Here is a 56,560-nt window from a genome sequence, read left to right on the forward strand (position 1 = left end):
CCCCCTGATCCGCAGCGCCTACAGCCCCAGTGTAAGCGGCAGCCCGGCCTGTCTGCAAAACGGGCAGAACGCCACCATCACGGTGAGCTACAGCCTCATCCCCACCAGCGCTAAGCTCTGGCTGGGCGAGGAACTAACCGACCAGACCCTGGGCTTTGCGCGGGAGAACCTAAACAGCAGCGCCACCCTGAACCCCAACCCCAGCGCGAGCACCCGCGGGGGTGAGGGGCTCACCTTCGACCGGGAGGGCAACCTCTGGCTCTTCGGGGGCACCACCGCAGACCCTCACCTCCTGCGCTATCCGGCCTCGAGCCTCACCGGCAGCAGCCCCACCCCCGACCGCAGGCTCGACATCCAGGGCCTCACCTGCATAGGCGGTTTGGACAGCCTGGCCTTCGACCCGGAGGGAAACCTCTGGGCCGGCTCCAAGTGCGCCAACCGGGTCTACCGCCTGAGCAAAGACCAGCTCGCGGGGGCCGGAAGCGGCCGCACCAGCCTGAGCGCCGGGGTCGTATTCCAGGTAGAAGCGCCCAACAGCCTGGCCTTCGACCGCGAAGGAAACCTCTGGCTGGGCCGGGGCGGCAGCTCGGACGGTACGGTGGTGCGCTTCGACCGCTCACGGCTGGGCGCCTCCTACAGCGGCCCGCCCGACCGCGAGCTTATCTCGAGCGACAGTTTGGGCCGGCTGGACGCCCGTCACCTGGCCTTCGACGCCGGGGGCCACCTCTGGGTGATGGCCTTCGGCGACAACGCGCTGTACCGTCTCACCCCAGGCGAGCAAAGCGGCACGGGGAGTACCAGCCTGACCCCTTCGGTACGGGTCTACCTGGGGGCGGGGCCTCTGCTCGAGGGCATGGCCTTCGACGAGGGCGGGGGGCTTTGGATTACTTACACCGCCGATAAGTTTGCCCGCCTGGCCCCTTCCCAGCTCAGCGGGGTAAACTCACCCGGAAGCCCGGTGATTCCGGAGCGGGTCTTTACCGTGGGCACCGGGGGAACCCAGTACCCCCTCTCCCCGGCCCTCTACCCGGCCCCGGCCGGCCTGCCGCTCTACCATAGGCTGCCCTAGCCCCCGGAAGCCCCCCACCCCGCCTGCGGGCGGGGTTTTTCGTTCATGGCTTGTTCAAGGAGGGGGCTCTACCCTGGGAGCACCCTGTGAGGAGGTGCAAGAATGAAGACCATTTCCAGACTGCTCATCTCCCTGGCCGCCGGGCTGCTGGCCGCCTGCAGCCAGCCCCAGCCCCCCGAGGAGGAACCCGCGGTGGTGGTGCCCGAGACCACCAAGGTGCTCGACCAGGGGAGCCGGGCCGCCCTGAGCGCGGTGGAACCCGACGGCACGCTGCGCTTTAGCCCGGGTAGCGGGATTGAGGACCGGCTCAAGCCGGGCGATGTGGTGGTGAGCGAGCCCGCCCAGGCCATCCCCGACGGCCTCTTGCGCAAGGTGCGGGCGGTGCGGGTGGAGGGCGGTGGGGTGCGGGTGGAGACCGAGCCGGCCAAGATTCAGGAGGCCATCCACCGGGGCAGCCTGCGCGTGCGGCGCGAGCTCAAGCCCGAAGACCTGCGCAGCTCGGTCTCGCTGCAGCGCGGGGTCTCGGTGCAGGGTTTTCGCCATACCCTGGACACCGACTTTGGCACCGGGGGGCGCATCCGGGCCACCGGCAGCCTGGAGATCAATCCGGTGCTGGACTTCGACCTGGACCTGCGCTGTGACGAGACGGTGCGGCTGCCGGTGGTGGGCCGGGTCTGCCGGGAGATACCCGACCTCATCGTGCTGGTGCGGGTGGGGGTGGAGGAAAACGCCCGGCTGCGCCTAACGGGCGACCTGGCCTACTCCTTCGAGCGGGAATGGCCCATCGCCACCCACCACTTCGCCCCCCTGACCTTCTCCATCGGGCCGGTGCCGGTGGTGCTCACCCCTAGGCTCACCCTCTTCCTGCGGGCCGACGGCGAGGTAACCGCGCGGTTTGCCTTCGAGGTACAGCAGTCGCTCACCCTGATTGCGGGCTTCGAGTACAACTCCGACCTGGGCTTCCGCGACCTGAGCGAGCGCCGGGCCAGCCTCAGCCTGCTGCCCCCCACCCTGGAGGGCCGGGTAGCGGCCCAGGCCGCCGCCGGGGTGCGCTTCCAGGTGATGCTGTATGGGGTGGTGGGGCCCTTTGGCGAGCTGCGGGGCGGCCCCAGCTTCGAGGCCAGCCTACAGGGCCTTGGCGGGGGGGTGCTGTGGAGGCTCGAGGCCTGCCTCACCCTCTCGGTGGGCATCACCTCGGTGGAGGTGCTCGACTTGCGCTACAGCCGCGACCTGGGACGGGCCTGCCTGCCCATCACCCGGCGCGACAACACCCCACCCAGCGTGAGCATCGCGAGCCCCACCCCCGGCAGCGAGATTTTCCGGGGCCAGGTGGTGGCCCTGCGAGGGCTGGTGAACGACCCCGACGCAGGGTTGGGCCAGAGCGTGAACTGCCGCTGGACCTCGAGCAACCCAGCCGACCCCAGCCCCACCGGCTGCGAGGCCAGCATCACCTTTGCCACCACCGGCAGCCGCACCCTCACCCTCACCGCCACCGACGCCGCCGGGGCCAGCCGGAGCGCCAGCGTGAGCGTTGCCGTGCGCGAGCCACCCACCATACTGGTTAGCATCAACAGCCCTAGAGACGGTGAGTTCATCCTGCCTTCGGATACCATAAACCTTTCGGGCTCGGCCAGCGGCGGCAGTAGCCCTTACACCTTCACCTGGCGGGTGGCCTTCCCTACCAACAACGCGGGCATTGGGGGCACGGTTTACACCATCGGCAACGGGGCCAGCCGGAGCTGGCGGCCCAGCGACACCATCCCAGGCCTGAGCTGCGCTACCGATGCCTATGCACGGCTTACCCTCGAGGCCCGCGATGCGGGGGGCCTGCTGGGTACACGCTCCATCGTGATTCGCATCTGGTCCCTCTGCTGAACAAAACCACCCAAGAACCCTGCCCCGCCGGGCAGGGTTTTTTGATGGGGCGCTCGCTCTGGGCAGGTGTTCATGGCCCGTTCAACCCCTCGCCCCTACCCTGGAGACGACTTCGGGAGAACCCGAAGACCCCAGGAGGAAAACCATGAAAAGCAACCCCGCCCGCTCGCTCCTCAAGGTCGCTTTGCTGGCCATCTCGCTGCTCCTGATGGCCGCCCAGTGTGGCGGTGGAACCAGCCCCAACCAGCTGCCCCCGTCCACCTTCCGCATCGTACCCTCGCTCAGCCCGCAGGTAGCCGCCATTCCCGACCCCGACGGCGGCGCCCCCCGACCGGTGGGGGCCCTGCGCGGCAAGAGCGGTCTTCAGAGCGAGTTTGTGCTGAACGAGCTGCTGGTTAGCAGCGACGACACCGCCAAGGTGGAGGCCCTGGCGGCCCGCTACGGGGGGCGAGTTCTGCGGACAATTGCCCTCGAGGGCGCCCCCAAGCTGCACCTGGTGCGGGTTAACGCCAGCCCTGCCGTCGAGGCCCAGCTGGCCCAGGACCTGCAAACCCTGGTGCCCGGCGCCCGCAGCGACCTCGAGTTCTCCAGCCAGGAGGGGCTCAACCTGCTGGCCACTGCCGCCCGCGAAGGGGTTAGCCAGAACCTCAAGGTCTCGCTCAACTTTGTGCTAAACCCCCAGGGCTTCGCCGAGGCCACCGCCCTCGAGGCCGGTATTAGCTCGGTGGCTGCCGCCGAACGTGATCTCTACAACTCCAACGCCTTTGGCTGGCCCTACATGAACCGAGGCAGCGCCCAGGACATCGGCGTAGGCGAGGCCTGGCGGCTGCTCCAGGCAGCCGGGCGGCTCTCCAGCCGGGTCAAGATCGCCATCATAGACGGTGGCTTTGAGCGCGACCACCCCGACTACCCCGCCCAGCGCAGCATTTACGGGGGCGCCAGTTGGGGGGCCGCCAACCCCCAAAACTGCGGTGGAGGGCCCTGCCCCTGGCATGGCACCTTGGTTGCCCAGGCCGCTATGGGCCAGCCCGACAACAACCAGGGCGCAGCCGGCCCAGCAGGCCCCATCGCCGAGTTGATGGCGGTTCAGGTGCCCGGCGACTTCTTCGAGTTCCTACGCTTCGTGGTCACCACCCTGGCCGGGGCCCTGGCCGAACGCCCACGCATTATCAACATGAGCGCAGCCGGAGCCATACCTGCGGTGCCCGGCGCTCTGCTCGACGCCACCGTAACCCCCCTTCTACTGACCATTGAAACCAGCCCTTTCCGCCCGATTTTCTTTGCCTCGGCGGGCAACAACGGGCGCAACGTGGACGCCGAAGACTGCTTCCTGGGCATCTGCTGGGAGGAAGACCTCTGGGTGCCCTGCGAGCTGCTGGGGATGATTTGCGTAGGTGGCATGGGCTGGGACAGCGCCGCCCGAGCGGCAAACTCGAACTTCGGCAGCAACTCCAATTTCTTTTCGGTAGACATCTACGGCCCCTACACGGTCTGGGCCGGCCCCGACCCCGAGCGGCGGGAGGTGCGCCGGGTGAACGGCACCAGCTTCGCCTCCCCCTTTGTGGCCGGGGTCGCCGCCCTAATCTGGGCGGCCAACCCGGCCCTGCTGCCTTTCCAGGTCGAGCAGATTCTCTACGAAACCGCTCACAACGGCGGCGTACACGGTTCAGGCGGACACCAGCGGCGGGTCAACGCCTTTGCTGCGGTCAGCCGGGCTTTGGGCAACGTGCCCCCCTTCGTGCGCATTGACAGCCCCAGGGAAGGGCAGGTTTTCTCCTGGCGGCTACCCGTACTCCTGAACGCGACCACCTACGACCCCGACACCCCCGGCACCCCCAGCCTGAGCTGGAGCAGCAACCTCGAGGGGAACTTGGGGAGCGGCAACGGAATCAGCGCATCTACCCTGCGACCCGGCAACCACCGCATCAGCGTTGCCGCCACCTCAGGCGGCCAGAACGCCAGCGCCGGTGTGAACATCAGCATTCGCAACGACCCACCCACCGTTCAAATCGTGGAACCTGTCAGCGGCAGCACGCTTTGCACCAACACCCCCATTGACTTCCGGGCCACCGTGAGCGACCCCAACAACTTTGGCGCGTACCCCTTCCCCAGCGGCAACGTCGTCTGGCGCATCGGCGGCACCAGTTTTGCAAGCGGCCTTTCCGCGAGCCGCGCCTTCAGCAGCCCCGGTAGCTATACCGTGAACGTCCAGGCCACCGACGACGCTCCGGCCCCGCACGCCCTCTCCAGCACCGATAGCCGCACCATCACCGTACAAAGCTGCGTCAACAACCCACCCAGTGCGAACATCACCCACCCGGCCAGCGACCTGAACGTGTACGCCGACCGCAACGATGCCAACGGGTGGTATTACGAGTTGACCCTGCGGGCCAGCGCATCCGACCCAGACGGCGACCCCCTGACCCTGCAGTGGTTCACCGACCGCGCCGATGTGCAACCCGGCCCCCCGGCCAGCGGCGAGCAGCTGCTGGGCAGCGGAAGTGAGACCACCGTCAGGCTGTATGGCGGCAGCTGCGGCGTGTCGCACAACATCACCCTGCGGGTTTCGGACAGGGTGAACACCATCGTGCGCACACGCCTGATCCGGGTGAATGTCCTTTGCTGAAGGCGCTGGGAGGGCCTTTTGCTCAGAAGGCGGTTCTGACCACCCCCGCCGCAACCAACGCCCGAATTTGCTCCGGCGTATAGCCCAGCACCTCGCTCAGCACAGCCCCGGTGTGTTCGCCCAGCAGCGGCGGATGCGCCGGGGCCTGGGCCGGGGTGCGGGATAGGTGGGCCAGCGGCGAGCCCAGCAGGGGAATCGAGCCCAGGGTGGGGTGTTCGACCTCCTGAAGCATCCCCCGGGCCCGGGCCTGCGGCTCGGTAAAGGCCTCGGCCAGGTTGTTCACCGGGGTCACCGGAACCCCGGCCAAGGTGAAGCGCTCGAGCCACTCCCGGCGGGGGCGGCTACGCAGGATGGCCTCGAGCTCAGGCAGCAGCTCGGCCCGCCAGCGAACCCGACCCGCATTGGTCTGGAAGCGTTCATCTGCCCAGAGCTCCGGGCGCTCGATGGCCTCGCAGACCCGACGGTACTGCTCATCGTTGCCCACGGTCAGCATAAACCAGCCATCTGAGGCCGCAAACGCGCCGTAGGGGACAATCTGGGGGTGGGCGTTGCCCAGCCGTTCGGGCAGCTGCTGGGTCAACAGATAGCTCTGCGCCAGGTTGACCATGGCCGCCAGCCCCACATCAAACAGTGCCAGGTCGAGGTGCTGCCCCAACCCGCTGCGGGCCCGCTCCTGAAGCGCCGCCAGGACGGCCACGGCCCCCATCATGCCGGTCATGAGGTCAATCCAGGCCACCGGAACCCGCATGGGCGCGCCTTCGGGCTCCCCCGTGACCGACATGATGCCGCAAAGCCCCTGTATGGCCACATCGTAGCCGGGCTCCGCGGCGCGGGGGCCGGTCTGGCCGTAGCCGGTGATCGACAGGTAGATGAGCCCTGGGTTCTTCTGAGAAAGGCTGGCATAGTCCAGGCCATAGCGGGCCAGGTCGCCCGTTTTATAGTTTTCCACCAGCACATCGGCCTGATGGGCCAGGTCTTGCACAAGTTGCTGGCCCAGGGGGTCTTTGAGGTTCACCACCACGCTCTTCTTGCCCCGGTTGCAGGAAAGGTAATATGCGCTCTCCCCCTCCGGGGCCACCTCCCATCCCGGCCCACCTTTTCCATCGGAGACCGAGCCCTTCTCTTCCGGAGGCTCGACCCCTGACCCCCGTCCCCTGATAAAGGGGGGGCCCCAGGTTCGGGTGTCGTCGCCCCTGGGGGGCTCAATTTTCCAGACTTCCGCGCCTAAGTCGGCCAGCATCTGCGTGCAGTAGGGGCCGGCCAGAATGCGGGAAAGGTCGAGCACTTTGAGACCATCCAGTGCACCCATGGTCAAAATACTAAGGCTTTTACGGGTAGAATCGGGCCCATGAAGGTTCTGATTACGGGCGGAGCAGGGTACATCGGCAGCACCGTTGCCCACGCGCTTCTCGACACCGGCCATGTGCCGGTGCTGCTGGACTCGCTGGTCACGGGGCCCAGGGCCTTTACCCAGGGCAAGATTTTTTATGAGGGCGATATCGCCGACCGAGCGCTCCTGGAGCGCATCTTCCGGGAACACCCCGAGATCCACAGCACCATCCACTGCGCCGCGCGGATTGTGGTCCCGGAGTCGGTGCAGGAGCCCTACCTCTACTACCACGAGAACGTCTGCAAAAGCCTGGAACTGTTCAAGAACCTGGCCGAGCTGGGCTACCCCAGGGTGGTGTTCAGCTCCTCGGCCTCCATCTACGACGCCGTGCCGGGGTTCAAGGTGACCGAAACCTCGCCCCTCAAGCCCAGCTCCCCCTACGCCCGCACCAAGTACATGATGGAGATGGTGCTGGAAGACCTGTGCAAAGCCACCCCACTTCGGGGCATTGCTCTGCGGTACTTCAACCCCATCGGGGCCGACCCCAAGCTGCGCTCGGGCATCCACGTGCGCGAACCCAGCCACGTGCTGGGCAAGATGGTGGACGTGGCCCTGGGCAAGTTGCCCGAGTTCACCCTCACCGGCGTGGACTGGCCCACCCGCGACGGTTCGGGCATCCGCGACTACATCCACGTCTGGGACCTGGCCATGGCCCATGTGAAGGCGGTGGAGCAGTTCGATGCGGTCATGCAAAAAACCAAAAGCGCCTATGTGGTGATTAACCTGGGCACCGGCCATGGGGTGACCGTGAAGGAACTGCTTGCGGCCTTCGAGCGGGTGTACGGCAAGCAGATTCCCAAGCGCGAAGCCCCGTCCCGCCCGGGTGATGTGGCCGGGGCCTACGCCAACGCCGACCGGGCCTTAGAGCTGCTGGGCTGGAAAGCCGAGCACTCCATTGACGAGGGCATCGCCAGCGCCCTGGCCTGGGGTCAGAAGCGCAGGGAAGTCCTGGGGTATGCCTAGAGCGCTCTTCACAGGGTATGGGAGCATGCCGCTGAACCGCCACACAGCACCAGCCCGGGCGCAGCGTCAGCGGTAGATCAACGGCAGTAGCAGCAGGGTGAAAGACACCGAACATCTTAACCGTGGGGTCGTCCGGGGCGCGAACCCGCCCCACTCGACCAGAGATTCCCCGTCGGCTCTGCTCGAGCCCAACGGTTCGCCTCGGTTCTGCTGGACAAGCCCAAGCAGTACCGCTTTCTCTAAAGGCAAAGCAAAACACGAGGGGGCCCAGCGGCCCCCTCGTGCGTTTCAGGCGTTAGGCCCTGGCTTTGCTCACCAGCTCGGCAAAGGCCTCGGGCTGGCGCACGGCAATATCGGCCAGAATCTTGCGGTCGAGTTCGATCCCGGCCTTTTTCAGGCCGTGCATGAACACGCTGTAGCTCAGGCCATGCTGACGCGCCGCGGCGTTGATGCGCACAATCCACAGGCGGCGCATGTCGCCTTTGCGCTTGCGGCGGTCGTTGAAGGAACGCATGGCGCCGCTGAACAGGGTTTCGCGGGCTTTGCGAACGCTCTTGGAGCGCAGGGCATAAAAACCCTTGGCGCGTTTGAGGATGGCTTTGTGTTTACGACGACGGACTACACCGGTTTTGGCGCGCGGCATCTGTTCTCACCTCTCCTTATACGTCGTAGGGCATGAGCCGGTGAACACGGCGCTCTTCGCCTTTGGAGAAGGTGAAGTCGCGCCCCTTCTGACGGCGGCTGCTGCCCGACTTGTGCCAGTTGAGGTGGCGCTTCCCCGGCTTCTTGCCAACTACCTTGCCAGTGGCCGTGATTTTGACACGGTTTTTGGCGCCCTTGTGGGTCTTCATCTTGGCCATGATGTGCTCCTGTTTTTGCGGCCTGAGTGCCTCTGGCGAGGACTTATAAACTCGGCAGCCTTGTGAGTATAGCATCTCCTCGCGCCCTTTGCCAGCGAGGGGCCCCTTTCGAGCAGCGAAGGCACTTCACATACGGGGGTGAGGAAGCAGGGCGTGGAGACCCACGACCCCCCCGCTCACCTTGTTGAAAGCTGCTTGTGCGCCTGAAGGGGGTATGAGCGGCTGCCAAACCGCCCCATGCAAAAAAGCCCGACCCCACAGGCCGGGCTATCTTGAGTGATGCAGCAAACGAACCCTATCGCACTCGTCAGAGATGTGGCCGCCTGCGAAAACGAGCATGCGTATGGGCCCAGACACTTGCGACGCACCCAGGCCCGCAGGTGCTTGGGTTTTGAGTTTCCAGGCGGCCCCAGTTCTGTCCAGGACAAAGCCTTCTCAAACCCACATGGCTTAGGCGGGTGAAGAGCGCTCTAAGCCGGATTGCTCGACGAAGCAGCGGGGGTTACCGGAGCCGAGGGCTTGGAGCCAGGGGCCATGACCATGTTCATGTCGCGGCCCAGCATCTCCGGGCGCATCTCCACGAATCCGATGCCTTCCAGGTCTTTAGCAATTCGTTCCAGAAGCCGGTAGCCCAGTTCCTGGTGGGCCATCTCACGCCCGCGGAACATAATGGTCACCTTGACCTTGTGGCCCTCCTCGAGGAAGCGCCGAATGTGCCCGAGTTTGGTGTTGTAGTCGTGGGCCTCGATTTTGGGCCGCAGCTTCATGCTCTTGAGTTCGGTGCGCTTGGCTTTCTTGCGGGCCTCTTTCTCGGCTTGCTGCTGCTCGTAACGCCACTTGCCATAGTCGAGCAGGCGGGCCACCGGTGGAACCGCGTTGGGCGAAACCAAAACCAGGTCGTATTCACGTTCCCTGGCCAGTCGCAGGGCATCGCGGGTGTCCACCACCCCCACCTGCGTCCCATTCTCGTCAATCAGGCGTACCTGGCGCACCCGGATACGTTCGTTCACTGGAACATCTTTCGTTATAACTTCACCTCCGCAAGCAACAAACCCTGTTGAGCTTAATCACCTACGCCCTCGAGTGTACACAAAAAGCGGGCCGACGGGCAACGTGGAGGCTTACTGGGTCGGTTTTTGAGTCCACCACCCCTGCTCCAAACCCATTGAGAACCCGGGAAGCGGCTGACATCCGGGGGTCTGGCTTTTCATTCCTTCCCCCCTCAAGCCTTAGCATAGGAGCATGAGCGTACTCGCTAGTGAGGTGGAGGGTATCCGGCTGCTCACCCTGAACGACCCCCAAAGGCGCAACCCCCTCTCCCCCGGCCTGGTGCGCGGCTTGCTGGAAGCCCTCGAGGCCGCCGAGCAAGACCCAGCCACCCGGGCCGTGGTGCTGACCGGCGCCGGCCCGGCCTTCAGTGCGGGGGCCGACCTGGACTTCCTCCAAAGCGTCACCAGCGCCGGCGCCGAGGCCAACTACGCCCACTCCCGCGAGCTGATGCGCCTGTTTCACCGCATCTACACCTTCCCCAAACCCACCCTGGCCGCCATCAACGGCCCCGCGGTGGCGGGTGGGGCCGGGCTGGCCACGGCCTGCGACCTGGCCGTGATGAGCGAGGACGCCAGAATCGGCTACACCGAGGTCAAGATTGGCTTCGTGGCGGCGCTGGTGGGGGTGATTCTGGTGCGCAACGTGGGGGAGAAACACGCCAAGGAGCTGCTGCTGACGGGCCGGCTGGTCTCGGCTCCGGAAGCCTACCGGATGGGGCTGGTGAACCGCGTGGTGCCCGCCGAGCAACTGCTGGACGAAACCCTGGCCCTAGCCCGGGAGGTGTGCGCCAATGCCCCCACCTCGCTTTCGCTAACCAAAGAGCTGCTCCATGCCCTGCCCGGCATGGGCCTCGAGGACGGCTTCCGGCTGGCCTCCATCGCCAACGCCTGGGTACGCGAGACCGGCGACCTGGCCGAGGGCATCGCCGCCTTTTTCGAGAAGCGACCCCCCCGTTTTTAGCGTTTCCTGAGCGCCCTCAGCCGTTCGGCAGCTTCGGCAGCGCCAATCTGGCCTTTTTCCAGCGCGGCCAGGATGGCCTCTTTCTCTTCGGGCGATGGGCCGGTCTCGGGAAGCTCCTGGTACTCGTAGCCCAGCACCCGGAGCAACCCCTCGAAGCGGGCCCGCACGGTGGGGTAGGACACCCCCAGAATCCGCTCCACTTCCTTCAGGTTGCCCCGCACCTTGATGTACAAGCGCAGGAATTCCAGCGGCTCGGGGGGCAGCAGGGCAAACTCGTTGGGCTGGAACTCGCCTTTAATCTCGGTGCGACAATCCGGACACACCAGACCGGTCACGTGCAGCCGCCCGTTGCAACCCTGAACCGGGCACTCGGTGGGCATGGGAAAGACCTTCATAGGGACTCCAACTCGAGCCATATTTCACCACAGCCCGATCTTGACATACAGCGGCTTGAGGGCTTTGGGCTTTGTCTCGACCTCCACCAGGGCCAAGGGCGGTATCTTCCGCAGTTCCCAGGTCTGGCCGCGCAGGGCCTCGAGGGTGTGCAGGGCAAAGGCCAGCTGGGGGTCGGGGCCCTGGGCTCTCCGGATCGCCCATATGCCCATCATCAGGAAAAACTCGAGCATCACCAGGGGCGCGAACAAAAAGAGGGGCACCGGGATTTCTGGCAAGCGCACCCACACGTACACAAACCGGGGCCGAAGCAAGCTCAGCTTCGAGAACCCATCCGCTCTGGGGAACGCTTTCGACACTGCGAGCATTTTATTCTCTCCAGGGGGCCCACCCCTCAGACCACCTCAATCAAGACCCGCATGGGGCCCGACATCCTGGTTTCGCCCTCGCTCACCTTGGCCACGTCGCTGATTTCCACATCCACCAGCCGGCCCTCGGGCAGCTCGCCCTTGAGCATGTCCAGGATGCCCGCAATGTCAATGCCCTGAGCGCTCAACTGCTGCTTGGCCTCGGGGGGGATGAAGTTGGAGGCGAAGCGGGCCAGGGCCGCAGGCACATTGACCTTGACCTTGACATCCTCCCCGTCCACCACGATGCGGATCATCTTGGCGAGGCCTTTAGGGGGGGGTGGGGTGGTGGCCACTGCGTAGGCGTAGCCTGCGCTGGGGGCCGCCGTCTGGGGTCGCCCAGAGTCCATGGCTTCCAATAGGCGAATGGCCTCCTCGGCGGTAATTTTGCCTTCCTTGACCATGTCCATGATGCGCTTTTTGTCTTCCATAGTCTCCCCTTCCAGAGTAAAAAACGTTGGAAAAACCAGCCGTCGGGTGTCGGGTTGGTTCACAACTCGAGGCCGAACCCGCTTTGGGCTTATGGGGTCGGGGCCTACCTCGCCTTTACCTCCAGGTTGCCCATGCGCACCGAGACCTCGAGGCTGGCCCGGCCCTCCCCCAGCCGCCGGGCGGCTCCGTTCGCCGTGCGGTCAAATCCGCGTATCTCCTGGTTGCCCAGGCTCACGCTGGGGCTGAGGCATACGCTGCTGCCGGGTAGCATTTCCAGCTCGACGTTGCCCATCGAGGCCCGCAGGCGGTGCTGACCCTCGCGCAGCAAAAGGGAGCCGTCAATGTTGCCCGCCGTGACCTCGAGGTCGAGCCCTTCCACGGCCTGAAGCTCCACATTGCCCGCCGCCACCCGGCCCTTGAGGAATGCAACGCCCTCGGCTTCCACCTGAGCCGCTTTGCCGTCTATCTCCAGCCCCCAGCCGGGCGGGAGGCGCAATTCCAGCGAACCAACCCGGCCCAGCAAGCCAAAAAAGCCCTCCCCCGCCGTCTCGGGCCACACTTCGAGGTCGGCCCCCACCGAACGCACTTCCGCCGGCCCTTCAACCACCGGCATCTGGAGGCTCTCGTCGAGCCGGGCCTCGAGCTGGCCTGCCGTAAGTTTGACCCGCACCCAGCGCAACCCTTCGGGCTGCCAGCTGGCCGGGGCGGCGTACTGCTCGCCCAGGGTGGCCTGGGCCTGTTGGGTTGCGGTGTCGCCTTCCTCGAGGGCCGCCAGCAGTATGTCGGCTTCCTGCTGGGTGATTTTGCCCGCTTGCAATAAGGCCTGGATTCGTTCAGTTTCAGACATAAGAACCTCCACTGGGAGCTTCAGACTCACTTCTGGTTACTCAAGCCCCGCGCAAGCGCCGGTTGGCTCGGTTCACGCCGGGGGCAGGCTCTAAAGCCTCGGCCCAGGCCCGAAGCTGCTGGGCAACACGACGGCGGAAAGCCTGCTTGGGCCGTTGCCGCTCCCGCTCGGCTTCCTGGCGGTAGGCGTCGATTTTGGCTGTGATGATGGCGGCCAATTCGTCTTGATTGAAATTTCCGAACATGGCTTCCCCCCTGGTCATCACTATAAACCAGGATTTTACTTTTTGTCAATATCGTGTTTACATTTACTGAGTTTTACTTTTCTATTGATTATTTACCATTTGCTCAAATTGCTCGATTCGCCTGACCAGGACAGCCATTCCCTCTTGCCAGAAGATCTCCGATTCCAGGTCGAAGCCAAACCGGGCGGCCAGCTCTTCGACGCGGTACTTCCCCACCGAGGCCAGGAGCTGATCGTACTGGGCCACAAAACCTGCCCCCTCTTCCAGGTATCGCCGGTACAGCGCCAGGCCAAACAGGAGCCCGAAGGCGTAGGGGAAGTTGTAGAAGTTCGAGCCGTAGTAGTGCCCCTTCACCGCCCACATATAGGGGTGGTAGGTGGCCAGGGCCTCCCCGTAGGTCTCGAGCTGGGCCTCCAACATGGCCTGGCAGAACTCCTCTGCCGAAAGCTCCCGCTCGCGCCGCTTAGCAAACACCGTCTGCTCAAACAAGAAGCGGGCATGAATGTCCACAATAACCTGGGCCGCGTTTTGCAGGCCGCCCTCGAGCACCCCCAGCTGCTCAGCGGGGGGTAGCACCCGCAAGGCAGCCTCCCCCACCACGGTCTCGTTCATGATGGAAGCGGTCTCGGCCAGGGTCATGGGCTCCTGGCGCAGCAGGTAGGGTACTTCCCGCAAGCAGTGGTTGTGGTAGGCGTGGCCCAGCTCGTGGGCCAGGGTCGAGAGGGAATCGAAACTGTCCTCGTGGTTGAGCAGGATGCGCGAACGCCCCTGCCCGACCGGCGTGCAGTAGGCCCCGCCCACCTTGCCCTTGCGCGGGGGCGCATCCAACCAGCGCTCGGCATAGGCCCGCCGGGCCAGGTCGGCAGCCGCCTGCGAGAAGCCGGCCAGGTGCTCGGTGATGAACTGCTGCCCCTCTTCCCAGCCCCACTTTTTGGGCGTGACCCCAGGCCGTAGCACGGGGGCAAACAGGTCCCACCAGTCGAGCCGGTCCTTTCCCAGGGCCCGGGCTTTGATCGCAAAATAGCGCCGCCAGTGCGGAAAGCTGTCCACCATCGCCTGCTGCATGGCCCAGAGGGTCTTGCGGGAGATGCGGTTTTCGAAGAGGGCTGGGGCCAGGTCATCCGGCCAGCCGCGCTTGCGGTTCAGGGTCGAGACCTCGCCCTTGTAGCCGTTGAGGGCTGCGGCCAGGGGTATTTCATGGGCTTTCCAGGCCTGGAGTTCGGCCTCGTAGGCGGCCTTGCGCACGGCCTCGTCGGGGTGCATGGCCAGGTTCCGCACGGCGCTGATGGGCAGCTCCTCCCCCTGCACCACTGCGCTGATCTGGCTGGTCAGGTTGCCGTGCAGCTTGACCCAGGCCCGCCCCCCGGAGAGCGAGAGTTCGGAGGCCAGCACCTCTTCAGGCTCGGACATCAGGTGCTGGGTCTGGGTTCTGGCTTCCTCGAGCAGAATCCGGTAATCACCCGCCTGCACTGCGTCGGCATCGAGCTGGGCCAGCCAGCGCTGGAGCCTGGGGCGCAGTTTCAGGTACTCGAGGTAGAGCAGCTCGAGCTCCGAAAGCTTGGCCTGGGCGGCCAGGTCGGCGCTATCGGCATCCACCCGCATCAGCACATAGGCATACAAGGGCCCCAGGGTATCGCCAAAGGTGTTGAGCTTTTCCAGCATGGCGCCGAAGGTCTTTGGGTCGGTCAGAGCGCCCTCCTGGCCAATCCGGTGGGCCTGCATGAAGTCCTGCAAATCCTGGAGTTGGGTCTTTACCTCGCGCCAGGTGGTCAGAAACTTTTCGGACTCAAAGCCTGGAAACAGGGCGTCCAAATCCCAGGTCGGAAGCTCGGCGGTGGCCTGGCTCATAGGCCCAAGTATAGGGATTCAAGCGGGGTCAGGATAGAATCCAGGGCATGCGTTTTCCGGTGCGAGTTCCCCTCGAGGTGCGCTTTAGCGACCTGGACACCCTCAAGCACGTCAACAACGCGGTTTATCTGACCTACGACGAGGTGGCCCGGGGCCACTACCTCCAGCGCGCCGGCGCCGCCATAGACAGCGGCCATTTTGTGATGGCGCGGGCCGAGGTGGACTACCTCACGCCCATTTTGTTCGGTCAGAAGGTGGAAATCGCCCTGCGGGTGGAGCGGGTGGGAAACTCGAGCTTCCGCACCCATAGCGAGATCTGGGCCAACGGCGGGCTGGCCGCCCGCATCAAGGTGGTGGTGGTCTGGCTGGAAGAAGGCAAGCCCGCCCGCATCCCCGACTGGTTGCGCGAGGCCATCCGGGCGCTGGAAACCGAGCCGGTGGAGGGCTTGTGAAGCGCCGGGCAAAGGCCAGTCCAGCCATCGCTGCCTGAACACCTGGCCGCTGTGGGAGCGGTGAGGCAGGGCGCAGGGGTGAGGGTAGGAAGCCAGTGCATCCGACCACCCCCACCTCTTGTATTCCTGAAAGTTACTCGAATGCCCAAAGCTGGTATTACCCCCGCCAAACGCCATTAGAGACTGCTCTGGGCTGACTTCGACCCAGGCCTCTTGGCCACGCCGAGCGAGATTACTCCTGCTCCACCCCCACATTCACACCCATCAAAAGCTCAATGGCTTTTTCCAGCATCAGGTCGCGGCCTTGGGCCAGGGCCTGAAAGTCGTCGGCGAAGCTCACGCTGGGGGTCACGCGGTCGGGGTAAAAGCTGCCGTCCTTGCGCTGGGCCCTCGAGGTGGTCACCTGCAAACCTGAACCATCGCTCAGCCTCAGGAAGATGGTGGCGGTGTTGCCCACCCCGGCGGTGGGCTGTCCGATCACCGGGGCCTGGCGGCCCTCTTGCAAATCGAAGGTGAAATACTCCGCGCACGAGGCGGTGCGTTCGTTCACCAGCACCACCACCGGGGCTGTCCAGCGAACGGCCTGCACCTCGTACTGGGGCCGGTCTCGGCCTCCCGAGCGGAAGTAGTAGTAGCCGTCTTTGTAGCCCTGTTCGCTGGCCCGCAGGTTGTCCTGCAAGCGTCGGTAGGTCTCCTGCACAAAGGCCCCAGCCCCCACCAGGCACTCGCTCAAGACCCCCCCGCCGTTGTTGCGCAGGTCAATCACCATGCCCTTGGCCCCCGCTGCCTGGGCCTGGCGCACCAGCTCGTGGATGCGCGGCCCCACCTGCTGGTAGCCGCTAAAGGAAGGGATGCGCAAGACTGCAATCCCATCCGGGCGCAGGCTGAGCGAGGGTAGCTGGCGCAGGGAGATAATCCGGGGGCGCACTTCCACCTCAAAACGCTGTTGAACCCGCTGGATGGTCAGGCTCACCGGGGCGCCGGTGGCGAGGCGCTCCCGCAAAAAGTTGCTGCGCTCCGTTTCGGCCTGGGGCAAGGGCTCGCCATTTACGGCCAGAATGCGGTCACCCCGGCGCAGACCCGCTTCCTCGGCGGGGGTCTCGGGGCTGACCTCCACCACCAGCAGGCCCTCCAATCCCGGCACCACCTGGAGCTGCACCCCCAGTTGAGGGCGGCTGCTGCTGGTTCCGGCCAGGCGACGCTGGATTTCGGCGTAGTCTTCGGGGGTGAAGTAGCGGGTGTGGCGGTCTCCAATCTCGGCCACCAGCGAAGCAATCACCGTGTAGGCCTTGTTCGCAGGGCAAACCACTTCCTGGGCGCAGATTTTCTCAAGCTCCCCCTGGTATTTCTGGCGCAGTTCCTGCGGCCTGACCTGGGAAAAACCTCCGTAGTAGTCGTTCAGCAAACGACTCACTTCGTTGAGCAAATCCTGGGCGGGGCTGGCCAGGCCGAGCCCGGCCCACAACACCAGCACGACCCCCCAAAACCGCCGTTTGTCCATGCTCTATTTTTAGCGCCCAAGTCTGAAAAATGGGTTGCCCAAATCACAACTGCGCAGGCGATATGGGTTCGTTATGAGGTGTACTCGAAAAGTGTCGCAGGTCAAAAAGCTTTCGGCTTTCGGCCTCCTATGGCATCCGAAAAGTCTCCGGCCCCAGCACCGGGTTGACCCTAGCCTGGCGCACCTTGACCTCGGCAAACAGGGTGCCATCGGCATAAAGGCGGGCCTGGAAGGGAATCTGGAGGCCTGAGACTCGCCGCAGGTCGGCGTAGAGCACCGTTAGCTGTCCCTGGCTGTTCTGGTAGCGCTCGGCGATGAGCTGGTGCTGGGCATTCACCAGGTAGGTGGTCTGGCTGCCCTGGGTCGTGACCTCTACAGCGGTTCCGGTTCGGTCGCCAAAGGTTCGACGCCCCAAAAGCTGCGCCCGTTCACGCCCGCTGCCGCCCAGCCGCAGGCCATACCAGGTCTGGAACAGGCCGTTGCGCAGTTCCTGGGAGAGGGTGGCCTCGAGGGCCTTGCTCCCCGAGACCACGCTCCAGCTCTGGCCGCCGGCAGGGGTTACCTGGAGCACCTGAATCAGCTTGGAACCGTCGCGGTACTCCACCCTGAGCTTTTTGGAGGGAAAATCCACATACGAAACCACCGTCAGCTCTCGCTCCGGCTCTGGCCCAGAAAAGGTGGTCAGGGTGGCGGTTTCCTGGTAGGTGCGCAGGTTCGCCAGGGCTGGCCCGCCGTGGGCGAGGCGCATCTTTTCCAGCAGTTGGGCGGCCTCCGGGGCCACCTGGGCCAGCCCCACCGCGCAAAGCATGGTTGCCAGCCCCAGCATGTACTTCCAACCCGGACTCATCCTGCCCAGGGTATCGCAGGATTCTGAGAAGGTCTTCCTGGGCATCGCTGGCCGCGATTTTGAGCCTTTGTGCTTCGCGCTATAGTATGACCCCATGCCGGAAGAAACCAAAACCACCGAAGCCAAACCCACGCCGCAAGACCAACTGACCACCACCCAGCACAGCCTCCGCATTGGAGGCAAGGAACTGCGCTACAGCGTAACCTGCGGAACCGTGGTGCTGCGCGAGGAATCGGAAAAGGACGGCACGGCCGAAGGACACAAGCCCAAAGCCAAAGTTTTCTTCATCGCCTACACCAAGGAGGGCGTGGCGGACCGCAGCCAGCGCCCCATCACCTTTTCCTTCAACGGGGGGCCGGGCTCGTCGTCGGTCTGGCTGCACTTAGGCCTTTTGGGGCCCAAACGGGTGGAGATGGGCGACGCCGGGGCCCTTACGCCGCCGCCCTACCGGCTAGTGGACAACGAACACACCCTGCTCGAGGTCAGCGACCTGGTCTTCATTGACCCGGTCGGAACCGGCTACAGCCGCATGGTGGAAGGGGAGAAAACCAAGGAGTACCACGGCTTCAAGCGCGACCTCGAGAGCGTGGGGGAGTTCATCCGCCTCTACACCCACCGCTACGGGCGCTGGAACAGCCCCAAGTACCTGATTGGCGAAAGCTACGGCACCACCCGGGCGGCGGGCCTCTCGGGGTATTTGCAGGAGCGGCACGGAATGTACCTGAACGGCCTGATGCTGGTCAGCAGCATTCTGGACTTCTCCACGGCCCGCTTTGGCCCCGGCCACGACCTGCCGCACCTCCTGTTTTTGCCCAGCTTTGCTGCTACCGCCTGGTATCACCGAAAGCTTCCCAAAGACCTTCAGCAAAAGCCGCTCGAGGCGGTCTTGCAGGAGGTGGAAGCCTTCGCCGAGGGCGAGTACGCCCTGGCCCTGATGCAGGGCAGCAAGCTAACCCCCGCCGAGCAAAAGCGCATCGCCCAGAGGCTCGCTCGCTACACCGGGCTCTCGGAAGCCTACGTGCAGGCTTGCAACCTGCGTCTGGAGATTTTCCGCTTTACCAAAGAGCTCCTTCGCGCCGAGCGTAAAACCGTGGGCCGGCTGGATAGCCGCTTTACCGGCACCGACCGCGACGCTGCCGGAGCCACCTTCGAATACGACCCCAGCTATGCCGCCATCCAGGGGCCCTACACCGCCACCCTCAACCAGTACGTGCGGCAGGAGCTGGGCTTCGAGAGCGACCTGCCCTACGAAATTCTGTCCAACCTGTACGAAAGCTGGAGCTACAAGGAGTTCGAAAACCAGTACCTGAACGTGGCCGAAACCCTGCGCAAGGCCCTCTCCATGAACCCCTTCCTGCGGGTGTACGTGGGCAGCGGCTACTACGACCTGGCCACCCCCTACTTTGCTACCGACTACACCCTGAACCACCTGAGCCTCGAGCCCCACCTGCAACAAAACATCCAGGTGCACTACTACCCTGCCGGCCACATGATGTACGTGCACCTGCCCTCCTTAGCCCAGCAAGCCGCCGACCTGAAGGCGTTTGTGCAGGGCCAGCCCAAACCAACACCTCGTAAAAGCAGGGCTCGGGCCGACCGATAAAGGGTTGGTTGGCCGCTATCCAAAGTGCACTTACAGAGAACGGCTGCAATAACTGCCCAAGGATGATCGAAATCCAACAACGATACACCGGGCATTCCAAGGAGGTGTTGGCCGACGAGGAATCTGCTATGGCGCAAGGCTGGTGAATGTTGGGGATGTCAGGGCATCAGATGCCTCGCCGCACTCGGAAAAACACTTTTGACTGAGTTTTTTTGTGTCTTTCCTTTCACCGTTTTGAGTGGCTGCAATGAATACCCAAAGGCCCGTAACCGTGGTTGATGTGGGCTACCGCTCCACCCACTACTGGGTGGTGAGTGCGGGTACTTCTCGCCTACTGGTGGACATCGGCTGGCCCGGTACCCTCGGCACCCTCAAGGCCAATCTTGCGAAAATGGGAATCCCCTTGCACGAGATTCGCTACGCCCTGGCCACCCACTACCACATCGACCATGCGGGGCTTGCCGAGGAGCTCAAAAGGGAGGGGGTTCCGCTCCTGGTGCTCGAGGTTCAGCTCGAAGCCATCCCCCTCATGAAAACCTGGACCAAACCCGCAGACCGTTACGTGGAGATTACCGAAAAGGGCAACGTGATCCTTTCTTTCGAACAAAGCCGCGATCTCCTGGCCCAGATGGGCCTGGCCGGGGAAATCCTGCCCACCCCCGGCCACACCAACCACTGTGTCTCGCTCCTGCTGGACAACGGTTTCGCGTTCACCGGCGACCTTCCAGCAGAGGCCCTGACCTTCAATAACCCCGTCGCACTGGCAAGCTGGAGGCTCCTCCGGGAGAAAGGGGCGACCCGCGTGTACCCCGCACACGGGCCGGTGTGGTCTATGGGCGACAGGCCAGTCAAACCGACCCCCTGAGGCCCACCCGCTTTGGCTTCAAACTCGGTTGGTAGCATGGAGCCATGCGAATGGGGGTTTTGCTTACACCGGGTTTCCTCGAGGCCGAGGCGGCTTTGGTCCTGGAGGTGGCCCGGCTTTTAGGCTGGGAGCGGTTCACCCTGGCCAGGGGCCGCACCGCCCTGGAAGGCAGCGCGGGCGCAGTCTGGACACCCAAGTACACCTTCGCCGCCAGGCCCGAGCTCGACGTGCTGGTGATTCCCGGCGGGCCCCAGATGCGCAAACTGGGGCGTGATGCAGAACATCAAGACTGGCTGGGCGAAACGTGGGGAAGCCTGCGGGCGTTGTTCACGGGGGCCAACGGGGTGCTGTTTTTGTGGGAGGCCGGGCAGGTCTCGGGTAAGGTGGCCGCTCACCCCGTTGCCAAAGAAGCCCTGGCCGGAACCGCTTTAGAGCACACTAAAGAACCCTACCGCTGGCAGGGCAAGGTCTGCACCACCCGGGGCTACCTGGCCCTGGCCGGGGCCGTGCTGGACTGGGCCGGGTTTGCCGAGGAGGCCAGAGCCCACCTGGGCCTGGCAGGGTAAGCCCGGTGTTGCGCGGAACTGCGGTGGCCCGTTGATCTGAGTTTTGATTGCACAGTTGTAGGAACACCTCACCCGAAGGAGTTGATTACCCGCTCCCTCCCTATGCGATTGAAGACGGACGGCGTGAGTCTCGGTTGGGCTGCGCTGGTATGAAGGACATCCCTATGAGCCTCTGACGCTGCGCCTGGTGACATGCCTCGCATAGCACCCCCTTCGCCCGGGTCGGCCCATCATCTATCGCCGATGGAACCACCGAAGCGGGCATGGCGCAACCGGCCTTGTGCCTAGGATGGCCCCGCTTCAGGCTTTCAGCCGGTCTGGGTTAGAATGGGGGCTTGTGTGCAGGTTTAGTGACCTGCCCAGAGGAACCCCATGGCATCACTCGGAGTCGGCATCGTCGGTCTTCCCAACGTGGGCAAATCCACGCTCTTTAACGCCATTACCAAAGCAGGCGCCCTGGCCGCCAACTACCCCTTTGCCACCATTGACAAAAACGTGGGGGTGGTGACGCTCCCCGACCCACGCCTGACCGCCCTGCAAAAGCTCTTTGTGAAGGGCGAACGGGTGCCCCCCATCGTGCCGACCCACGTGGAGTTTGTGGACATTGCGGGGCTGGTGAAGGGAGCCCACAAGGGCGAGGGGCTGGGCAACCAGTTTCTGGCCAACATCCGCGAGGTCGCCGCCATTGCCCACGTGGTGCGCTGTTTCGAAGACCCCAACGTGGTGCATGTGGCCGGCCAGGTGAACCCCCTGGACGACCTCGAGACCATCAACACCGAGCTGGCCTTAGCCGACCTCCAGACCCTTGAGAAGCGCCTGGACAAGCTGCGCAAGTCGGCCCGCACCGACAAGGACGACAAAGCCCTGCTGGATGTCCTGGAACCGCTCCTGCAACACCTCTCGCAGGGCCAGCCCATCCGCACCTTTGCCGGGGCCGAGCCGGAACTCTTGAGCAAGGCCGCCCGCGAGATGGGCCTGCTTACCTACAAGCCGGTCATCTACGTGTGCAATGTGGCCGAGGAAGACCTGCCCGACGGGGCCCAAAACCCGCACGTGCAAAAGGTGCGCGAGGCCGCCGCACGGGAGGGCGCCGAGGTGGTGGTGGTCTCGGCCAAGATCGAAGCCGAGCTGGCCGAGCTTTCCGAGGAAGAAGCTGCCGAATACCTGCAAACTTTGGGCCTGGAGGAGTCCGGGCTCAACCGGCTGGTGCACACCGCTTACCACACCCTGGGCCTGATTACTTTTTTCACCGCCGGCGAGAAAGAGGTGCGGGCCTGGACCATTCGTAAAGGCACCAAAGCGCCCCAGGCCGCCGGTGAGATTCACTCCGACCTCGAGCGGGGCTTCATCCGGTCCGAGGTCATCGAGTGGCACAAGCTGGTGGAGGCAGGCGGCTGGGCCCAGGCCAAGGAAAAAGGCTGGGTGCGCACCGAAGGCAAGGATTACGTGGTGCAGGACGGCGATGTGGTGTTGATTCTATTCAACGTGTAGGCAATGGCCGACGGTAAAGGGCGGCTGGCGCCAGCGACAGAGAACGGCTGTCACAAAGGCAGAAGAATCGTCGAATCCAACGATAAACCGGTCGTTCCGAGGTGGTGTAGCCGACGAGGAATCTGACACGGCGCAGGAGTGGTGAGTGTTGGAGACGGTAGTGAACCCGATGCCTCGCTGCGCCAGGAATGACACCACTATCTTTGTTTTTTATCGCTTCACGGTGCTGAGCATCGGCATCCGTTCTGGTTCAGCTGTGAGCTGAACAATACACATAGCTCGCTTGAGCTGTAGACCCTCAGCCATCGGCTATGAGGTCTGACCTCACTCCGCCGAGGCCGCAAGCTGAAAAGCCTGGCTCAGGCGGGCTTCGTCGGTCAGGTCGAGGCGCAGCGGTGTGAGGGCAATAAAGTTGTGGTTGAGGGCCCAGCGGTCGGTGCCCTCTTCGGGCTCGTGGTCGGGGTACGCGGCAAACCAGAAGTGCTCGCGCCCCATAGGGTCGGTGCCGGGCACAATCCGGCCCTCGTACATCCGCACCGACTGGCGGGCCCACAGGATGCCCTTGGGCTTGGTGGGCAGGTTGACGTTGATCAGGAAGGGCTTGGGCTCACGCAACAGGGCCTCCAGCACCCGTCCCACCCAGGGTTTGAGGGCCTCGAAGTCGGGCTCACGGCCATTGACGGGAGCGCTGAAGGCAATGGCGGGAATGCCCAGCAGCGCGGCCTGCTTGGCCGCCGCCACCGTGCCGGAGTGCCAGATTTCGTTGCCCAGGTTGGAGCCCAGGTTGATGCCGGAAAGCACCAGGTCTACGGTGTCCCAGTGGTGGGTGCCCAGGGCCACGCAGTCGGCGGGGGTGCCGTTCACGCGGTAGGCCTCGAGGCCCCCCAGCGGGGTGGCGCGGTAGTGCAAGGGGCGGGCTATGGTGATGGCATGGCCCATGGCCGACTGTTCCACATCGGGCGCCACCACCCGTACCTCGCCAAAGGCCGTGGCTACCTCGGCCAGCGCCAGAAGCCCAGGGCTGTAGATGCCGTCGTCGTTGGTCACCAGGATTCGCATGGTCTACCTCTCTAAAGGGAGCGTGGAGGCCGAGCGTCAGAGCAGGGTCAGGCGGGTCAGCCAAATGTCAGGGGGCGTACCAAACCGGTCTGACAAAGGGGTTTTAATCTGAGGGAAACATGGTCAGTGTGTTGATTCCGACCTACAACCGGCCTCAGCTGCTGCTGCGGTCACTGCGCTCGCTCCAGCTTCAGCTTTACCCCGACTGGGAAGCGGTGGTGGTGGACGATGGCGACGGCTCCGGCATCCTGGCCGCCCACAGCCTGCGCGACCCCCGCATCCTGGGGGTTTGCAACGAGGGGCGGGGGCAGGTGCAGGCCCGCAACACCGGGCTGTCCCATGCCACCGGCTCGATAGTTGCCCTGCTCGACGACGACGACTACTGGCTCGACCCCACCCACCTGCACCGGGTGGTGCGGGCACTCAGGGCCCAGCCAGGGCTTGTTTACCGGGGTGGCTACCTGGTGCTCGAGCGCGATGGGCTGGAACTCGAGCGCATCCCTTTCGACCATAAAGCCAGCCCCCTCTCGCTCCGCACCGACAACCACCTGCTCGCCACCGGTGCCGCTTACCCCCGCTTTTTGCACGACGAGCTGGGGCTCTTCGACCCGGAGATGGCCGATTACTGGGACTGGGACTGGTATCTGCGGGTTTCCTCGGCGGGCTATCCACTCATCCAGCTTCCTGGCCGGGGGGTCGCGGTCTCCATGCACGGGGCCAATATGTCCTATGCCGCCCGCCAGGAGGAGCGCCAGAAAAACCTGGAGCGCCTCTCGCGCAAACACGGGCTGGGCAAGCTCGAGCTCAAAGACCACCGCATCATTGCCGGGGCCGCCTGAGCTCTCCGAGCCAAAAGCCCATCCCAACTGAGGCGAGACCGGCCACTGCCTGCCAGCACCCTGCGGTTCAGGCCCCAAACATGACCGATAACCACGGTTTTCGTAGCCCAACCCAACGTCTGTCCTGACCGCGGGCTGACAATAAACAGGACACAATCACTACTGGGGGATAGAACCCTTCACCGGAGGCTTCATGCAACGATTCTTTCTGGCTTCGCTGGTCGCGCTTGGGCTGGGCCTGGCCCAGCAGCAAACCATCACCCTCTACACCTCGGAAGTCCTGACCAACGTCAACCCCATGATTGAGCTGTTCAGGCGGGCCAATCCGGGCGTCAATGTACAGGTCTTCCGCAGCGGCACCGGCGAGGTGATTACCCGTCTGCGGGCCGAGCTCGAGGCGGGCAACCCCCAGGCCGACCTGCTGTGGGTGGCCGACGAGACCTTCTTCCGCGAGTTGGCCGCTGCCAACCGCCTGCGCCCGGTGCGGGCGACCACCCCGGGCTTTCCGGTCAGGTTCGCCTATCAGGGCGGGCGCTACTACGAAGTACGGCTCCTTTACAACGGCATTGCGGTGAACACCCGCAAGCTGGGCAACCTCCCCGAACCACGCTCCTGGCGCGACCTCTTGAAACCCGAATACCGCGATCTGGTGGGCATGCCCAACCCCAACTTCTCCGGGGCGGCCCTCTCCACCCTGGGCACCTTCAGCCAGCGCTTTGGCTTCAGCTTCTTCGAGCAGCTCCAGCGCAACGGCCTCAAGGTCGAGCAGTCCAACCCCATCCTTCAGCAAAAGCTGGCCGAGGGACAGTACGGCCTTGCCATCATCACCGACTTCGGCATCCGCGACCTGATCCGCCAGGGAGCGCCCCTCAAGATGATTTACCCCCGCGACGGGGCCATTCTGGTGCCCACCCCCATCGGCATTCTGAGCAATAGCCGCAACCCTGCACTGGCCGAGCGTTTTCTGCGCTTCCTGCTCTCGTCTGAGGCCCAGGCCCTGTTCGCCCAGCAAGGATACATTCCCGTCATCGCCTCGGCCCCCCGCCCCGCTGGGGTGAACGGGGAGGTGCTCTCGGTGCCCTCGGCGGCTGAGTTCATCCAGGCCAACCGGCAGAGCCTGTTGACGCAGTTCAATACGTTGTTCAATCTACGCTAGGAGCGAAAGCGGAAGGCCGAGAGCATGACGCATAGGGTCTGTGGTCTGGGGCCAAAGGTCAGAGTGCCCACCCCAGGCCTGAACCTTGCACGTCAGGTCAAGCCTCATCTGAGCCTCATTTAACGCCCCTGGCATGACCGCCCGATAAGGTGCTCACCCCTCCACTGTTAGGATAACGCTGATGCCCAGGGGACAACCCCTTGCCACCGTGTTCTGGCTACTCCTCTCGCTGGGGGTTGCCCTGCCGCTTTGGGTGCTGGCCTGGCGGGGGCTGGGCGACCTTGCCATTCTGCCCAGGGTGCTCGACCTGGCGGGGGTTTCGCTGCTGCTGGCGCTTTTGGGGAGTCTCTTGTGCCTGGGGGTGGGGGGCGGGCTGGCCTGGCTGGCCTTCCGGGCGCGGCTGCACACGGGGTGGGACACGCTGCTGCTGCCCGCCTACCTGGTGCCGCCCTTCGTGGGGGCGCTGGGGTTCCTGTACGCCTTGCAACTGGTGAACGTTCAGCCCTACGGGGTGGGCGGCATCCTGCTGGCCTGGACGGCCCACTACGCTCCGGTGGCCTACTTGCTGCTGCGCCCGGCCCTGGAATCCAAGCTGGCCCCGCTGTTGCTGGCCTGCGAGGTGCATGGCGTGACCGGCTGGAAGCGCGTGCGGGCCCTGGTGCCCCCGCTGTTTCCGGCGCTGGTAGCAGCTTTTGGGGCGCTCTACCTGACCCTGCTGGGCAACTTCGGGGTTCCGGCGGTGCTGGGGCTGCCCGCCCAGGTCTACACGCTGCCCACCCTGGCCTATGCCCGGCTCTTCTCCCCGGCCAGCCCCGACCCCCTGGGCGAGGCGGCGGCCATTGGGCTGTTGCTGGGGTTGCTGGCGGTTCCAGCCCTGTTGCTTTCCAGCCAGCCGACCGGCGAACCTTCTCCCCGGCCCCTCCGACCCAGGGGAGTTTGGGCAGCCAGAGGCGCCTTCATCCTGTTCGCGCTGCTGGCGGTGGTGTTTCCGCTGGTGGGCCTGGTGCGCCGGGCCCTTTTCAACACCTTTACCGGGGCTTTCCAGCCGGCTTTTGGCGACGCCTGGGCGCTGCCCCTGGTGCGGCAGGGGCTCTTCAACTCGCTGCTGCTGGCCCTGCTGGCTACGGGCCTGCTCCTGCTGCTGGGGCTCTTGCTGGCCCCCCATCGCGGCGCTTTGAAGCGGCTGAGGCAGGTGCTGGACCTGCACTACCTGCTGCCCGGAACCCTGTTGGCCCTGGGCCTGATTCTGCTGCTGGCCCCCACCCCGGTCTATGCCACCCCCTGGATTCTGCTGCTCGCGTACCTGCTCAACTTTGCTGCCTTGATGCTGCGCTCGATGGAGGCTGGGCTGGAAAGCGGCATCGAGCGGCTGGTGGGGGTGGGCAAGCTGTTTGGCCTGCGGCACGGGCGGGCCTGGTGGAAGATTGGCTTCCCCCTGCTGCGGCCCTACCTGGCGGCTGGGGTGTTTTTGGTGCTGCCGCTGTGCCTGGCCGAGCTGACCCTGTCGGCCATGCTCTACGCGCCGGGGAGTGAAACGTTGGGGGTGGCGGTGCTCTCGGCCCTGAACGGGGGGCTTTTCCGCGAGGCCGCTGCCATCGGGCTGATGCTGATGGCCCTGTCGCTGCTGCTGCTGTGGGTACCGCGCAAGGGCGTGGTGGGCTAGTTTAGCCTGCACGCAGGTGTTCGCACCGAGTAACCCACGATTTTTCTACCGTTTCTTGCTATCGGCCATAGACTGTAGACCATCGGCTTTCCAGAGTTACCCCTGAGACTTCCACCATGCTACGTCTGGAGAACCTCACCAAAAACTTCGGCAAGGCAGGGGTGTTTGGGGCCAGCCTGCACCTTACGCCCGGCGAAATTGTGGCCGTGCTGGGGGCCTCGGGCTCCGGCAAGACCACCCTGCTCAACCTGGTGGCGGGGCTTTTGGAGCCCGATTCGGGGCGCATCTTTCTGGGAAACGAGGACGTGACCCGTCAACCGCCCGAGAAGCGCGGGCTGGGTTACGTGTTCCAGGATCATGCCCTGTGGCCCCACCTGAGCGCCCTCGAGCACCTCCTGCTGGTGATGAAGACCCCCGACCGGGCGCAGGCCCATCACCTGCTGGAGCGGGTGGGACTGGGCGGCCTCGAGGCCCGCAAACCCCACCAGCTCTCAGGGGGGCAGAAGCAGCGGGTGGCCCTGGCCCGGGCCCTGGCCGCCAAACCCCGGCTGCTGCTCCTGGACGAGCCCTACTCGGCGCTCGACCCGGTGCTAAGGGAAGAGTTGCGGCTCGAGGTGGCCTTGCTCCTGCGGGCCGAGCAGGTCAGCGCCCTCCACGTCACCCACGACCCCGACGAGGCCCTGGCGGTGGCCGACCGGGTGGCGGTGATGGAGGGGGGGCGCATCGTGCAGGTGGACACCCCCGCCGAGGTCTATGCCAGGCCCCAGACCCTCGCCGCAGCGCGGGCTTTCGGGCGGCTCAACCTGCTGGCCGTGGAGGTACAAGGCGGCCAGGTTCAGCTGGGCGGCCAAACCTGGGCCGTTCACGGCCTGGAAAGGGGGCCGGGCCTGCTGGCCTTCCGCTACGAAGACCTGGCCGTTGCACCCGAAGGGCTGCCGGCAAAGGTGCTGGCAGTCTACGGCGGTCGGGGCGAGCGGCTGTGCCGGGTGAACCTGGGGGTGGGGGAAGCGGTGGTGAAGCTCAGCGCAGCGCCGGGGGAGCAGGTTCGGCTGGCGCCATTGGGTGAGTTGCGGGTATTTCCATTATCACAGGAGGCAAGGGCCCACGAACAGGGCAAAGCACGGTGAGGAATCCCGTCTCTGTCGTGTTCTGCGGTTCGCTAACCCCATGCAGTACCAATCCTCGGAAAGACAGAGGGGTTTGTCATTCCGAGCCCAGCGAGGAATCTGACGCGCTTCCGTCCCCCGCATTCACCACCCCTGTGCAGCACCAGATTCCTCGTCGGCTATGCCTCCTTGGAATGACAGCGTTTCACCCAGACAACCCACACAATCCCATCACCCGTGGAACAATGAAAGCGTGAAAACCTACTGGGTCTATATTCTGGCAAGTCATAAGCGCGTGCTATACGTGGGCATGACCAGCAATATCGCAAAGCGAATGTACGAGCATCGCCACAAGCCAACCGGGGGATTCACCGCCCGCTACAACGTGAATCAACTGGTCTACTTCGAGCAAACCAATCAGGTCGAAGAAGCCATACGGCGTGAGAAGCAGATCAAGGGCTGGCGGCGCGAGAAGAAGCTCGAGCTAATCCGCACCTTCAACCCCCACTGGCGTGACTTTTCCCAGCTCTTTCTTTCAGAGCAGCCCAAACCGGGCTGAAAAAGCCTATCCCCAGCGCTGCCCATCCCGCTTCCCGCCCCAGCGCCGCTCCATTCCACCCGGCAACAGGAGAAAGCTGTTGCGGTCGTCGGCCAGCTGGGCCTGCAAAATGTCCAGCACCTTGCGCTTGGCGCGCGCGTCCAGGATGGGGAAAAACAGCTCGTAGCGGCGGTCCAGGTTGCGCGGCATGGCGTCGGCGCTGCCGGCCCAGACCCGCCACTTGCCCTTGTTCTTGAAGGCGGCAATGCGGGCATGCTCCAGAAAGCGCCCCACCAGGCTCTTCACCTCCAGGCCCGCCCATAGGGTGGTCAGGGTGCTGCGAACCACCAGGTGCACCCGCGCCCCCCGGTTCAGGGCCTCCTCGAGGGCGCTCAGGATGGCGGGGTCGGTCAGGTGGTTGAATTTGAGTATTATCTCGCCCTTCTTGTGGGCCTCCACCTGGATGCTTTCCAAAAGCAGGTCGCGGATGGAGGAGGCCGTCCGGAGGGTGCTGAGGGCCGGGGGCTGGCTGTGCTCCAGGGCTTCAAAAAACGCCCGCACGTCGGCGGTGAGGGCCGGGTGGGCAGTGAAGAGCGAGAGGTCGGTGTAAAGCCGCCCGTTGACGGGGTTGTAGTTGCCGGTGCCCAGGTGCACGTACTCGCTCCCCGCCCGGCGCACGTACAGGGCCTTGGCGTGCACTTTTTTGTCTGGCAAGGGCAGCACCCGCACCCCGGCCCCGGCGAAGCGCAGGCTCCACTCGAGGTTGGCCAGCTCGTCGAAGCGGGCCCGCCCTTCCAGCAGCACCGCCACGTCCTTGCCAGCTTTGGCGGCCTGAATCAGCGACTGGGCGATGCCGTTTTCCTCGCCAATGCGATACAGCGTGGCCCGCAGGGCTTCCACCTTGGGGTCTTGGGCAGCAGAGAGGGCGAAGGCTTCCACCGCGCCGTAATCCTCGAAGGGGTGGTACAGTAGCAGGTCGCGCTTGTTGAGGTAGGCGAAGGGGTCTTTGGCGAAGCCCTTGGGCTTCTGGATGGCAATGGGCTTGAACTTTTCGCTGGCGGGCCCCCTCGAGACGATGGTAGATACAAAACTCAGGTCGAGGGGCGGGGGCAGCCGGAACACCTCCGGAGGCTCCAGCCCCAGGGCCACCCGGATGGTCTCGGCCCACAGAGGGGGAAAGTCTTCTTCGAGCTCGAGGTGGCTCACCTTGCCGTCCAGGCGGGTCTCTAAGGCCTCTGGTAGTTCGTCCCAGTCGGCGCGGGAGCGGGCCAGCTGGGCCAGTCGCACCAGGCGAAACTCATAGAGCGGGAGTTTCTGGTTCTCGGGCAAAAACAGGTCGCTGCGCATCCGCACCAAAGCCCCCAGCCGCACGAACCCGCCCTCCCGCCCGGGCACCTCCAGCAGCCTCGGCACGCTCTCGGGCAGCCGAATCAGGTGCTGCAACAGCCCCTCGCCGGAAGCGAAGTACAAAGCCTGGCTGGCCAGCTCGGGCAGGGCCTCAGGCCGAATCAGGTCGGTCAGGGGGGCTACCTCCTCGGCCAGGTAGGCCCCGAAGAACTGCTTCTCGGCCCGGGTCAGCTGGGAGGGCTCCAGGATGTGCAGGCCCAGCCCCTCCAGCGCCTTGAGGAACTCGAGGTAAAGCCTTCCAGCTTCCTCGGTCTGCTCCAGGGCTTCCTTCATCAGGGCCAGGTAGCTGGGGCTGCCCCGCTCCTCGGCAAAGGCCCGCGAAATCCGGGCGGCGTAGAACTCGTCCATGTTGGAAGCCCAGATCGCCAAAAAGCGCAGCCGCTCCAGCAGCGGAAAATCGGGCCGCCGGGTCTGCTCCAGCACCCGCCGGTTGAAGGAGAGCCAGCTCGCTTCCTGGGTCAGGTGGGTAGGGACAAAGCGCGGGGCCGGGGGCTTTTTGGGCATCGCCTCCAAGTCTTGGGCGGTTTTGTCAGGGGACGGTAAGGCTTTTTTCTTGACCTTGGTTTTTTTCACCCTGACCTGAGTCTATCGCACCTCCAAACACAGGGCCAGAAACAGGAAAACTGCCGAACCCTTGCCATCGCATAAAAAAGCACCCTGTCATTCCGAGGAGGCGTAGCCAACGAGGAATCTGGTGCTGCAGAGGGGTAGGGAATGCAGCGTACGGTAGCGCATCGGCTTCCTCACTTTGCTTTGCTCCGTTTGGAATGACAAGGTATGGGTGTTTGGGCAGTGTTGGGGAACCCAGGGGTCGCTTTTGAGGTTAGCCATACACCCGCCTTTACGCCCCTCTGACTCTTCGGAAACACACTAAAAGCATGACGCCAACCCTGACAGAACTTGAGCCTCCGGCGCTAAGGCCCTACGATGGGGCGGTGCGACGGCTGGGCATTGTGGATCTGGGGTCGGGAACCGCGCGGCTGGTGGTGTATGCCTACGAGCCGGGAAAGCAGTTTCGGCTGGTGGACGAGATTCGGGAGACCGTGCGGCTGGGCGAGGGGCTGGCCACCCAGGGCCGCCTGAGCAAAAGCGGGATGCAGCGGGCCCTCTCGGCCCTCAAGCTCTACGCCGATTTCGCCCAGGCCACCGACCTGGACGAGCTTAGGGTGTATGCCACCAGCGCCAGCCGCGACGCCGAAAACAGCGCCGATTTCATGCGTGAAGTGCGCAAGCTGGGCCTCCAGGTGCAGGTGCTCTCCGGCGAGGACGAGGCCCGCTATGGGGTGTTGGCGGTGGCCAACGCCTTCACCTTCGAGGAGGCCTGGGTCATGGACCTGGGGGGAGGCAGCGCCCAGCTTTCGCACATGGAAAACCGGCTGTACCGCACGGGCCGGGCCTATCCGCTGGGGGCGGTGCGGCTCACCGAGATGTTTCTGCGCTCAAACCCCCCCAAGAAGGGCGAGATAGAAGACCTCGAGCGCTTCGTGCGCAAGGAGATGAAAGAGGTGCTAGCCCAGGTGCGCGAACACCCCCTGCCCCTGGTGGCGATGGGCGGCACCATCCGAAATCTGGCCAAGCTGGCCCAGCGGCGCAAAGACTACCCCCTCGACCTGGTGCATGGCTATTACCTTTCGCGGGAGGAGCTCGAGGCGGTGGTAGCGATGCTGGCCCAGCGCAGCACCGAGCAACGGCGGCAGCTCGAGGGCCTCCAGGCCGACCGGGCCGATGTGATTGTGGCCGGGGGGCTGGTCTACCGCACGGTGCTGCGCGAGACAGGGCTGGAGGGCCTCTGGATTTCCGGCCAGGGGGTGCGGGAGGGGGCCTTCTACCGCGAGTTTCTGACCGCGCCCCACCTGCTGAGCGATGTGCGGGGCTTCTACGTGCGCAACCTCTTCGCCCGCTACCCCCAGGAATATGGCCACACCGCCCGGGTGCGCCACTTCTGCCGCCTGCTCTTTCGCCTGCTGGCCCCCCTGCACGGCTACGGCCAGGCCGAGGAGCGGCTTTTAGACGAGGCCGCCCTGCTGCACGACATCGGCATGAGCGTGGGCTACTACGACCACCACAAGCACGGCGAATACCTGATTATGAGCGCGGCCATCCCCGGCCTGACCCACCGCGAGCAGGTCTTGCTGGGGCTTCTGGTGCGCTACCACCGCAAGGGCGAGCCCCGGCCAGGGGCGTACCGCTCGGTGTTGCAGGAGGGCGATGCCAAGCGGTTGGTGCGGCTGGCCACCATTCTGCGCATCAGCGAATACCTCGAGCGCAGCCGGGCCGGGCGGGTCGAGGGGCTGGAGGTAGACCTTGGCCCCAAGCAGGTGCGCCTGACCCTGTTGGCCCAGGAAGAGCCCTGGGTGGAGATGTCCGAGACCCGCAAGCAGGCCAAGTTATTCCAGCAAGCCTTTGGGCGCGAGCTGCTGGTAGAATGGGCCCCACAGGCCTGAGCGAAGGTGTGCATTCGTTCAGCACCTGCTTCCCTGGTTTTGAACCGAAACATCTGCACGCTAATGGCCGACCCCAGGGATGTAGGGGCCATTTAGACCTCAGCCAGAGCGACCCGTATGGAACTCTATCTGATTCGCCACGCCATTGCCCTGGAGGCCGCGCCCGACCAGTCCGACGACGCCCGCCCGCTGTCCGAGGCCGGTATCCAAAAATTCAAAGAGGCCGTACAGGGCCTCAAACGCCTGGGGACTCGTTTTGACCGCCTCTACCACAGCCCCAAGCTGCGGGCCATCCAGACCGCCGAACTGCTGGTGCCCCTGCTGGATGGCGAGACCGAGGTGACCCCCTACCTGGCCACCGAACCCGGCCCCGAGCTATTGAAAACGCTGGCGGGCGCGTCGGTGGGGCTGGTGGGGCACGAGCCCTGGATCAGCGAGTTGTGCGCCTGGCTCTTAACCGGGCACAAAAAAGGTGAGACCTTCCCCTTCAAAAAGGGGGGCGTGGCCTGGCTCGAGGGCACACCCAAACCCGGCGGCATGAGGCTACTGGGTTTCTGGTCCCCCAGGGTTCTGCGCAGGCTGGGATAAGGCCAGCCCAGGTACAGGAGGAAGGAGCCCTCTCCCCTTCTGGGGAAGGCTGGGTCTTATCGCACTCTTCAACGACGTAGCCGCCCATCCCGGCGGCCACTGTTCTGTCCAGGACAAAGCTTTCTCAATCTCGAATGGCTCAGAATACGTGAAGAGCGCTCTAGGGTGGGTTTCCGGATGGGTGCGCCCCTCAAGGCGAGGCCTGGTAGGTCTCGATCAGGGCCCACGCAAAAGCCAGCCCCAGCCCCACCAGGGTGAGCAACAGGGGCAGTGAGCGTTCCGACCCCAGGGGGGTTTTGTCTGAAGGAAGCGGGTTGCGGCGAAAGAAGAAATAGGTTAGCAAAAGGCCCACCCCCAGGAAGAACGGCGCCGCAATGGGGTCACTCGAGGGCGTCTCGGCCAGCGCACCCCCATCGCGGCTGACCCCAAGGGCCCACAACGCAAAGGGCAGCGAGTTGCCCAGCGCGTGGGCAAAAATGGTTGTCCACAGGCTGCCGCCCCGGGCGATGTAGCGCCCCCATATCAGGCCGGCCCCCAGCGCATAAAGCACCACCGCCGGCAGCACGTGGGCCAGCGCAAACACCCAGGCGCTCAGCCACACCGCCGCTCGCACCCCATCGTTGTGGCGAAACGCCCGCAACATCCACCCCCGAAACAGGGTTTCCTCGGCCAGCGGCACCACCAGGGCCACCACCACCCACAAGGGCAATAGCTCGCCCCATCCGGCACCGGAGGGCAAGGCCAGGTTGCCCTCGGCCCTGGGCAACCAGGCAAAGGCTGCCCCGGCCAAGCACCACGAGACCGGAACGCTCCACAGCGGCAAGCCCAGCAGTTCCCGCAGGCCAGGCCGCCGAAAAAGCCGGGGTTCTTGTCGGTAGAGCCCCCGCATCAGCACCAGGCCAAAAACCAGCAGGCCTGTACCGGCCCCCATTTGCTCGAGGAAGCCCACCTCCCCGCAAAAACCCACCTGGCAGGGAATCAGCCACAACAGGGTGCCGGCTGCCGCTGCCAGGTAAAACAGCCACAGCAAGTACACCGCCCGGCTGACCATAAAGCTCAGGCCTGCCCCAGCCGAAAGGGGGTTTTGTGGCCCGCAAGGGCAATCTCGCGGGCCTCCACCGGAACCCAGGAAAGCCCCAGCACGGCCTGGTAGGCGCGAAGCGCCTGGTCACGCTGGCCCATCACATCGGCCAACTGCCCATACCGGGCCAGGGTGTAGCCCGGCAGGTAGGCGGGGTGCTGAAAATCGCTGTGGACAAGCTGCTCCAGGAGTGCAAAGGCATCTTCGGCTTGCCCGGCGGCCAGGTAGATCTGCGCCGCGCAGTAGAGGGCTTCAGGGCCGTCCACTTCCTGCAACTGCTCGAGCAAAACCGCCCAGTCGTCCGTCTCGTTGAGCTGCCAGGCCCGGTCCAGCACGCTGCGCTGGCGCTCGAGTTCGGTAGGGGTGTGGGCCCCTGGCAATTGGTACAGCCCAGCCGGCAGGTGCTCCAGCAGCAGGGGGTACTCGAGCACATCCACCAGCACCGCCACACGCCCCCACGAACCATGCAAGCGCTCGGCCACCTGTGCCATGCGCTGCCGCCGGAAGCCGGTGGCCGGGCCTTCGCCAAAAGCCTGCACGTAGCCCTGGTGGTAGGCCCTGAGCAGTTCCAGCAGTGCTTCCTGGGCAAAATCCTCTGGGGTGCGGGGGGTGCTGAGCAGCCTTTTCAGGGATTCCTCGAGGCCCTCTACTTTGCCCAACCACTGCTGTCCCCTGGGATACTGCCCCAGGGCTTCGCGGAAGAGATCTGCTTCGGCCTTGAGGTGAGCCTGGTCGTCCAGGGCCTGCACCGCCACCCCTGCCCTTTCGGCCCAGGGCAAAACGTGAAAGAATGAGACCTCGTTCTGGTCGCGCCAGCTCTGCGCCGCCAGTTCCTCAGGGCTGTAAGAGGCCAGGACTATCTTCTCGGGCTGGTGCGCCTTGACCAGCTCGGCAATCGTCACCCCGTTGTAGCGCGGGTGCAGAATGTGAAAGGGGCCCAGTGTAGGAATGACCAAGACCGACACGCCCGGTATTCTAGACCTCAAAGACCGCAACTACCGTTTCGCAATGCTCAATGGCTGGTTCGTGCTGTTGGGCGACGCTTTTTTTAATGGCTCGATTGTGCTGGCCTCCTTTGCCGCCAAGCTGGGGGCCCCCAACTGGGTCATTGGCCTCCTGCCCGCCCTCTTGAACGCGGGTTCCATGGTGCCCCAGGTTTTCATCGCCCCCTATGTGGCCCGCCTGCCGGTCAAGGTTACCCTCTACCGGCGCATGGCCCTTTTGCGGGTGGCCAGCCTGGGCCTGGTGGCGCTGGGCGGGTTTGCGCTGGCCCAGCGCCCCGACCTGTTGCTGTGGGTTTTTGTCATCGGGCTTGCCCTCAACGGCTTTTTTACCGGATTTTCCAGCCTGCCTTTCTGGGAGGCCATCGGCAAGACCATCCCCATGGAACGCCGCAGCGGGCTTTTCTCAGCCCGCAACCTGGTGGGCGGAGCGCTGGCTTTTCTGGCGGGCTTTGTGGTGCGCTTCATCCTGGAACTGCCGCTGGCATTCCCCTATCCCTATGCCATCCTCTTCGCGCTGGGCACGCTGGCCTTTGCCTATGGCTGGCACGTCTTTGGCCTCATAGACGAACCGCCCGACAAAGAGACCCACACCGAGCGCATCTCGCTGGGCCTGCCCTTCCGCGACTTCTACTTTCGTCGCTTCTTGCGGGTACGCGTCTTGCTGGCGGTGGCCAGCATGGTCGAACCCTTTTACGCCGCCTACGCGGTGCGGGTGCTGGGCCACAAGGGGGAAATTGGGGTATATCTGATGGTCTATACGCTATCCTCGGTGCTTTCCAACCTGCTGTGGGTACGCATCTCGAGGCGTTATGGCTCGCGCAGCCTGATTCTGATTGGGGCGGCCCTGGGCGCTCTGGCCCCCTTGCTGGCGTTGTTGCTGCCTGGCTCGGCTTTCTGGATGGTGTTTGTGCTGCAAGGGGCCTACCTGGCCTCCATCGGGGTGGGTACTTCCACCTATCTGGTGAACCTGGCCCCCACCGATGCCCGCAGCTCCTACATCGGCCTGTCCAACACCATCGTGGGCTTGCTGGCTTTTTCGCCGGTGCTGGGGGGCTTGCTGGCCGACCGGGTGGGGTATCTGGGGCCGATGGTGGTCGCCACCCTCTCTTATGCCTGGGCCCTGTACGCAGGCCGACGCTTGAAGCTGCTCGAGGGTGCTCTGCCACGCTAGAGCGCGCTTCAAATGCCATGCGACTCCCAGAAAGCTTTGTGCTGAACCGCAGCCATCCGGGCGCGCAGGGTCGGCCTGATGGGCAAAAACTTTGCTTGAAGCCTTTCATACCATGGAAGCAGTGGTTAGGGCGTAGAAGGCAGGTGTTGGAGACCGACCCCCGCTCCCACCCGGTGTTTCCTTGAAAGTGCCTGTAGGCCTGAGGTTGGTATGGGGTCGCCGACCTTCCCTCCGCCCGCAAAACCGCACGGCCTTCTTCCACACAAAAGCCAAACCTTGGACAAAGCCCTGATTTGGCTTATGATTTCCACGGTCACAATGGAATCCCGCCCTGGCATTCCGGCCCAGTTCCGCAACCTATTGTGGGGTCAGACCAGCGTTACCTTTGGGGCGGTGGTGCTGGAAGTGGCCCTGCCACTGCTGGCCGCCATCACCCTGAAGGCCAGCCCGGCCCAGATGGGCCTGCTCGCCACCTTGCAAACCCTGCCCTGGCTGGTCATCACCCTGTTTGCCGGGGTCTGGATAGACCAGGGTTCGCCCAAGCGCATCATGACCTGGGCCAACTACGGGCGGGGCCTGTTGTTGCTCAGCATACCGCTGGGGGGGTGGCTGGGCTGGCTCAGCATCGAGTGGCTGTGGGTGGTGGCCTTCGCCTATGGGCTGCTCAGGGTGTTTTTCGACCTGTCGGTAAGCGCTTTTGTGCCCAGCATTGCCGAGCGCGAACAGCTCGTAGCGGCCAACAGCCAGCTCGAGAGCAGCCGCCAGGTTGCTACCGTTGCGGGGCCGGGGGTAGCAGGCTTGCTGGTGCAGGCGGTAGGGGCGCCCCTCACGGTTTTGCTCAATGCCCTCCTGTACTGGGTCTCGGCCTTTCTGATCAACCGCATCCCCAGCAACGAGACCCAGAAGGTGCGCAGCCCCAAGCTCATCTTCAGCGAAATCGGCGAGGGTCTGCGGCTGGTCTTTTCCGATGCCTACCTGCGCGCGCTGGTGCTCTCCAGTGCTACCTTTAACCTGCATATTGGCATGCTGGCCGGCCTTCAGATTCTGTTTTTGAGCCGGGTACTGGAAATTCCACCGGCCTGGATTGGCCTCATCTTTGGTGTGGTGGGGCTGGGTGCGCTCATCGGGGCCCTGACCGCCGCCCGTTTTACCGACTGGCTGGGAACTGGCGGAATCATTATCCGGATGCAGCTGATCTCCTCCCTCACCGGGGTTGCCTTCGCTCTGGTGGTCGCGCCCCCTGTTGTGGCTGCCCTGCTGGTCAGCCTGCTCCTGTTTGTGAAGGCGGTTTCGACCGTGGTGCGCAATGTGAATGCGGTGAGCATCCGCCAGGCCCGAACCCCCAAGCACCTGCTGGGGCGGGTGGGCGGAACCAGTCAGTTTGTGGGCATTGGGCTGGGTTCGCTGGGGGGCATTCTGGGCGGGGCGCTGGCCGAATGGCTGGGCATCCGCGAGGCCACGCTCATCGCCGGGCTGATTGCCATGCTCTCCTTCACCTGGCTGTTCTTCTCGCCCATTCGAAGCCTGAAGGGTCTGCCCGAGCCCTTGCAGGGTTGAGTTGGGTCAGCACTCAGGGAAAATAGCAAAAAACCTGGGGGGCGTAACGCCCCCCGTAACACTCTGGCTATAGGCCAAGTGGTTGATTTAGTCGTTCCAGATGAGGATTCGGCGAGCAACCTTTGCCATGTTTTCCCTCCTTGGCTGTAACGATACCCAAGCAAGTAACGGTTGTAAACCCCTTGACAAAATGTCAAGTTTATGCTTTCAAACAAAGAGATTCTATATTGTACTTGGTACAACGCAGCAGCACCTATTTCGCTGCTTCGGGTTAGCCGATGGTTCAGGCACTTTTGGGCAGCCGAGGCCCTTTTGTTTATACTGAGTTTATTTTTGGCCCTATGGTTGGACTATTAAGATTGGGGCGCCCTCGAGCCCCGCAAACCCAAACCGGACAGGCCAGCCGGGCTCGAGGGCGCTGCTGATTTGACGCCCACCCCGCGCAGCCGTACACTTCTAGGCAAGATGGGGTTCCGGCAGACTACCCGGCTGGGGGAGAACTTCTAGCCTGAGGGCAATGGAGGTTCTCCCGGCTCGTGGTGGAGGGGCCGGGGTTTTTTTTGAGGTGACTATGAACGCAGTGCTTCCCGACGGACGAAACCTGGAGCTAAAGCCCGGCGCCACCGCAGCCGATGCCGCCAAGGCCATTGGCCCCGGCCTGGCTAAAGCGGCGATAGGGGCCATCGCCAACGGTGAGCTCTACGATTTGTTCAAGCCCCTGCCGGATGGAGCCGAAATCCGTATTCTGACCGAGAAAGACCCCGAGTTTGTGCAGCTTTTCCGTCATACCCTGGCCCACGTGATGGCCCAGGCGGTGCGCGAGCTCTATGCCGAGCGGGGCTTTGCCCCGGAGCAGGTCAAGCTGGCCATCGGGCCGGTGATTGAAAACGGCTTCTACTACGACATGGACGCCCCCGAGCCCCTGCGCGAAGAAGACCTGCCGCTGATTGAGGAGAAAATGCGCCGGATTGTGGCGGCCAACCTGCCCCTGGAGCGCTTTGTGCTGCCGCGTGAGGAGGCCCTGAAGCGCTATGCGGGCATTGACCCCTACAAGACCGAGCTGATTCAAGACCTGCCCGAGCACGAGGAGCTGAGCTTTTACAAGCAGGGCGACGAACAGTTTGGCTTTACCGACCTCTGCCGGGGGCCCCACGTGCCCAGCACGGGCCGCATCCCCCCCCACTTCAAGCTGACCAGCCTGGCCGGGGCCTACTGGCGGGGCGACTCCAGCCGCCCCATGCTCCAGCGCATCTACGGCATCGCCTTTCGCACCAGGGAAGAACTCGAGCACTACCTCTGGCAGCAGGAGGAGGCCAAACGCCGCGACCACCGCAAGCTGGGGGCCGAGCTCGAGCTTTTCACCATCTCGGAGGAGGTGGGCAAGGGCCTGCCTTTGTGGCTCCCCCGGGGGTCGTTCATCCGGCGGCAGATGGAAGACTACATGTACCACAAGGAGCAGGCCTACGGCTATCACTACGTTTACACCCCTCACATCGCCAACGCCCGGCTCTACTACACCTCCGGCCACCTGCCCTACTACAAAGACGACATGTACGCCCCCATCGAGATTGAGGGCGAGGAATACTACCTCAAACCAATGAACTGCCCGCACCACCACATGATTTACAAGGCCCGCCCCAAGAGCTACCGCGACCTGCCGCTAAGACTGGCGGAGTTTGGCACGGTCTACCGCTTCGAGCTTTCGGGCACCCTTTCGGGCCTCACCCGGGCGCGGGGCTTCACCCAGAACGACGCGCACATCTACTGCTCGAGGGCCCAGGTCACCGAGGAGTTCATCCGGGTCATCCAGCTTTTCGACGAGGTGTACCGCGACTTCGGCATCAGCGACTACTGGTTCCGCCTTTCGCTCCCCGACTTTGAAAACAACCCCGAAAAGTTCGGTCAGGAGAACGACAACTGGCGCGACTCCATTGCGGCCATCCGGGCGGCCCTCGAGCAGACCGGGGCCAAGTACGTGGAGGGCATCGGTGAGGCCACCTTCTACGGCCCCAAGCTGGATGTGCAGATTCGCAGCGTGCTGGGCAAGGAAGACACCATCGCCACCAACCAGCTCGACTTTATCGTGCCCGAGCGGTTTGGCCTGGAGTTCACCAACGAGCGGGGCGAAAAGGAAACCCCGGTGGTCATCCACCGCGCCATCATGGGCAGCTTCGACCGCTTCTTTGCTTTTTACCTCGAGCACACCGCGGGCGACTTCCCCCTCTGGCTCTCCCCCATCCAGGCCGTGCTGGTGCCCATCTCAGACCGGCACCTGGCTTACGCCGAGCAGGTTGCCGCCCAGATGCGTAAAAACAAACTGCGGGTGGAGATAGACAGCCGCCCCGAGCGCATGAACGCCAAAATCCGCGATGCCGAGCTGCAAAAAATCCCGCTGATTCTGGTGGTGGGCGACAAGGAGGCCGAAGCCGGCACGGTGAACGTGCGCGAGCGGCACGTGAAGGAGCAGCGCAGCCTGGAAGTGGCGGCCTTGATTGAGGAGATGAAGGCGCGGGTGGAGGCGAGGCGGTAGGGCTCAGTTACATCCACTCGCAGCGGTGGCCTGCCCATCTGGTAAAAGTAACCTTCGGATGCAAAATCGGAGGCGCTTAACCCGGCCAGCGGAGCGCCGAACTCTTTCAGAGCGTTATACACAGCTTCTGGGTTTCTGTCGTCTATGGCGATGAGTATCAAGGTCTTTGGTAAAGCGCGGTTCGGTGTAGCGCATCACCGCATATCCCCCAACAATCAGGTAGCGAACCTTATGCTTTTTGAAAAGACTCAACAGTTCTTTGAAGTCGGGGCTGGTCAGCATGGCCTTCCCTTAGCAGCAGGTAATCCTTGACCATCTCAAAGGCCGCCTCAAAGATGGCCTCCACAGGCTGGCTCTGCCAGAAGCGCAGGTCGAAGTCATCCTCTTCGCCCAGCTTGCCGTAACGCTCACTTACCTGCATAGATTCATTGTACCCGAGTCTCATCGTCCTCTGGCGTGGCCTCTGGGAGGCTGTCGTTCGCCCTCAAGGGGTGGGCCAGCTCAGTCTTAGGGCCTTAGCTCGAGCGTCCAGGTCGGGCCCCAGTCGGCAGGCCGGGTGCTCAGGGGCACGGTTCGGTTGTCGCGCCAGAGCCACAAGAGGTCGTCGAAGTGGGGGCTGAACACATCGGCGGACTGGCCCATGGGGTAGATGATGCGGCTGTTGTCGGGGTCGGCCAGGTCGAAAAGGGTGCGCAGGCTGGCCCCGGAGGTGTGCACAAAGGTGTCCTGGTTGTAGTTGGCTACATTCACGGTGTGCATGGAGCCAGGGGTGGGCAGGGTGCGGTTGAACAGGCCGCCAATGAGGGGCGTGGAGGCCAGGGGCGAGATCAGGCTGGCCTGGTGCAGCCGGCCCCACTGCCACTGGGCGGGGTCGGGGCCTAGGCGGCGCTCGAGTTCCGCCCCGGCTTTCTCCAGGGCCTGGGCCATGAACTCCGCGCAGTTGCGAATCCCGGCGCTGGCGTTGCGGCACCAGCGCCCATCCTCCCGCAGGGTCTGGACGAAGGTATAGGGCACCGGGGGGTAGCGAAGCTCGAGTTCGTCCTCCAGCATCCGGGAAATCTCGCGGTAGTAGAAGGCAAAGGCCGTGGCCCCCACCGAGTCCAGCTCGGCCCGCAAATCCCACCCCCGCACCGCACTCTGCAAGCGCCGCGCGGCCTCGCTTTGGGGTTGGAGGGCCAGCAGCGCGGGCAACATCTCCCGGGCAATGATGGAGTAGGTATCGCCCTGCCAGCGGGCCATGTCCTCGAGGCTGGCCCTGGGGGTCGCCAGAATCAGCTCGCGGATGCGCTGGGCCCGGAAAACCTCGGTGGTGTAGGTGGAGATGTCGGGCCCGCCGTGCGGCAACACCCGGTTGTTGGCGCTGCTGACAAACCCCTCGCGGGGGTTCACCACCTGCGGCAGGCGCTCGAAGGCCACATAGCCCTTCCACTGCTGACCCAGCCGGGCGCTGGCCGGAAAGCGCCCGTCCCAGTCGCGCAGCGGAATCAGGCCGGGGGCAAAGTAGCCGATGTTACCGTCCACATCGGCATAAACGAAGTTCTGCATGGGAGCTGCGTAGCGCCGCAGGGCCTCGCGGAACTCGGCGGCATTGCGGGCGCGGTTCATGCCCAGGTAGGCATCCAGGGTGGTGTCCTCTGGCTCCAGGCCCGTCCAGCGCACCGCCACGGCCTGGTTCTCTCCGGCGATGGCGGTTCCAGCGGTCAGGCCAGGCCGCAAAAAAGCCCGGCCCAGGTCGGAAATCACCGGGCCGTATTCGCTTTCCCGCACCGTGAGGGTCACCGGGTCGGCCCCCCGCACCTGGATGATTTCCTGACGCAGGCGGAGCGGCACCAGGCCGGTGGGGGTTCGGTAGGCCTGCCCTTCCAAGTCCAGCACGAACAAATCCATCACGTCGGGCCGCACGTTGGTAGCCCCCCAGGCCACCCGGTCGTTGCGGCCCAGAAAGACCCCCGGCACCCCCGGAATGGTGGCCCCGATGGCCTGGTAGCCGGGGCCGCGCAGGTCGGCGATGTACCACAGGGCCGGGTTTTGCAGGCGCAGGTGGGGGTCGTTGGCCAGCAGGGGCTTGCCGGTGGTGGTGCGCGCGCCGCTCAGCACCCAGTTGTTCGAGCCCTGGTCGGGGGTGCGGGGGGCCAGGCGAAGGGTCTCGGAAAAGCGGGCCAGCTCTTCTAGCACAGCCAGCAAGTTTGCGGAGAGGGCGGGCGGTGGCGTGGCTTGGCTTTGTCCGGCCCGCTCGTTGGCACCGGGCAGGTCGCCGGGTTGCAGGATGGTGGGCCAGCCCTGCGGATACACCCCCCGCAGGTTGTTGAAACCTTCCACCCCCACCTTGCTTAGGATGAAGGCATTGTCAATCTCGTCCTGCCAGACCTGGCCCAAGTCGTAGGATTGGAGCTTGCCCCAGGCCAGGGTGTCGGCGGGTGTCCAGGGCTCGGGGGTGAAGCCCAGCAGGGCAAAGGGCAGGGGCAGGTTGCCTTCGCGGATGAACTGGTTCACCCCTGCCGCGTAGGCCTCGAGGGCGCGGCGGGTGAACTCGGCGTGGTTAGGAAAGGACGCCTGCGCCGCGCGGTAGAAGCCCCAGGTGCGGAAAAAGCGGTCTTGCTCGAGGGCCCCGCTGCCCAGAATTTCCGACAACCGGCCCTGCGCCGCGCGGCGGCCCAGCTCCATCTGGAACAGCCGGTCGCGGGCGTGCACATACCCCTGGGCAAAAAACACGTCCATATCGCTCGAGAGGGCCCGGATATGGGGTATTCCCCAGCGGTCAAAGGTGATGCTCACCGGCCCCGAAAGCCCCTGCACCTGCCGCACCTGGTTAACCGGCACGCACGAAATCAGCAACAAAAGCCCGGATAGCCAGAAAAAACGCCAGCGCATGGTCAAACCTCCAGATTTGGCCTTACTCTACCCGAGTCATGCCGGATTCCAAAGACCGCCTTCGAAGCGCACAGCCTCTTTTTGCATCCAATCGCCGCCATCCGGCAAACAAAATGACCGAATCCGCATGGAGGGCAAAAAACCAGGCTGCTCTGGCCAGAAAGCAACCAGCTCCAAAGCCATCTCTGCTGTTCTTATGCTTCAGTAGCCGCGCCCGGTGAACTTGGTCAGCATCAGCTTGAGCTCGTGGGGACTGGTGGCCGAGCCTTCGGCGTCCTCGAGGCTGATGTGGCCCTGGGTGTAAAGCTCTACCAGATGCTGGTCGAAGGTCTGCATTCCGCGCAGGTTGTCTTGCAGCATGGCATCCTTGATCTGCGGGGTCTTGTTTTCGTCCTTGATCAGGTCGCGCACAAACGGCGTGGCCAGCAGAATCTCCAGGGCCAGGGTGCGCCCCTGCCCATCGGCCCTGGGCAGCAGGCGCTGGGAGATGATGCCCAGAAGCGACTCGGCCAGCAGAATCCGAATTTGCAGGTGCTCGTGCAGGGGGAAGAAGTCAATGATGCGGTTGATGGTGCGTACCGCATCCAGGGTGTGCAGGGTCGAAAACACCAGGTGTCCGGTCTGGGCCGCCATGATGGCCGCTTCCACCGTTTCCCGGTCGCGCATCTCGCCAATCAAGATCACGTCCGGATCCTGGCGCATGCAGTACTTGAGGCCCGAGCTGAAGGAGTCGGTGTCAACCCCCACCTCGCGCTGCACCACCAGGCTTTTCTTGTGCTTGTGCAAAAACTCGATGGGGTCTTCGATGGTCACGATGTTTTTGGGGTAGTGCAGGTTGATGTGGTCAATCAGGGCGGCCAGGGTGGTGGACTTGCCCGAACCGGTGGGGCCGGTCACCAGCACCAGGCCGCGCTCCTTGGAGGCCAGCTCCTCCATCACCGGGCGGGGCAGGCCCAGGGCCTCGAAGCTGGGGATGGTCTCGGCCACCACCCGCATCACCAGCCCAAAGCTGCCGCGCTGGTGAAGCAGATTGCAGCGGAAGCGGGCCAGGCCCGGCACTGTGTAGGCAAAGTCCATCTCTTTTTTGTACTCGAGCTCCTCCAGTTGCATGGGATTGAGCAGGCTGCGAACAATGGCCTCCACGTCCCCCGGAGAGAGCACCTTGCTGCCAAACGGCTTGAGCTTGCCATCAATGCGCACAGTGGGGGGAGCACCCGCCTGCAGGTGAATGTCGGACGCTCGAGCCTGTACCATGCTGCGCAGCATCTCGGCGATGGGAGGAGGGGTTTGGGTGGTACTCATCGAGAGGCTCCCTTGGGTCGGCCAATGGCCGGGTGGGTTGAAACAAAGTTCGTCAGCAAAAGGGCCCAGCCGGTATTTCGATAAGTGCAGATTTTTTATTTCGGCGTGGCTGGGGTAGTGAGACCCCTGCACCTTTCCAACCCACGCTCATGAGTATATGCCACCCTTTCATAAAAGGCTGCCCTAAATGAACACAGTCCAGCGCCAGCGCGGTGGTGGTGCGCTGTTTGCCTGGAGCGAATCGCCAATAGCCCCAGGGCTGAAGGCTAAATGACCGTATGGCCCCGCAGGCATTTCACCATGTCAAACCACTGTTTGCGACCTGAGACCACGTAGCGCGGCATCCCACCAGTTCAGGCCAGTTGGCGCACCAGCGCACGCGCGTATCCCAGGGTTTCTTCCACCGCTTTCCAGTCCACGCCGTCGGGCCGGTCGGAGGGCCAGTGCCAGTGGGGGGGTATCCCCTGCTCTAAGCGAATGAGGGTCAGGCAAGGAATGCCCCGCGCGGCAAAGGGGCGGGTGTCGAAAAAGGCCAGGCGGTAGGCCAAGGGCCTTGCCCCCGGATTGGCCTGGGCCCGCTCGAGCATGCCCCCCCGGTAGGTGTGGTAGACCAGCATGCCCTCGCCGGTTGCATAAAACAGCTCCCCCTTGCCCACGTTGTCGAGGTTGAGCACCAGGGCGTCCGGTGGAACCCGCCCCGAACGCGCCAGGTACTCGGCCCCCCTGGCCCCCACTTCCTCGCTACCGGTGAGGGCCAGCATCACCCGGTAGCCCGGCAGGGGGTTTTGGGTCAGCTCCTCGAACAGCGCCGCTGCCACCGCTACCCCGGTGGCGTTGTCGTTGGCCCCGTTGACATAGGGTTCCCGGAGTTCACGCAGGGTCAGGAGCACGGCCTGAACCGAAAAATACAGGCCCAGCAACTGCGAGACTACCGGCAACAAGGCGCCCAGGGGCAGCACCGTCGCCAGCCCGGCATTGAGCAGGAAGTTGCGCCGGAAATACCGCACCTGCTGGGGGTGGTAGAGGAAAAAGGTCTTGGCGGAGTCGTAGTGGGCCATCAAGACCAGGGTTTTTGGGCCCTGGCCGGCCTCGGCCAGCAGGTTTTGCGAGGGGTAGCGGTCGAATAGGGGCCGCCAGGGCACCCACCAGCCCGAAAAATGCGCCCAGAAGCCATAGGTTCCCAGCAGGGCCAGCCACCAGAGCCCCCCCAAACCACCCGAGGCCAGTAACAGGCTAATCAGGATGAGCTCGGGGCCGTAGCTGCGGGGAGCCCGGAAGGTTTGGGTCTCAACCGAGATGAGAGGCCCCAGACGCGCCCCCAGGTAATCCTTGAGTTTCTGTGCAGCCTGGGCCTCGAGGGCCGTGGCACTCCCCCGGTGCGGCAGGGCACAAAGTTCTTCCCATAGTGTTCGCACGGCCCTAGCATAAGGCTCACGGCCCCATGCCCAAAGCAAAAGACGGAGCGCTAGCAACCTCCGCCCTCTGCGCTCTGTGCGCTACGCCCTTGGTCGCTGCAAAGTTCAGGGCTTAGACTTGAGGGCATGGGCAAGAAACGTCGGGAAGAAAAGCTCAAGCGCAAAGCCCAGCAGCGCACCCCGCTTTCAGGCCGGGACATGCTACGCATTTTTCCCAGCCTGTTGCTGCGGGCCTTTATTGTGGTGATGCCCCTCACCCTGCTCATGACCTTCCTGGGGGCCAGCGGGGTTACGCTCTTCAACAATTTCTGGGTTCAGATGGGCGCCTACCTGGCCGCCTACATCGTGTTCAACCGGTTTATCTTTGGCCCTGTTCGCAACTATCGGCCCCAAAGCCCGCCCCACACCTCAACCAGGGCAAAGTAAGGACTCGGTGGTAAAGATACCCATACCATCCGGCAGATTCCAACGAGAATAGCCCTCAACCCCCTCCCTAACCCGTAGGGGCGGTGGGGAAGGGTATTTGCCGAGGCGCTCAACCTGCATGATTGCCTGAAGGGCCAGGTCTGCAACCCCACCGGGCCTCCCCTACCTGGTAAGGGAGGGGCAGAGCAAGGCCAGGCAAGGACACAAGCCGCGGGTCGCAGGCCAAAAGTGCGGCTGGGGCCAGACATCACGGGATTCTTTTATAAGGCAGTGGGCTTTGAACCATCGCCCATAAGAGCCCACTTCTGGCCTTCAACTTTCGACATCTGAACGGCCCGCAGGCCGCTTACAGCCGCTTTGCATCGGCCCAGAAGCCTTCCAGGTCGTAGTACTCGCGGGCCTCGGCGCTCATCAGGTGCACCAGCACCGGGCCATAGTCCAGAAGAATCCAGCGCGGGCTGGGCCCCTCGACCTTGTGGGCCCGGATGCCCTCTTCTTCCTGGAGTTTTTCCCGCACGGCCCGCTCGAGGGCTTGCAGGTGGGGCTGGGAGGTTCCGGTGGCAATCACAAAGTAGTCCAGCGAATCGGAGACGCCGGTCAGGTCCAGCGCCACCACGTTTTCGGCCTTTTTGTCTTCCAGGGCTTGCTTAACGTGCGCAATTAGCGTTTGGGTATCAATGGTTTTGACCATTCGTTCCTATTGTACACAATCGGCCTAGCCAACCTCGGGGATGTATTCGAACTCGTGCCGCCCGAAGCGCACCGTATCGCCCGCCCGCACGCCGTGGGCCTTGAGGGCCTGCTCCACCCGGTAGCGCCTGAACAGCTCCTGCAAGTACCCCGCGGCTTCCATCAGGTCGCCTTTGAGCCGGTTCAGGTGGCGCTCAACCTGGGGGGCCTCGAGGGCAAACACCCCCTCCTCGACCTGCGTAACCTTGATGTAGTCGGGGGCTTCGGGCCTGGGCCTGGGCTGCTCCATTTTGGGTTTGGGCGCCGCCTGCACCAGGGCAAACAGGGCCTCGACCAGCTCCGCAAGCCCCTGGCGGGTCTGGGTGGAGGTAGGCAGCACCGGCAGGCCGGTTCGGCTCAGCTCGCTCTGGAGGGTCTGGACTTCGTCCGGGGTGAGCAGGTCGGTTTTGTTGAGGGCAATCAGGGCCTGCCGCGTGAGCAGCTCGGGGTCGTAGGCCCGCAGCTCGGCCTGAAGGGTTTGCAAGGTTTGCAGCGGGTGGTCGGCGCCATCGAGCACATAGAGCAGGACTCGAGTCCGGGCAATGTGGCGCAGAAACTCCAGCCCCAGGCCCCTGCCCTGGGCCGCCCCCTCGATGATGCCGGGGATGTCGGCCATGGTGATGCGCTCGAGGTCGCGCTCAATCACGCCCAGGTTGGGCGCGAGGGTGGTGAAGGGGTAGCTGGCAATCTTGGGCTGGGCGTGGGTCAGGGCAGCCAGCAGGCTGCTCTTGCCGGCGTTGGGGTAGCCCACCAGGCCCACATCGGCCAGGAGCATCAGCTCGAGGCGCAGCTTGCGCTTCTCGCCCTCCTCCCCGGCCTCGGCAAAGCGGGGGGCCTGGCGGGTGGGGGTCACAAAGCGGGGGTTGCCCCAGCCGCCCCGCCCCCCCCGGGCGGCCACAAAGGTCTGGCCCTCCTCGACCAGGTCGGCCAGAAGCTCGCCGGTATCGGCGTCAAAAACCCGGGTGCCCCGCGGCACCTCGATAATCAGGTCCTTCCCCGACCTGCCAAACAGCCCCTTGCCCATGCCGTGCTGGCCGTTTTCAGCCTTGTAGACCCGCTTGGAGAGGTTGGAGAGCGAGTCCACCTGGGCCAGCGCCCGCAGGATGATGGAACCGCCGTCGCCCCCGTCGCCCCCGTCAGGGCCGCCTTTGGCGATGTATTTCTCGCGCCAGAAGCTAATGCAGCCATCGCCCCCGCGCCCGGCGGCCACGGAAATCTCGAGGGTATCTCTGAACATGGCAAGCCAAAAGCCGAAGGCCAAGCACGGGGGCTAGAGCCTTCGGCTACCGATTTACGTCAGTCGCCAGCCTTGGCCAGCTCGAGGGGCTTGACCCGCACATAGCGGCCCATGCGGCCTTTGTCGGCGAACTCCACCACCCCGTCAATCAGGGCGAACAGGGTGTAGTCGCGGCCCAGGCCCACGCCCTCACCGGGGCGAAACTTGGTGCCGCGCTGGCGCACCAGCACGTTCCCGGCCTTGACCACCTGACCTTCGAAGCGCTTGACCCCCAGGCGCTTGGCTTGGCTATCGCGCCCGTTTTTGGTTGAACCCAGACCTTTTTTGTGTGCCATATCGTCCCTCCAGAAGGCTGAAGGCTTTTAGCGAATGACCCAGGGCTAGCAGCTATGGGCTATCGGCTATCAGCTTTCAGGCGCGAATCTCCTTCACCACAATCTCGGTGTAGGGCTGGCGGTGGCCCCGCTTGCGGCGGTACTGGATTTTGGCCTTGAACTTGGCCACCACCACCTTTTTGCCCTTGCCATGTTCGACCACCTCGGCCACCACTTTGGCGCCGGGAACGGTGGGCGTACCCACCACGGTCTTCTCGCCGCCCAGCATCAGCGCATCGAACTCCACGGTATCGCCGGGGTTGGCCTCGAGCTTCTCCACGCGCAGCTTGCTGCCCGCTTCTGCGCGGTACTGTTTCCCACCCGTCTTAATGATTGCGTACATGACCACACTCTCCAGTTGGCCGTTTGGGATGCAGGGGCAATCCGGCAAACGGCTCGGGTCTATTAACCCAGCCAACTGACAACTATAGCGGTTATGCCGACTTGTTTCAAGTGCCGGAAGCCTGGTGGGCCTGTATCGTTTTCAGGGCAACCACCTTCGTTTTGCCAGGGGGCGCTGCATCCTGAATTTGGGCCAGCAAAGAAAGCCCGCGAACTGAGCAAGCAGATACCTGTGCGTGCCCGAACAGTGTGGAAAGGACAAAACCCAACTGCATTTGCTCAAATAATGGCTCGAGGGTTGCGAGGCAATTGGGATGGCCATGGCCGAGCTTGGAAATTTCCAAAAATATGGTAGGCTTTTTGCTGCGGATGGGCAGGAGTTTCCAAAACCTGCTCCCGCCCTCGGCGGAGGCTTCACTTGACCCGCACGATCTCTGTCGTTGATCTGTCCGAAAAGGTGCGCCAGCAGGTCAGGCCTGAGCGCTTTGCACACATCTTACGGGTGGCCGAACTGGCCGCCCAAATCGCCAGGGCCAACCGGCTCGACGTGGAAAAAACCTATCTGGCGGCCATCCTGCACGATGCGGCCCGCGACCTGAGTGACCAGAAGTTGATGGAACTTGCGCCGCCCGTAATAGCCCTTGAATTGAGCCACCCCCTTTCGCTTCATGGCCGTGCGGGCCGCAAGCTGGCCGAACAGTGGGGCATCGAGGACGAAGAGGTGCTCGAGGCCATCGAGGGCCACGTGTACGGGGTTCGCCCCGACCACCCGATTGGCATGGCCCTCTATGTGGCCGATGTCTCGGAGCCGGGCCGTGGGGTCAACCACGATATCCGCGAACTGGCGCTGGCCGGGCGGCTTCTGGAAGCGTACCAAAAGGCCGTCATCTGCAAGGTCAGATACCTTGAGAGCAAGGGCATTGAACCCCACCCCAGAACCCTGGCGGCCTACAGGGCCGTTCTGGAGCAGCTCGAGGCCGACACTTAGGGGTTGCCTGGCCCTTTTGAATGGTCTGTTACGCTTTAGTGGTTCAGGTTTTGTAGTCTATGGGTCATGGCGCAACCACGAATACCCCCTCGGGCTCGAGGGAGGTTGTGGGTTCGTAGGCGACGGGCGGGGCCTCGGCCCTCCCTGGTTTTGCTGGGGCTGGCCTTGCTGACCCTGGCTGGGGCCCTGGCGTATGGGCCGCAGCTTCGGGAAGTGCAGGCCGGACTGTTTGGCGGGTATCGGGGCAGCGGCCCTGTTGAGGAACTGAGCCTGGTGGTGGCCGCCCGCGACACCGAGTACTGCGGCTACCACACCGCCTGCGGGCCGGGGCTTCGCACCGACACCATCTTTTACCTTCGCTTGCGCGGTTCGGAGGCCACCGTGGTGGCCATCCCGCGCGACCTGCGCTACAGCGGCGAGACGCCCGCGGGGTATTACGAAGGCAAGATTAATTCGGTCTACGAGCGGGGCGGCGGGGCCGAAGGCTTGCGGCAGGCCGTTGAGCAGCTGCTCGGCGTGCCGGTGCAGCACTACCTGATTCTGACCTTCGAAGCCGTGATGAAACTGGTGGATGCGGTGGATGGGGTGGATGTGGTGTTGCCCTATCCGATGAAATACACCGACCGGGCGGCAGGCCTTTACATAGATTTTCCGGCGGGGCCCGTGCACCTGAACGGAAAGGATGCCGTCAAGTACATGCGCTTTCGCCGCTGGGAAGGCTCCGATTTGGGCCGGCTGGATCGCATCAAGGAAGTGATGGAGCTGGCTCTGCGCAAAGCCCAAAGCCCCCGCTACTGGCCTCGTCTGCCGGGGGTTGCCGGGGCATTGTGGAGCTCCCTCGAGACCACCCTCCCCCTCGGCGAGGCCCTGCAACAGCTGCCCAACTTGAAGGGCCTGACCCTCAAAAGCGCCACCCTGCCCACCCTCGAGGAAGGCCGCTTCCTGGTGCTCGACCAGGCGGCCATGGCTTCCTTTACAGCCGGACTGCTGGGCCACACCCCCGAGACCCTGGTGATGGCCCGGCTGGTGCAGGCCGAGGCCCTGGGCCTCAAAACCTTGCTTTTAGACCGGAGTGGAGCGGGCTTGGGTGAACGCTACCGGCAGGGTTTTGTGGAGCTGGGCATCCCCCCACCAGAAGTACAGGTAGGCGAGGTCGGGGGCGAGAGCATGGTGCTGGTGCGGAGCGGGGTCTCGATTGTGGGGCGGGAGACGCCCGCCTTCCTGCTGGCTAGGGAGTACGCCGACCTGCTTCACCTGCCCCTCCAGACCCGCATCCGCCTGGAGCCCGGGGGCTACGACGTACTGATCGTGCTGGGGCCGCCCCAGCAGGCCCGCTAAGGGGCCACCTACGGTTCACCCCGGGGCACCCGATGCTCTTCCTCGGGCAGGGGCTCTTCCTCGGGGTCGAAGGCGTAATAGAGCCTGAGGGGGTGTAACGAGACCACCCGCAATACTTCAGAGCAGTCCGGGCACTCCACCTCGAGGCCCACCCAGGGGCCCGCCACCTCCACCAGCCCGTCACACACCGGACACTTGGTCACTTCCAGGGTTTCCATCCTTCACCTCCCGAAGCTATGGCAGAACCCAACCCTTCGCCGTATCCCCAGCATGACAGCTCCGGCAAAACCAAATGTCCCTGGACGACGCCTCAAAGCCTACCTGGGGTTGCCACCATCCGCTGCTATGACGCCGTTTCCTTCCCCCCAAGTATAGCAGCCTGGGCTATAATCGGCCTTACCTGGCCAGACGTGAGGCCACTTATGGCAACCATCACCGCACCCCAAGCCCACGCCGTACCGGAGCGCAACCCCGGTACGCCCTTCGACCCCAGCGCCCTCGAGGCCCGGGTCAACCGCAGCGCCATCGAGCGCCGGGCCGCCACCCTGCCCACCCGCCGTACCGTCAAAAAACAGTGGCAGGCGGCCTGGCTCCTGCATGCCATCCGCACCATTGACCTGACCACCCTCTCCGGCGACGACACCCCCGGCACCGTGCGGCGGCTGTGCGCCAAAGCCCGCCAGCCGGTGCGCCCCGAGCTGCTGCAAGACCTGGGCGTCAGCGGCCTGCGGCTCTGCACCGGCGCGGTCTGCGTTTACCACGAGATGGTGCCCACCGCAGTCGCCGCCTTAGAAGGCTCGGACATTCCAGTGGCCGCGGTCTCGACGGGTTTTCCGGCGGGCCTCAACCCGCACCGCCTCAAGCTTCAGGAAATCGAGGCCTCGGTTGCGGCGGGCGCCCGCGAGATTGACATTGTGATCTCGCGCCGCCACGTGCTGACCGGCAACTGGAAGGCGCTGTACCAGGAGGTGCGCGACTTCCGCGAAGCCTGCGGCCCGGCCCACATGAAGAGCATTCTGGCCGTGGGTGAGCTGGGCACCCTCAACAACGTGTACAAAGCCAGCCTGGTCTGCATGCAGGCCGGCTCCGACTTCATCAAAACCTCCACCGGCAAGGAAAGTGTGAATGCCACCCTGCCCAACAGCCTGGTGATGGTGCGGGCCATCCGGGCCTATTACGAGCAGACCGGTCACAAGGTGGGGTTCAAGCCCGCCGGGGGCATCCGCAGCGCCAAGCAGGCTCTGGACTGGCTGATTCTGATGAAGGAGGAGCTGGGCCTGGAGTGGATGCAACCCCACCTCTTCCGCATTGGGGCCAGCGCCCTGCTCAACGACATCGAGCGGCAGCTCGAGCACCTCGCCTACGGGCGCTATGCCTCGATGCAGTACCAGCCGCTGGGGTAGCGGCCAGCCGGCCATCTGCCCCAACACCGCCTATCCCAACCCGGAGCCAACCATGACCCTGACCGAACTGATGGACACCCTTCCCTATGGCCCCGCTCCCGAGGCGGCCCAACCTGCGCTGGACTGGCTGAAGGCCCACGAGGGCCGGTTCCGGCTTTTCATTGGGGGTAAGTGGCGCGACCCGGCCCAGCCGGAGTGGTTCGCCACCCACAACCCCGCCAACGGCCAGCCGCTGGCCGAGGTCGCCCAGGCCGGTGCAGCCGATGTGGACGAAGCCGTCAAGGCGGCGCGGAAAGCCCTGGCAGGCTGGCAACAGACCCCCGGCCACCTGCGGGCCCGCTACCTCTATGCCCTGGCCCGGCAGGTGCAGAAGCACGCCCGGCTGTTTGCGGTGCTGGAGACCCTGGACAACGGTAAGCCCATCCGCGAGACCCGCGACATTGACATCCCCCTGGTGGCCCGCCACTTCTACTACCACGCAGGCTGGGCCCAGCTGATGGAAAGCGAGCTGCCGGGCTATGTGCCGGTGGGCGTGGTGGGCCAGATTATCCCCTGGAACTTCCCGCTTCTGATGCTGGCCTGGAAAATTGCCCCGGCCCTGGCCATGGGCAACACGGTGGTGCTCAAGCCCGCCGAGTTCACCCCGCTCACTGCGCTATTGTTTGCGGAAATCTGCCAGAAGGTCGGCCTGCCGCCGGGGGTGGTCAACATCCTCACCGGCGACGGCAGCACCGGGGCGGCCCTGGTGGCGCACCCGGGGGTGGACAAGATTGCCTTCACCGGTTCGACCGAGGTGGGGCGGCTCATCCGCAAGGCTACGGCGGGCAGCGGCAAGAAGCTCTCGCTCGAGCTTGGCGGCAAGTCGCCCTTCCTGGTCTTCGAGGACGCCGACCTCGACAGCGCGGTGGAGGGGGTGGTGGACGCCATCTGGTTCAACCAGGGGCAGGTCTGCTGCGCGGGCTCGAGGCTTTTGGTGCAGGAGGGCATCGCCGAGAAGATGTACGCCAAGCTGCGGGCCCGCATGGAAAAACTCCGCTGCGGCGACCCGCTGGACAAGGCCGTGGATTTAGGGGCCATCGTCTCGCCGGTGCAGCTTCAAAAAATCCAGCGGCTGGTGCAGAAGGGGGTAGAAGAAGGGGCCGAACTCTGGCAGCCAAGCTGGGCGGTGCCGAGCCAAGGGTGCTTCTACCCTCCCACCCTGTTCACCCAGGTCGCCCCGGCCTCCACCATCGCCCAGGAGGAAATTTTCGGGCCGGTGCTGGCTGCCCTGACCTTCCGCACCCCGGAAGAAGCCGTCCGGCTGGCCAACAACACCCGCTACGGGCTGGCCGCCTCCATCTGGAGCGAGGACATCAACCTGGCCCTGGACGTCGCCACCCAGATCAAGGCCGGCACCATCTGGATCAACAGCACCAACCTCTTCGACGCGGCCAGCGGCTTTGGCGGCTACAAAGAGTCGGGATTTGGGCGCGAGGGGGGCAAGGAGGGGCTTTGGGAGTACGTCAGGAAGGCCGAAAGGCCAGGGCCAAAAGCCCAAAGCCGTAAAACCAAGGCATCGTCTAAGGCCAGAGAAACGGCCAGCCTTCAGCCTGTAGCTACTAGCCTTCGGCCTGCCATAGACCGCACCGCCAAGCTCTTCATCGGGGGCAAGCAGACCCGGCCCGATAGCGGTTACAGCCAGGCCGTGTACGGCCCGGACGGGCGTCTGGTGGGCGAGGTGGGGCTCGGCAACCGCAAGGATATTCGCAACGCGGTGGAGGCCGCCCGCGCGGCTTTCGAGGGCTGGCGCAAGGCCACCGCGCACCACAAGGCGCAAATCCTCTACTTCCTGGCGGAAAACCTCTCCGAGCGGGCTGAGGAGTTTGCCCGCCGCCTCCAGGAACAGACCGGCGAGGACGGCGGGGCCGAGGTCGAAGCGGCCCTCGAGGCCCTGTTCGCGGCAGCGGCCTGGGCCGACAAATACGAAGGGGTGGTGCACCCTACGCCCATCCGCAACGTGACCCTGGCCCTTCCCGAGCCGGTTGGCGTGCTGGGCATTCTCTGCCCCGACGACAAGCCCCTGCTGGCCCTGGCGAAGCTGGCCGGAACCGCGCTGGCTATGGGCAACACCCTGGTGGTGGTGCCCTCGCCGGCGGCGCCCTTGAGCGCCACCGACTTTTACCAGGTGCTCGAGACCTCCGACATCCCCCCGGGCACCTTCAACATTGTGACCGGCGAGCGCGACGAACTGGCCAAAACCCTGGCCGAGCACGACGACGTGGACGCGGTCTGGTACGCCGGGCCCCAGGCCGGACACGCCCTGGTCGAGCGGGCCAGCGCTGGCAACATGAAGCGCACCTGGACGCTGCCCGAGCGCGGGGCCCTGCCCGATACCGACGAGATTCTGCGCCAGGCCACCCAAATCAAGAACATCTGGGTTCCCTACGGGGCCTAGAGCGCTCTTCATAGCGAGCCTCGAGTTCGAGAAAGCCCTGAACAGAACCGTGGCTGCCCGGATGGGCGGCCACGGCGAAGAGCGCGATAGACTTCTGCCGAAAGCGCGTCTCGGTCGGGCGCGGCCTTCGGCTTTACCTCTGCGGCAGGGTCAGGGTGTAGGTGTAGCTGCGGCTTTGGCCTGGGGCCAGGGTGAAGCGCAGGCGGTAGCCCTCGGGAAGGCGCTCGAGGCCCTCGCCCTCCAGCGTGAAGGGCTGGGGCATCTGCTCCAGAATTTCAACCTCCACCGCATAAGGCTTGGGGTTTTGCACGCGGGTGGTCACCCGGAAGCGGTTGCGGGCCTGCTGCTCCACCTGCCGGGTGGCCCGGCCTTCGGGGTCGGGGCCCAGCATCAGGCTCACTTGGTTGCCTCTGGCCGTATCGCCGGTGGCCGCCTGCCCCACAAACACCCCCTGCTCGCGGAGGCTCACCACGCCGGCGGCCAGGTTTTCCGGGGCCGCGAAGCGAAACCCCCGCACAAAGGCCAGCTCGCGTTCGGTGCTGAAGCCGGTCTGCAAGCGCCACAAATAAACTGGCTGCACCCGGGTGCGAAGGAAAGGCAGCTCGGTCAGGCCGGGCTCGAGCGTCACCTCCCCCGGCAGCCGGTAGCGGTAGGTACCCGCCGCCTCGCCCACAAATTCGGCCTCCGCTACCTCCGCTGCGGCAGGCGCGGCCTGCAACATCCGGGTTTCGGGGCGGGGGGCGGGCACGCTAAACCCCCCTTCCAGCAGGGGCACGCTCCCGGCCACCAGCTCGGTGCGGCCCAGTCGTACCGTGCGCCCCAAGCCGTTGGTCAGGGTGGCCCAGCCGGTTAGCTCGCCGTCCTCGAGGGTGTAGCGAAGGTTCCAGGTCAGGCCTCGAGTCAGGTAAGCCAGCGTGCCCGCCCCGCCCCCCGCGTAGCGGAAAATCACCCTGGGGCCAGGCGTCGCGCTGAATCCGCTGGGGTCGGGATAAGCCACCGTTCCCGGCAGCCCCACCAGGTAGCGGCCCTCGTACAGGTACAGGTTCTGCTCGGCGCTCACCAGGGTGGCCTTACGCCACTGGCCCTCCCAGTAAAACTGCACCTCCTTGCCCACATAAGCGGCCAGGGGGTTCGGCTGGGCGGCTACCTGCACCCGGCGTGACTGCTCGGTGACCCCAATCAAACGCAGCGTTCCAGGCACCAGGCTTTGAAACAGGGTCTCGCCCGGCTCCCAGACCCATTCATTGGGGGGCAGCGTCTGCGGCTGCC

The 56,560-nt window shown here is 64.5% G+C and carries 51 protein-coding genes; 25 read left to right on the plus strand and 26 right to left on the minus strand.

Going from position 1 to position 56,560, the window contains the following annotated elements:
• The 3 genes from NZN28_RS02495 to NZN28_RS02505 form a co-directional block, all read left to right on the plus strand.
• The coding region (locus NZN28_RS02495) for a hypothetical protein (RefSeq protein ID WP_295395193.1) at positions 1-1,069 on the plus strand (1,069 nt) is incomplete at its 5' end.
• A gap of 102 nt (positions 1,070-1,171) precedes the next feature.
• Positions 1,172-2,944 (plus strand): hypothetical protein, encoded by a 1,773-nt coding sequence (locus NZN28_RS02500; protein ID WP_295395194.1) that lies wholly within the window; start codon positions 1,172-1,174, stop codon positions 2,942-2,944.
• A gap of 145 nt (positions 2,945-3,089) precedes the next feature.
• Positions 3,090-5,570, plus strand: a complete 2,481-nt coding sequence (locus NZN28_RS02505) for a S8 family serine peptidase (RefSeq protein ID WP_295395195.1) — start codon at positions 3,090-3,092, stop codon at positions 5,568-5,570.
• Positions 5,571-5,592: 22 nt separating this feature from the next.
• On the opposite strand, the gene NZN28_RS02510 is transcribed toward NZN28_RS02505, so the two are convergent.
• Complete coding sequence (locus tag NZN28_RS02510) at positions 5,593-6,879, minus strand: CaiB/BaiF CoA-transferase family protein (RefSeq protein WP_295395196.1); 1,287 nt, start codon at positions 6,877-6,879, stop codon at positions 5,593-5,595.
• Positions 6,880-6,918: 39 nt separating this feature from the next.
• Here NZN28_RS02510 and galE point away from each other — a divergent pair, with 39 nt between their 5' ends.
• Positions 6,919-7,923 carry a UDP-glucose 4-epimerase GalE gene (gene galE / locus NZN28_RS02515; RefSeq protein WP_295395197.1) on the plus strand — a complete coding sequence of 335 codons (1,005 nt, stop codon included), beginning with the start codon at positions 6,919-6,921 and terminating at the stop codon, positions 7,921-7,923.
• A gap of 295 nt (positions 7,924-8,218) precedes the next feature.
• Here the strand turns inward: galE and rplT are convergent, their stop codons facing one another.
• From rplT to infC, 3 genes are all read right to left on the minus strand, one after another.
• Entirely contained in the window at positions 8,219-8,566 is a 348-nt protein-coding gene (rplT, locus tag NZN28_RS02520) for a 50S ribosomal protein L20 (protein ID WP_119339499.1), read from the minus strand.
• A 16-nt stretch (positions 8,567-8,582) separates the two neighbouring features.
• Positions 8,583-8,783 (minus strand): 50S ribosomal protein L35, encoded by a 201-nt coding sequence (gene rpmI / locus NZN28_RS02525; protein WP_295395198.1) that lies wholly within the window; start codon positions 8,781-8,783, stop codon positions 8,583-8,585.
• Between the two features lie 470 nt (positions 8,784-9,253).
• Positions 9,254-9,793, minus strand: coding sequence for a translation initiation factor IF-3 (gene infC / locus NZN28_RS02530; protein ID WP_295395199.1), 540 nt, complete (start codon positions 9,791-9,793; stop codon positions 9,254-9,256).
• Positions 9,794-10,025: 232 nt separating this feature from the next.
• On the opposite strand from infC, the gene NZN28_RS02535 reads away from it, so the two are divergent.
• The gene (locus tag NZN28_RS02535) at positions 10,026-10,793 is read left to right on the plus strand and encodes an enoyl-CoA hydratase/isomerase family protein (protein WP_295395200.1); all 768 of its coding nucleotides are present in this window, start codon (positions 10,026-10,028) and stop codon (positions 10,791-10,793) included.
• On the opposite strand, the gene NZN28_RS02540 is transcribed toward NZN28_RS02535, so the two are convergent.
• The 6 genes from NZN28_RS02540 to NZN28_RS02565 all read right to left on the minus strand — a co-directional run bounded on the left by NZN28_RS02540 (position 10,790) and on the right by NZN28_RS02565 (position 14,964).
• Positions 10,790-11,188: a DUF2089 domain-containing protein gene (locus tag NZN28_RS02540; RefSeq protein ID WP_295395201.1), complete on the minus strand. Its 399-nt coding sequence runs from the start codon at positions 11,186-11,188 to the stop codon at positions 10,790-10,792. The genes NZN28_RS02535 and NZN28_RS02540 overlap by 4 nt on opposite strands.
• A gap of 24 nt (positions 11,189-11,212) precedes the next feature.
• Positions 11,213-11,500 (minus strand): hypothetical protein, encoded by a 288-nt coding sequence (locus NZN28_RS02545; protein WP_295395202.1) that lies wholly within the window; start codon positions 11,498-11,500, stop codon positions 11,213-11,215.
• Positions 11,501-11,580: 80 nt separating this feature from the next.
• Positions 11,581-12,024, minus strand: coding sequence for a hypothetical protein (locus NZN28_RS02550; protein ID WP_295395203.1), 444 nt, complete (start codon positions 12,022-12,024; stop codon positions 11,581-11,583).
• A 104-nt stretch (positions 12,025-12,128) separates the two neighbouring features.
• The gene (locus NZN28_RS02555; protein ID WP_295395204.1) at positions 12,129-12,872 is read right to left on the minus strand and encodes a hypothetical protein; all 744 of its coding nucleotides are present in this window, start codon (positions 12,870-12,872) and stop codon (positions 12,129-12,131) included.
• 40 nt (positions 12,873-12,912) lie between these two features.
• Entirely contained in the window at positions 12,913-13,116 is a 204-nt protein-coding gene (locus NZN28_RS02560) for a hypothetical protein (protein ID WP_295395205.1), read from the minus strand.
• Positions 13,117-13,197: 81 nt separating this feature from the next.
• Positions 13,198-14,964, minus strand: a complete 1,767-nt coding sequence (locus NZN28_RS02565) for a M3 family oligoendopeptidase (protein ID WP_295395206.1) — start codon at positions 14,962-14,964, stop codon at positions 13,198-13,200.
• A 47-nt stretch (positions 14,965-15,011) separates the two neighbouring features.
• On the opposite strand from NZN28_RS02565, the gene NZN28_RS02570 reads away from it, so the two are divergent.
• Positions 15,012-15,416 carry a thioesterase family protein gene (locus NZN28_RS02570; protein ID WP_295395207.1) on the plus strand — a complete coding sequence of 135 codons (405 nt, stop codon included), beginning with the start codon at positions 15,012-15,014 and terminating at the stop codon, positions 15,414-15,416.
• A gap of 232 nt (positions 15,417-15,648) precedes the next feature.
• Here NZN28_RS02570 and NZN28_RS02575 read toward each other — a convergent pair whose 3' ends face one another.
• Both NZN28_RS02575 and NZN28_RS02580 read right to left on the minus strand, forming a co-directional pair.
• Positions 15,649-16,917, minus strand: a complete 1,269-nt coding sequence (locus NZN28_RS02575) for a S41 family peptidase (protein ID WP_295395208.1) — start codon at positions 16,915-16,917, stop codon at positions 15,649-15,651.
• A gap of 127 nt (positions 16,918-17,044) precedes the next feature.
• Entirely contained in the window at positions 17,045-17,764 is a 720-nt protein-coding gene (locus NZN28_RS02580; protein WP_295395209.1) for a hypothetical protein, read from the minus strand.
• A 94-nt stretch (positions 17,765-17,858) separates the two neighbouring features.
• On the opposite strand from NZN28_RS02580, the gene NZN28_RS02585 reads away from it, so the two are divergent.
• The 4 genes from NZN28_RS02585 (at position 17,859) to ychF (ending at position 22,289) form a co-directional block, all read left to right on the plus strand.
• Entirely contained in the window at positions 17,859-19,367 is a 1,509-nt protein-coding gene (locus NZN28_RS02585) for a peptidase S10 (RefSeq protein ID WP_295395210.1), read from the plus strand.
• Positions 19,368-19,614: 247 nt separating this feature from the next.
• Positions 19,615-20,232 carry an MBL fold metallo-hydrolase gene (locus NZN28_RS02590; protein WP_295395211.1) on the plus strand — a complete coding sequence of 206 codons (618 nt, stop codon included), beginning with the start codon at positions 19,615-19,617 and terminating at the stop codon, positions 20,230-20,232.
• A 44-nt stretch (positions 20,233-20,276) separates the two neighbouring features.
• Positions 20,277-20,798, plus strand: a complete 522-nt coding sequence (locus tag NZN28_RS02595; RefSeq protein WP_295395212.1) for a DJ-1/PfpI family protein — start codon at positions 20,277-20,279, stop codon at positions 20,796-20,798.
• Positions 20,799-21,170: 372 nt separating this feature from the next.
• Complete coding sequence (gene ychF, locus NZN28_RS02600; RefSeq protein ID WP_295395213.1) at positions 21,171-22,289, plus strand: redox-regulated ATPase YchF; 1,119 nt, start codon at positions 21,171-21,173, stop codon at positions 22,287-22,289.
• 324 nt (positions 22,290-22,613) lie between these two features.
• Here the strand turns inward: ychF and surE are convergent, their stop codons facing one another.
• The gene (gene surE / locus NZN28_RS02605) at positions 22,614-23,348 is read right to left on the minus strand and encodes a 5'/3'-nucleotidase SurE (RefSeq protein ID WP_295395214.1); all 735 of its coding nucleotides are present in this window, start codon (positions 23,346-23,348) and stop codon (positions 22,614-22,616) included.
• A gap of 119 nt (positions 23,349-23,467) precedes the next feature.
• On the opposite strand from surE, the gene NZN28_RS02610 reads away from it, so the two are divergent.
• From NZN28_RS02610 to NZN28_RS02630, 5 genes are all read left to right on the plus strand, one after another.
• A complete protein-coding gene (locus NZN28_RS02610) occupies positions 23,468-24,187 on the plus strand; it encodes a glycosyltransferase (protein WP_295395215.1) in 720 nt (239 codons plus the stop codon).
• A gap of 193 nt (positions 24,188-24,380) precedes the next feature.
• Positions 24,381-25,343, plus strand: coding sequence for an ABC transporter substrate-binding protein (locus NZN28_RS02615; RefSeq protein ID WP_295395216.1), 963 nt, complete (start codon positions 24,381-24,383; stop codon positions 25,341-25,343).
• Between the two features lie 181 nt (positions 25,344-25,524).
• The gene (locus NZN28_RS02620) at positions 25,525-27,006 is read left to right on the plus strand and encodes an iron ABC transporter permease (RefSeq protein ID WP_295395217.1); all 1,482 of its coding nucleotides are present in this window, start codon (positions 25,525-25,527) and stop codon (positions 27,004-27,006) included.
• A 116-nt stretch (positions 27,007-27,122) separates the two neighbouring features.
• Positions 27,123-28,133: an ABC transporter ATP-binding protein gene (locus tag NZN28_RS02625; protein WP_295395218.1), complete on the plus strand. Its 1,011-nt coding sequence runs from the start codon at positions 27,123-27,125 to the stop codon at positions 28,131-28,133.
• 232 nt (positions 28,134-28,365) lie between these two features.
• Positions 28,366-28,671, plus strand: coding sequence for a GIY-YIG nuclease family protein (locus tag NZN28_RS02630; RefSeq protein WP_295395219.1), 306 nt, complete (start codon positions 28,366-28,368; stop codon positions 28,669-28,671).
• A gap of 6 nt (positions 28,672-28,677) precedes the next feature.
• Here the strand turns inward: NZN28_RS02630 and NZN28_RS02635 are convergent, their stop codons facing one another.
• A complete protein-coding gene (locus tag NZN28_RS02635) occupies positions 28,678-30,561 on the minus strand; it encodes a polyphosphate kinase (RefSeq protein WP_295395242.1) in 1,884 nt (627 codons plus the stop codon).
• Positions 30,562-30,935: 374 nt separating this feature from the next.
• On the opposite strand from NZN28_RS02635, the gene NZN28_RS02640 reads away from it, so the two are divergent.
• Both NZN28_RS02640 and sixA read left to right on the plus strand, forming a co-directional pair.
• The gene (locus NZN28_RS02640; protein WP_295395220.1) at positions 30,936-32,501 is read left to right on the plus strand and encodes a Ppx/GppA phosphatase family protein; all 1,566 of its coding nucleotides are present in this window, start codon (positions 30,936-30,938) and stop codon (positions 32,499-32,501) included.
• Positions 32,502-32,618: 117 nt separating this feature from the next.
• On the plus strand, positions 32,619-33,089 hold the full coding sequence (gene sixA / locus NZN28_RS02645; RefSeq protein WP_295395221.1) for a phosphohistidine phosphatase SixA: 471 nt from the start codon (positions 32,619-32,621) through the stop codon (positions 33,087-33,089).
• A 190-nt stretch (positions 33,090-33,279) separates the two neighbouring features.
• Here the strand turns inward: sixA and NZN28_RS02650 are convergent, their stop codons facing one another.
• Together NZN28_RS02650 and NZN28_RS02655 are read right to left on the minus strand one after the other, a co-directional pair.
• Positions 33,280-34,140 carry a CPBP family intramembrane glutamic endopeptidase gene (locus tag NZN28_RS02650; RefSeq protein ID WP_295395222.1) on the minus strand — a complete coding sequence of 287 codons (861 nt, stop codon included), beginning with the start codon at positions 34,138-34,140 and terminating at the stop codon, positions 33,280-33,282.
• Positions 34,141-34,145: 5 nt separating this feature from the next.
• Positions 34,146-35,135 (minus strand): hypothetical protein, encoded by a 990-nt coding sequence (locus tag NZN28_RS02655; protein WP_295395223.1) that lies wholly within the window; start codon positions 35,133-35,135, stop codon positions 34,146-34,148.
• Between NZN28_RS02655 and NZN28_RS02660 the strand changes: the two genes are divergently transcribed.
• The 3 genes from NZN28_RS02660 (at position 35,119) to thrS (ending at position 40,432) form a co-directional block, all read left to right on the plus strand.
• Positions 35,119-36,345 carry an MFS transporter gene (locus tag NZN28_RS02660; protein ID WP_295395224.1) on the plus strand — a complete coding sequence of 409 codons (1,227 nt, stop codon included), beginning with the start codon at positions 35,119-35,121 and terminating at the stop codon, positions 36,343-36,345. The two genes, NZN28_RS02655 and NZN28_RS02660, sit on opposite strands and share 17 nt — an antisense overlap.
• A 318-nt stretch (positions 36,346-36,663) precedes the next feature.
• Positions 36,664-37,902, plus strand: coding sequence for an MFS transporter (locus NZN28_RS02665; RefSeq protein WP_295395225.1), 1,239 nt, complete (start codon positions 36,664-36,666; stop codon positions 37,900-37,902).
• A gap of 571 nt (positions 37,903-38,473) precedes the next feature.
• The gene (gene thrS, locus NZN28_RS02670) at positions 38,474-40,432 is read left to right on the plus strand and encodes a threonine--tRNA ligase (RefSeq protein ID WP_295395226.1); all 1,959 of its coding nucleotides are present in this window, start codon (positions 38,474-38,476) and stop codon (positions 40,430-40,432) included.
• 229 nt (positions 40,433-40,661) lie between these two features.
• Here the strand turns inward: thrS and NZN28_RS02675 are convergent, their stop codons facing one another.
• The 4 genes from NZN28_RS02675 to NZN28_RS02690 all read right to left on the minus strand — a co-directional run bounded on the left by NZN28_RS02675 (position 40,662) and on the right by NZN28_RS02690 (position 46,020).
• Positions 40,662-40,853: a hypothetical protein gene (locus NZN28_RS02675; RefSeq protein WP_295395227.1), complete on the minus strand. Its 192-nt coding sequence runs from the start codon at positions 40,851-40,853 to the stop codon at positions 40,662-40,664.
• An 86-nt stretch (positions 40,854-40,939) separates the two neighbouring features.
• Positions 40,940-43,303: a penicillin acylase family protein gene (locus NZN28_RS02680; RefSeq protein ID WP_295395228.1), complete on the minus strand. Its 2,364-nt coding sequence runs from the start codon at positions 43,301-43,303 to the stop codon at positions 40,940-40,942.
• Positions 43,304-43,504: 201 nt separating this feature from the next.
• The gene (locus NZN28_RS02685) at positions 43,505-44,605 is read right to left on the minus strand and encodes a type IV pilus twitching motility protein PilT (protein WP_295395229.1); all 1,101 of its coding nucleotides are present in this window, start codon (positions 44,603-44,605) and stop codon (positions 43,505-43,507) included.
• A gap of 353 nt (positions 44,606-44,958) precedes the next feature.
• Positions 44,959-46,020: a M28 family peptidase gene (locus tag NZN28_RS02690; protein WP_295395230.1), complete on the minus strand. Its 1,062-nt coding sequence runs from the start codon at positions 46,018-46,020 to the stop codon at positions 44,959-44,961.
• Positions 46,021-46,146: 126 nt separating this feature from the next.
• Between NZN28_RS02690 and NZN28_RS02695 the strand changes: the two genes are divergently transcribed.
• Positions 46,147-46,446 carry a hypothetical protein gene (locus NZN28_RS02695; RefSeq protein WP_295395231.1) on the plus strand — a complete coding sequence of 100 codons (300 nt, stop codon included), beginning with the start codon at positions 46,147-46,149 and terminating at the stop codon, positions 46,444-46,446.
• 346 nt (positions 46,447-46,792) lie between these two features.
• Here NZN28_RS02695 and rsfS read toward each other — a convergent pair whose 3' ends face one another.
• The 4 genes from rsfS to rplU all read right to left on the minus strand — a co-directional run bounded on the left by rsfS (position 46,793) and on the right by rplU (position 49,129).
• Positions 46,793-47,137, minus strand: coding sequence for a ribosome silencing factor (gene rsfS, locus NZN28_RS02700; RefSeq protein WP_295395232.1), 345 nt, complete (start codon positions 47,135-47,137; stop codon positions 46,793-46,795).
• A gap of 24 nt (positions 47,138-47,161) precedes the next feature.
• Complete coding sequence (gene obgE / locus NZN28_RS02705) at positions 47,162-48,412, minus strand: GTPase ObgE (RefSeq protein WP_295395233.1); 1,251 nt, start codon at positions 48,410-48,412, stop codon at positions 47,162-47,164.
• Positions 48,413-48,471: 59 nt separating this feature from the next.
• Positions 48,472-48,747 (minus strand): 50S ribosomal protein L27, encoded by a 276-nt coding sequence (rpmA, locus tag NZN28_RS02710; RefSeq protein ID WP_295395234.1) that lies wholly within the window; start codon positions 48,745-48,747, stop codon positions 48,472-48,474.
• A 76-nt stretch (positions 48,748-48,823) separates the two neighbouring features.
• Complete coding sequence (gene rplU / locus NZN28_RS02715) at positions 48,824-49,129, minus strand: 50S ribosomal protein L21 (RefSeq protein ID WP_367275816.1); 306 nt, start codon at positions 49,127-49,129, stop codon at positions 48,824-48,826.
• A 417-nt stretch (positions 49,130-49,546) separates the two neighbouring features.
• Between rplU and yqeK the strand changes: the two genes are divergently transcribed.
• Both yqeK and NZN28_RS02725 read left to right on the plus strand, forming a co-directional pair.
• A complete protein-coding gene (gene yqeK / locus NZN28_RS02720; protein ID WP_295395236.1) occupies positions 49,547-50,116 on the plus strand; it encodes a bis(5'-nucleosyl)-tetraphosphatase (symmetrical) YqeK in 570 nt (189 codons plus the stop codon).
• A 105-nt stretch (positions 50,117-50,221) separates the two neighbouring features.
• Positions 50,222-51,454, plus strand: coding sequence for an LCP family protein (locus NZN28_RS02725; protein WP_295395237.1), 1,233 nt, complete (start codon positions 50,222-50,224; stop codon positions 51,452-51,454).
• 8 nt (positions 51,455-51,462) lie between these two features.
• Here the strand turns inward: NZN28_RS02725 and NZN28_RS02730 are convergent, their stop codons facing one another.
• Positions 51,463-51,672, minus strand: a complete 210-nt coding sequence (locus tag NZN28_RS02730; RefSeq protein ID WP_295395238.1) for a hypothetical protein — start codon at positions 51,670-51,672, stop codon at positions 51,463-51,465.
• A gap of 204 nt (positions 51,673-51,876) precedes the next feature.
• Here NZN28_RS02730 and deoC point away from each other — a divergent pair, with 204 nt between their 5' ends.
• Positions 51,877-52,857, plus strand: coding sequence for a deoxyribose-phosphate aldolase (gene deoC, locus NZN28_RS02735; protein ID WP_295395239.1), 981 nt, complete (start codon positions 51,877-51,879; stop codon positions 52,855-52,857).
• Between the two features lie 52 nt (positions 52,858-52,909).
• A complete protein-coding gene (locus NZN28_RS02740; protein ID WP_295395240.1) occupies positions 52,910-55,291 on the plus strand; it encodes an aldehyde dehydrogenase family protein in 2,382 nt (793 codons plus the stop codon).
• Positions 55,292-55,424: 133 nt separating this feature from the next.
• On the opposite strand, the gene NZN28_RS02745 is transcribed toward NZN28_RS02740, so the two are convergent.
• On the minus strand, positions 55,425-56,560 hold a 1,136-nt coding region (locus NZN28_RS02745), incomplete at its 5' end, for a hypothetical protein (RefSeq protein WP_295395241.1).

It is taken from the genome of Meiothermus sp. (assembly GCF_025056915.1).
Taxonomy (GTDB): domain Bacteria; phylum Deinococcota; class Deinococci; order Deinococcales; family Thermaceae; genus Meiothermus.

Coding starts and splice junctions, on each gene's coding strand:
- NZN28_RS02500 (WP_295395194.1), top strand. CDS start 1,172: ATGAAGACCATTTCCAGACTGCTCATCTCCCTGGCCGCCGGGCTGCTG.
- NZN28_RS02505 (WP_295395195.1), top strand. CDS start 3,090: ATGAAAAGCAACCCCGCCCGCTCGCTCCTCAAGGTCGCTTTGCTGGCC.
- NZN28_RS02510 (WP_295395196.1), bottom strand. CDS start 6,879: ATGGGTGCACTGGATGGTCTCAAAGTGCTCGACCTTTCCCGCATTCTG.
- galE (WP_295395197.1), top strand. CDS start 6,919: ATGAAGGTTCTGATTACGGGCGGAGCAGGGTACATCGGCAGCACCGTT.
- rplT (WP_119339499.1), bottom strand. CDS start 8,566: ATGCCGCGCGCCAAAACCGGTGTAGTCCGTCGTCGTAAACACAAAGCC.
- rpmI (WP_295395198.1), bottom strand. CDS start 8,783: ATGGCCAAGATGAAGACCCACAAGGGCGCCAAAAACCGTGTCAAAATC.
- NZN28_RS02535 (WP_295395200.1), top strand. CDS start 10,026: ATGAGCGTACTCGCTAGTGAGGTGGAGGGTATCCGGCTGCTCACCCTG.
- NZN28_RS02540 (WP_295395201.1), bottom strand. CDS start 11,188: ATGAAGGTCTTTCCCATGCCCACCGAGTGCCCGGTTCAGGGTTGCAAC.
- NZN28_RS02550 (WP_295395203.1), bottom strand. CDS start 12,024: ATGGAAGACAAAAAGCGCATCATGGACATGGTCAAGGAAGGCAAAATT.
- NZN28_RS02555 (WP_295395204.1), bottom strand. CDS start 12,872: ATGTCTGAAACTGAACGAATCCAGGCCTTATTGCAAGCGGGCAAAATC.
- NZN28_RS02560 (WP_295395205.1), bottom strand. CDS start 13,116: ATGTTCGGAAATTTCAATCAAGACGAATTGGCCGCCATCATCACAGCC.
- NZN28_RS02565 (WP_295395206.1), bottom strand. CDS start 14,964: ATGAGCCAGGCCACCGCCGAGCTTCCGACCTGGGATTTGGACGCCCTG.
- NZN28_RS02570 (WP_295395207.1), top strand. CDS start 15,012: ATGCGTTTTCCGGTGCGAGTTCCCCTCGAGGTGCGCTTTAGCGACCTG.
- NZN28_RS02575 (WP_295395208.1), bottom strand. CDS start 16,917: ATGGACAAACGGCGGTTTTGGGGGGTCGTGCTGGTGTTGTGGGCCGGG.
- NZN28_RS02580 (WP_295395209.1), bottom strand. CDS start 17,764: ATGAGTCCGGGTTGGAAGTACATGCTGGGGCTGGCAACCATGCTTTGC.
- NZN28_RS02585 (WP_295395210.1), top strand. CDS start 17,859: ATGCCGGAAGAAACCAAAACCACCGAAGCCAAACCCACGCCGCAAGAC.
- NZN28_RS02590 (WP_295395211.1), top strand. CDS start 19,615: ATGAATACCCAAAGGCCCGTAACCGTGGTTGATGTGGGCTACCGCTCC.
- NZN28_RS02595 (WP_295395212.1), top strand. CDS start 20,277: ATGCGAATGGGGGTTTTGCTTACACCGGGTTTCCTCGAGGCCGAGGCG.
- ychF (WP_295395213.1), top strand. CDS start 21,171: ATGGCATCACTCGGAGTCGGCATCGTCGGTCTTCCCAACGTGGGCAAA.
- surE (WP_295395214.1), bottom strand. CDS start 23,348: ATGCGAATCCTGGTGACCAACGACGACGGCATCTACAGCCCTGGGCTT.
- NZN28_RS02610 (WP_295395215.1), top strand. CDS start 23,468: ATGGTCAGTGTGTTGATTCCGACCTACAACCGGCCTCAGCTGCTGCTG.
- NZN28_RS02615 (WP_295395216.1), top strand. CDS start 24,381: ATGCAACGATTCTTTCTGGCTTCGCTGGTCGCGCTTGGGCTGGGCCTG.
- NZN28_RS02620 (WP_295395217.1), top strand. CDS start 25,525: ATGCCCAGGGGACAACCCCTTGCCACCGTGTTCTGGCTACTCCTCTCG.
- NZN28_RS02625 (WP_295395218.1), top strand. CDS start 27,123: ATGCTACGTCTGGAGAACCTCACCAAAAACTTCGGCAAGGCAGGGGTG.
- NZN28_RS02635 (WP_295395242.1), bottom strand. CDS start 30,561: ATGCCCAAAAAGCCCCCGGCCCCGCGCTTTGTCCCTACCCACCTGACC.
- NZN28_RS02640 (WP_295395220.1), top strand. CDS start 30,936: ATGACGCCAACCCTGACAGAACTTGAGCCTCCGGCGCTAAGGCCCTAC.
- sixA (WP_295395221.1), top strand. CDS start 32,619: ATGGAACTCTATCTGATTCGCCACGCCATTGCCCTGGAGGCCGCGCCC.
- NZN28_RS02650 (WP_295395222.1), bottom strand. CDS start 34,140: ATGGTCAGCCGGGCGGTGTACTTGCTGTGGCTGTTTTACCTGGCAGCG.
- NZN28_RS02660 (WP_295395224.1), top strand. CDS start 35,119: ATGACCAAGACCGACACGCCCGGTATTCTAGACCTCAAAGACCGCAAC.
- NZN28_RS02665 (WP_295395225.1), top strand. CDS start 36,664: ATGGAATCCCGCCCTGGCATTCCGGCCCAGTTCCGCAACCTATTGTGG.
- thrS (WP_295395226.1), top strand. CDS start 38,474: ATGAACGCAGTGCTTCCCGACGGACGAAACCTGGAGCTAAAGCCCGGC.
- NZN28_RS02675 (WP_295395227.1), bottom strand. CDS start 40,853: ATGCAGGTAAGTGAGCGTTACGGCAAGCTGGGCGAAGAGGATGACTTC.
- NZN28_RS02680 (WP_295395228.1), bottom strand. CDS start 43,303: ATGCGCTGGCGTTTTTTCTGGCTATCCGGGCTTTTGTTGCTGATTTCG.
- NZN28_RS02685 (WP_295395229.1), bottom strand. CDS start 44,605: ATGAGTACCACCCAAACCCCTCCTCCCATCGCCGAGATGCTGCGCAGC.
- NZN28_RS02695 (WP_295395231.1), top strand. CDS start 46,147: ATGGGCAAGAAACGTCGGGAAGAAAAGCTCAAGCGCAAAGCCCAGCAG.
- rsfS (WP_295395232.1), bottom strand. CDS start 47,137: ATGGTCAAAACCATTGATACCCAAACGCTAATTGCGCACGTTAAGCAA.
- obgE (WP_295395233.1), bottom strand. CDS start 48,412: ATGTTCAGAGATACCCTCGAGATTTCCGTGGCCGCCGGGCGCGGGGGC.
- rpmA (WP_295395234.1), bottom strand. CDS start 48,747: ATGGCACACAAAAAAGGTCTGGGTTCAACCAAAAACGGGCGCGATAGC.
- rplU (WP_367275816.1), bottom strand. CDS start 49,129: ATGTACGCAATCATTAAGACGGGTGGGAAACAGTACCGCGCAGAAGCG.
- NZN28_RS02730 (WP_295395238.1), bottom strand. CDS start 51,672: ATGGAAACCCTGGAAGTGACCAAGTGTCCGGTGTGTGACGGGCTGGTG.
- deoC (WP_295395239.1), top strand. CDS start 51,877: ATGGCAACCATCACCGCACCCCAAGCCCACGCCGTACCGGAGCGCAAC.
- NZN28_RS02740 (WP_295395240.1), top strand. CDS start 52,910: ATGACCCTGACCGAACTGATGGACACCCTTCCCTATGGCCCCGCTCCC.